Origin of the sequence: Pseudomonas sp. NPDC090592, assembly GCF_044769185.1 — a bacterium.
Taxonomy (GTDB): Bacteria; Pseudomonadota; Gammaproteobacteria; order Pseudomonadales; family Pseudomonadaceae; genus Aquipseudomonas.
In genome coordinates this window covers 56620-112845 of record NZ_JBIVXJ010000015.1, presented here as the reverse complement: position 1 = coordinate 112845, position 56226 = coordinate 56620, and the positions used below count along the sequence as shown (strand labels likewise).

Annotated in this window: 57 protein-coding genes (2 of these 57 cut by a window edge); 30 read left to right on the top strand and 27 right to left on the bottom strand. The window is 62.8% G+C overall.

Annotation, left to right across the window (positions count from 1 at the left end; genetic code table 11):
* From hisG to ACIQUI_RS15695, 8 genes are all read right to left on the bottom strand, one after another.
* Positions 1–547: the 5' portion of an ATP phosphoribosyltransferase gene (gene hisG / locus ACIQUI_RS15730; protein WP_403200099.1), read on the bottom strand. Its footprint begins 89 nt before the window's first position; 547 of the gene's 636 nt are visible here — the first part of the coding sequence; it begins with the start codon at positions 545–547; its stop codon lies off the left edge, out of view.
* A 93-nt stretch (positions 548–640) separates the two neighbouring features.
* The gene (gene murA / locus ACIQUI_RS15725) at positions 641–1906 is read right to left on the bottom strand and encodes a UDP-N-acetylglucosamine 1-carboxyvinyltransferase (protein ID WP_391124633.1); all 1266 of its coding nucleotides are present in this window, start codon (positions 1904–1906) and stop codon (positions 641–643) included.
* A gap of 23 nt (positions 1907–1929) precedes the next feature.
* The gene (locus ACIQUI_RS15720) at positions 1930–2169 is read right to left on the bottom strand and encodes a BolA family protein (protein WP_003255121.1); all 240 of its coding nucleotides are present in this window, start codon (positions 2167–2169) and stop codon (positions 1930–1932) included.
* Between the two features lie 117 nt (positions 2170–2286).
* Positions 2287–2589 carry a lipid asymmetry maintenance protein MlaB gene (locus ACIQUI_RS15715; protein ID WP_403200096.1) on the bottom strand — a complete coding sequence of 101 codons (303 nt, stop codon included), beginning with the start codon at positions 2587–2589 and terminating at the stop codon, positions 2287–2289.
* Complete coding sequence (locus ACIQUI_RS15710; RefSeq protein ID WP_403200093.1) at positions 2586–3233, bottom strand: phospholipid-binding protein MlaC; 648 nt, start codon at positions 3231–3233, stop codon at positions 2586–2588. The genes ACIQUI_RS15715 and ACIQUI_RS15710 overlap by 4 nt, the downstream gene beginning before the upstream one ends.
* A 9-nt stretch (positions 3234–3242) precedes the next feature.
* Positions 3243–3728 (bottom strand): outer membrane lipid asymmetry maintenance protein MlaD, encoded by a 486-nt coding sequence (mlaD, locus tag ACIQUI_RS15705; RefSeq protein WP_391124623.1) that lies wholly within the window; start codon positions 3726–3728, stop codon positions 3243–3245.
* The gene (gene mlaE / locus ACIQUI_RS15700) at positions 3728–4525 is read right to left on the bottom strand and encodes a lipid asymmetry maintenance ABC transporter permease subunit MlaE (RefSeq protein WP_403200090.1); all 798 of its coding nucleotides are present in this window, start codon (positions 4523–4525) and stop codon (positions 3728–3730) included. The genes mlaD and mlaE overlap by 1 nt, the downstream gene beginning before the upstream one ends.
* The gene (locus ACIQUI_RS15695; RefSeq protein ID WP_012270662.1) at positions 4525–5334 is read right to left on the bottom strand and encodes an ATP-binding cassette domain-containing protein; all 810 of its coding nucleotides are present in this window, start codon (positions 5332–5334) and stop codon (positions 4525–4527) included. Before ACIQUI_RS15695 ends, mlaE begins: the two co-directional genes overlap by 1 nt.
* Before the next feature lie 248 nt (positions 5335–5582).
* Between ACIQUI_RS15695 and ACIQUI_RS15690 the strand changes: the two genes are divergently transcribed.
* The 12 genes from ACIQUI_RS15690 to ACIQUI_RS15635 all read left to right on the top strand — a co-directional run bounded on the left by ACIQUI_RS15690 (position 5583) and on the right by ACIQUI_RS15635 (position 13372).
* A complete protein-coding gene (locus ACIQUI_RS15690) occupies positions 5583–6557 on the top strand; it encodes an SIS domain-containing protein (protein WP_403200087.1) in 975 nt (324 codons plus the stop codon).
* Positions 6558–6568: 11 nt separating this feature from the next.
* Complete coding sequence (locus tag ACIQUI_RS15685; protein WP_403200084.1) at positions 6569–7093, top strand: KdsC family phosphatase; 525 nt, start codon at positions 6569–6571, stop codon at positions 7091–7093.
* A gap of 8 nt (positions 7094–7101) precedes the next feature.
* Complete coding sequence (lptC, locus tag ACIQUI_RS15680) at positions 7102–7674, top strand: LPS export ABC transporter periplasmic protein LptC (protein WP_403200082.1); 573 nt, start codon at positions 7102–7104, stop codon at positions 7672–7674.
* Positions 7661–8185: a lipopolysaccharide transport periplasmic protein LptA gene (gene lptA, locus ACIQUI_RS15675; RefSeq protein WP_346644881.1), complete on the top strand. Its 525-nt coding sequence runs from the start codon at positions 7661–7663 to the stop codon at positions 8183–8185. The genes lptC and lptA overlap by 14 nt, the downstream gene beginning before the upstream one ends.
* Entirely contained in the window at positions 8186–8911 is a 726-nt protein-coding gene (lptB, locus tag ACIQUI_RS15670; protein ID WP_012270657.1) for an LPS export ABC transporter ATP-binding protein, read from the top strand. It begins immediately after the preceding gene.
* A gap of 176 nt (positions 8912–9087) precedes the next feature.
* Positions 9088–10581: an RNA polymerase factor sigma-54 gene (locus ACIQUI_RS15665; protein WP_403200079.1), complete on the top strand. Its 1494-nt coding sequence runs from the start codon at positions 9088–9090 to the stop codon at positions 10579–10581.
* 79 nt (positions 10582–10660) lie between these two features.
* Positions 10661–10969, top strand: coding sequence for a ribosome hibernation-promoting factor, HPF/YfiA family (gene hpf, locus ACIQUI_RS15660; RefSeq protein WP_403200076.1), 309 nt, complete (start codon positions 10661–10663; stop codon positions 10967–10969).
* Between the two features lie 12 nt (positions 10970–10981).
* On the top strand, positions 10982–11446 hold the full coding sequence (gene ptsN / locus ACIQUI_RS15655) for a PTS IIA-like nitrogen regulatory protein PtsN (RefSeq protein ID WP_403200073.1): 465 nt from the start codon (positions 10982–10984) through the stop codon (positions 11444–11446).
* A gap of 2 nt (positions 11447–11448) precedes the next feature.
* Positions 11449–12303 carry an RNase adapter RapZ gene (rapZ, locus tag ACIQUI_RS15650; protein ID WP_403200071.1) on the top strand — a complete coding sequence of 285 codons (855 nt, stop codon included), beginning with the start codon at positions 11449–11451 and terminating at the stop codon, positions 12301–12303.
* A 19-nt stretch (positions 12304–12322) separates the two neighbouring features.
* Positions 12323–12595, top strand: coding sequence for an HPr family phosphocarrier protein (locus ACIQUI_RS15645; protein ID WP_105946930.1), 273 nt, complete (start codon positions 12323–12325; stop codon positions 12593–12595).
* Positions 12596–12687: 92 nt separating this feature from the next.
* A complete protein-coding gene (locus ACIQUI_RS15640; RefSeq protein WP_403200068.1) occupies positions 12688–13059 on the top strand; it encodes a type II toxin-antitoxin system RelE/ParE family toxin in 372 nt (123 codons plus the stop codon).
* Entirely contained in the window at positions 13052–13372 is a 321-nt protein-coding gene (locus tag ACIQUI_RS15635; RefSeq protein WP_403200066.1) for a helix-turn-helix domain-containing protein, read from the top strand. The genes ACIQUI_RS15640 and ACIQUI_RS15635 overlap by 8 nt, the downstream gene beginning before the upstream one ends.
* Positions 13373–13398: 26 nt before the next feature.
* Here the strand turns inward: ACIQUI_RS15635 and ACIQUI_RS15630 are convergent, their stop codons facing one another.
* The 6 genes from ACIQUI_RS15630 to pmbA form a co-directional block, all read right to left on the bottom strand.
* Entirely contained in the window at positions 13399–14292 is an 894-nt protein-coding gene (locus ACIQUI_RS15630) for a ZIP family metal transporter (RefSeq protein WP_403200063.1), read from the bottom strand.
* 11 nt (positions 14293–14303) lie between these two features.
* Complete coding sequence (locus tag ACIQUI_RS15625) at positions 14304–14915, bottom strand: superoxide dismutase (protein WP_403200061.1); 612 nt, start codon at positions 14913–14915, stop codon at positions 14304–14306.
* Position 14916: 1 nt separating this feature from the next.
* On the bottom strand, positions 14917–15378 hold the full coding sequence (locus ACIQUI_RS15620; RefSeq protein ID WP_403200060.1) for a hypothetical protein: 462 nt from the start codon (positions 15376–15378) through the stop codon (positions 14917–14919).
* 27 nt (positions 15379–15405) lie between these two features.
* A complete protein-coding gene (locus ACIQUI_RS15615; RefSeq protein WP_403200058.1) occupies positions 15406–16782 on the bottom strand; it encodes a class II fumarate hydratase in 1377 nt (458 codons plus the stop codon).
* A complete protein-coding gene (locus tag ACIQUI_RS15610; protein ID WP_391124583.1) occupies positions 16775–17176 on the bottom strand; it encodes a FagA protein in 402 nt (133 codons plus the stop codon). Before ACIQUI_RS15610 ends, ACIQUI_RS15615 begins: the two co-directional genes overlap by 8 nt.
* A 241-nt stretch (positions 17177–17417) precedes the next feature.
* Entirely contained in the window at positions 17418–18764 is a 1347-nt protein-coding gene (gene pmbA, locus ACIQUI_RS15605; RefSeq protein ID WP_403200054.1) for a metalloprotease PmbA, read from the bottom strand.
* 251 nt (positions 18765–19015) lie between these two features.
* On the opposite strand from pmbA, the gene yjgA reads away from it, so the two are divergent.
* Positions 19016–19537, top strand: a complete 522-nt coding sequence (yjgA, locus tag ACIQUI_RS15600; protein ID WP_016713148.1) for a ribosome biogenesis factor YjgA — start codon at positions 19016–19018, stop codon at positions 19535–19537.
* 129 nt (positions 19538–19666) lie between these two features.
* Here yjgA and tldD read toward each other — a convergent pair whose 3' ends face one another.
* The 8 genes from tldD to mreB all read right to left on the bottom strand — a co-directional run bounded on the left by tldD (position 19667) and on the right by mreB (position 30906).
* On the bottom strand, positions 19667–21106 hold the full coding sequence (gene tldD, locus ACIQUI_RS15595; protein WP_403200053.1) for a metalloprotease TldD: 1440 nt from the start codon (positions 21104–21106) through the stop codon (positions 19667–19669).
* 2 nt (positions 21107–21108) lie between these two features.
* Complete coding sequence (locus tag ACIQUI_RS15590; RefSeq protein WP_403200050.1) at positions 21109–21960, bottom strand: carbon-nitrogen hydrolase family protein; 852 nt, start codon at positions 21958–21960, stop codon at positions 21109–21111.
* 14 nt (positions 21961–21974) lie between these two features.
* On the bottom strand, positions 21975–25796 hold the full coding sequence (locus ACIQUI_RS15585; RefSeq protein WP_403200047.1) for a YhdP family protein: 3822 nt from the start codon (positions 25794–25796) through the stop codon (positions 21975–21977).
* 88 nt (positions 25797–25884) lie between these two features.
* A complete protein-coding gene (gene rng / locus ACIQUI_RS15580) occupies positions 25885–27342 on the bottom strand; it encodes a ribonuclease G (RefSeq protein ID WP_403200045.1) in 1458 nt (485 codons plus the stop codon).
* Positions 27343–27396: 54 nt separating this feature from the next.
* A complete protein-coding gene (locus tag ACIQUI_RS15575) occupies positions 27397–28128 on the bottom strand; it encodes a Maf family protein (protein ID WP_403200042.1) in 732 nt (243 codons plus the stop codon).
* A 33-nt stretch (positions 28129–28161) separates the two neighbouring features.
* Positions 28162–28650 (bottom strand): rod shape-determining protein MreD, encoded by a 489-nt coding sequence (gene mreD / locus ACIQUI_RS15570; protein ID WP_015269051.1) that lies wholly within the window; start codon positions 28648–28650, stop codon positions 28162–28164.
* Positions 28650–29642: a rod shape-determining protein MreC gene (gene mreC / locus ACIQUI_RS15565; protein ID WP_403200039.1), complete on the bottom strand. Its 993-nt coding sequence runs from the start codon at positions 29640–29642 to the stop codon at positions 28650–28652. The genes mreD and mreC overlap by 1 nt, the downstream gene beginning before the upstream one ends.
* 226 nt (positions 29643–29868) lie before the next feature.
* Complete coding sequence (gene mreB, locus ACIQUI_RS15560; protein ID WP_003255163.1) at positions 29869–30906, bottom strand: rod shape-determining protein MreB; 1038 nt, start codon at positions 30904–30906, stop codon at positions 29869–29871.
* 205 nt (positions 30907–31111) lie between these two features.
* Here mreB and gatC point away from each other — a divergent pair, with 205 nt between their 5' ends.
* From gatC to ACIQUI_RS15535, 5 genes are all read left to right on the top strand, one after another.
* Entirely contained in the window at positions 31112–31399 is a 288-nt protein-coding gene (gatC, locus tag ACIQUI_RS15555) for an Asp-tRNA(Asn)/Glu-tRNA(Gln) amidotransferase subunit GatC (protein ID WP_391124560.1), read from the top strand.
* A gap of 15 nt (positions 31400–31414) precedes the next feature.
* Positions 31415–32866: an Asp-tRNA(Asn)/Glu-tRNA(Gln) amidotransferase subunit GatA gene (gene gatA / locus ACIQUI_RS15550; RefSeq protein WP_403200036.1), complete on the top strand. Its 1452-nt coding sequence runs from the start codon at positions 31415–31417 to the stop codon at positions 32864–32866.
* Positions 32867–32877: 11 nt separating this feature from the next.
* Positions 32878–34323: an Asp-tRNA(Asn)/Glu-tRNA(Gln) amidotransferase subunit GatB gene (gene gatB / locus ACIQUI_RS15545; RefSeq protein WP_403200035.1), complete on the top strand. Its 1446-nt coding sequence runs from the start codon at positions 32878–32880 to the stop codon at positions 34321–34323.
* Positions 34324–34466: 143 nt separating this feature from the next.
* Positions 34467–34841, top strand: a complete 375-nt coding sequence (locus tag ACIQUI_RS15540; protein ID WP_403200032.1) for a septal ring lytic transglycosylase RlpA family protein — start codon at positions 34467–34469, stop codon at positions 34839–34841.
* A 60-nt stretch (positions 34842–34901) separates the two neighbouring features.
* Complete coding sequence (locus ACIQUI_RS15535) at positions 34902–35945, top strand: calcium/sodium antiporter (protein ID WP_403200192.1); 1044 nt, start codon at positions 34902–34904, stop codon at positions 35943–35945.
* A 319-nt stretch (positions 35946–36264) separates the two neighbouring features.
* On the opposite strand, the gene ACIQUI_RS15530 is transcribed toward ACIQUI_RS15535, so the two are convergent.
* The 4 genes from ACIQUI_RS15530 to ACIQUI_RS15515 all read right to left on the bottom strand — a co-directional run bounded on the left by ACIQUI_RS15530 (position 36265) and on the right by ACIQUI_RS15515 (position 40663).
* The gene (locus tag ACIQUI_RS15530; protein WP_403200030.1) at positions 36265–37626 is read right to left on the bottom strand and encodes an amino acid permease; all 1362 of its coding nucleotides are present in this window, start codon (positions 37624–37626) and stop codon (positions 36265–36267) included.
* 56 nt (positions 37627–37682) lie between these two features.
* The gene (locus ACIQUI_RS15525) at positions 37683–38624 is read right to left on the bottom strand and encodes an AEC family transporter (RefSeq protein ID WP_403200027.1); all 942 of its coding nucleotides are present in this window, start codon (positions 38622–38624) and stop codon (positions 37683–37685) included.
* Between the two features lie 222 nt (positions 38625–38846).
* Entirely contained in the window at positions 38847–39407 is a 561-nt protein-coding gene (locus ACIQUI_RS15520; RefSeq protein ID WP_003255244.1) for a response regulator transcription factor, read from the bottom strand.
* Positions 39407–40663 (bottom strand): ATP-binding protein, encoded by a 1257-nt coding sequence (locus ACIQUI_RS15515; RefSeq protein WP_012270632.1) that lies wholly within the window; start codon positions 40661–40663, stop codon positions 39407–39409. The genes ACIQUI_RS15520 and ACIQUI_RS15515 overlap by 1 nt, the downstream gene beginning before the upstream one ends.
* Positions 40664–40865: 202 nt before the next feature.
* Between ACIQUI_RS15515 and ACIQUI_RS15510 the strand changes: the two genes are divergently transcribed.
* From ACIQUI_RS15510 to ACIQUI_RS15465, 10 genes are all read left to right on the top strand, one after another.
* Complete coding sequence (locus ACIQUI_RS15510; protein ID WP_403200024.1) at positions 40866–41582, top strand: SIMPL domain-containing protein; 717 nt, start codon at positions 40866–40868, stop codon at positions 41580–41582.
* A 391-nt stretch (positions 41583–41973) separates the two neighbouring features.
* The gene (locus tag ACIQUI_RS15505) at positions 41974–43599 is read left to right on the top strand and encodes an ABC transporter substrate-binding protein (protein WP_403200021.1); all 1626 of its coding nucleotides are present in this window, start codon (positions 41974–41976) and stop codon (positions 43597–43599) included.
* 146 nt (positions 43600–43745) lie between these two features.
* Positions 43746–45338 (top strand): ABC transporter substrate-binding protein, encoded by a 1593-nt coding sequence (locus ACIQUI_RS15500; RefSeq protein WP_403200018.1) that lies wholly within the window; start codon positions 43746–43748, stop codon positions 45336–45338.
* A gap of 233 nt (positions 45339–45571) precedes the next feature.
* Positions 45572–46951 carry an OprD family porin gene (locus ACIQUI_RS15495; protein ID WP_403200017.1) on the top strand — a complete coding sequence of 460 codons (1380 nt, stop codon included), beginning with the start codon at positions 45572–45574 and terminating at the stop codon, positions 46949–46951.
* 77 nt (positions 46952–47028) lie between these two features.
* Positions 47029–48639: an ABC transporter substrate-binding protein gene (locus ACIQUI_RS15490; protein WP_403200015.1), complete on the top strand. Its 1611-nt coding sequence runs from the start codon at positions 47029–47031 to the stop codon at positions 48637–48639.
* Positions 48640–48730: 91 nt separating this feature from the next.
* A complete protein-coding gene (locus tag ACIQUI_RS15485; RefSeq protein WP_016485006.1) occupies positions 48731–49741 on the top strand; it encodes an ABC transporter permease subunit in 1011 nt (336 codons plus the stop codon).
* A 10-nt stretch (positions 49742–49751) separates the two neighbouring features.
* The gene (locus ACIQUI_RS15480; protein WP_403200012.1) at positions 49752–50678 is read left to right on the top strand and encodes an ABC transporter permease subunit; all 927 of its coding nucleotides are present in this window, start codon (positions 49752–49754) and stop codon (positions 50676–50678) included.
* A gap of 10 nt (positions 50679–50688) precedes the next feature.
* Positions 50689–51657, top strand: a complete 969-nt coding sequence (locus ACIQUI_RS15475; RefSeq protein ID WP_403200010.1) for an ABC transporter ATP-binding protein — start codon at positions 50689–50691, stop codon at positions 51655–51657.
* Positions 51657–52625, top strand: coding sequence for a peptide ABC transporter ATP-binding protein (locus tag ACIQUI_RS15470; RefSeq protein WP_403200007.1), 969 nt, complete (start codon positions 51657–51659; stop codon positions 52623–52625). The genes ACIQUI_RS15475 and ACIQUI_RS15470 overlap by 1 nt, the downstream gene beginning before the upstream one ends.
* Positions 52626–52761: 136 nt before the next feature.
* Positions 52762–52947 (top strand): hypothetical protein, encoded by a 186-nt coding sequence (locus ACIQUI_RS15465; RefSeq protein WP_403200004.1) that lies wholly within the window; start codon positions 52762–52764, stop codon positions 52945–52947.
* A gap of 33 nt (positions 52948–52980) precedes the next feature.
* On the opposite strand, the gene ACIQUI_RS15460 is transcribed toward ACIQUI_RS15465, so the two are convergent.
* On the bottom strand, positions 52981–53874 hold the full coding sequence (locus ACIQUI_RS15460) for a hypothetical protein (RefSeq protein ID WP_403200002.1): 894 nt from the start codon (positions 53872–53874) through the stop codon (positions 52981–52983).
* Between the two features lie 212 nt (positions 53875–54086).
* Here ACIQUI_RS15460 and ACIQUI_RS15455 point away from each other — a divergent pair, with 212 nt between their 5' ends.
* Both ACIQUI_RS15455 and ACIQUI_RS15450 read left to right on the top strand, forming a co-directional pair.
* The gene (locus ACIQUI_RS15455) at positions 54087–54887 is read left to right on the top strand and encodes a helix-turn-helix domain-containing protein (RefSeq protein WP_403199999.1); all 801 of its coding nucleotides are present in this window, start codon (positions 54087–54089) and stop codon (positions 54885–54887) included.
* A gap of 64 nt (positions 54888–54951) precedes the next feature.
* On the top strand, positions 54952–56226 hold the 5' portion of the coding sequence (locus tag ACIQUI_RS15450) for an NAD(P)/FAD-dependent oxidoreductase (RefSeq protein ID WP_403199996.1). It continues 132 nt past the right edge of the window; the window shows 1275 of its 1407 coding nt (coding positions 1–1275); it begins with the start codon at positions 54952–54954; the stop codon falls past the right edge of the window.

Below are 56226 nucleotides of genomic sequence, written 5' to 3'. Positions count from 1 at the left end.
TGACCACCAGGCGCGAGCTGATCGTGGCGATCAGTTCCTGGGGCTCCAGGCCGTTGGCACGCAGGGTATTGCCGGTGTCGACCACGTCGATGATCTTGTCGGCGAGGTTGATCAGCGGTGCCAGCTCCATCGAGCCGTACAGCTTGATGATGTCGACCTGGCGGCCCTGCTCGGCGTAGTAGCGCTTGGCTACGTTGACGAACTTGGTGGCCACGCGCAGGCGGCCCTTGGGCTCGGCTGCGCCAACCGCACCCGCGGTCATCAGCTTGCACTGGGCGATCTGCAGGTCCAGAGGCTCGTACAGGCCCTGGCCGCCGTACTCCATCAGCACGTCCTTGCCGGCCACACCCAGGTCGGCGGCACCATGCTCGACATAGGTCGGCACGTCGGTGGCACGCACGATCAGCAGGCGCACGTCGTCCTGCGTGGTAGGGATGATCAGCTTGCGGCTCTTGTCCGGGTTCTCGGTCGGCACGATGCCGGCCTCTGCCAGCAATGGCAGGGTATCGTCGAGAATACGGCCTTTGGAAAGCGCGATGGTCAACATTGGAACGTCGGTCCTTAAGCGGCTACTGCCGGCCGGGCCTCTAGCGCCCGACCGCATTCAATTCGAATGGCACGTCCGTGTGCCAGCGGGCGATTAGCCCGGTACGCGGCGGATTTTTGCGCCGAGCATCTGCAGTTTTTCTTCGATGCACTCGTAACCACGGTCGATGTGGTAGATGCGATCGATCAGGGTATCGCCTTCGGCCACCAGCGCCGACAGCACCAGGCTGGCGGAAGCACGCAGGTCGGTGGCCATGACCGGGGCGCCTTTCAGCGCCTTGACGCCAGTGACGATGGCGGTGTTGCCTTCGACCTGGATCTGCGCGCCCATGCGGTGCATTTCGTAAACGTGCATGAAGCGGTTTTCGAAGATGGTCTCGATCACCGCGCCAGTGCCTTCGGCAATGGCGTTGAGCGAGATGAACTGCGCCTGCATGTCGGTCGGGAACGCCGGGTACGGGGCGGTACGCAGGTTGACGGCTTTCGGCCGCTTGCCGTGCATGTCCAGCTCGATCCAGTCTTCACCGGTGTTGATGTCGGCGCCGGACTCCTTGAGTTTTTCCAGTACCGCTTCAAGGATGGTCGGGTCGGTGTCCTTGACCTTGACGCGGCCACCGGTCACGGCAGCAGCGACCAGGTAAGTACCGGTCTCGATGCGGTCCGGCATCACGCGGTACGTGGCCGAGTGCAGGCGCTCGACGCCATCGATGGTGATGGTGTCGGTGCCAGCGCCTTCAACCTTGCCGCCCATGGCGTTGATGAAGTTGGCCAGGTCGACCACCTCCGGCTCGCGCGCGGCGTTCTGCAGCACGCTGCGGCCTTTGGCCAGGGCAGCGGCCATCATGATGTTCTCGGTACCGGTCACGCTGACGGTGTCGAAGAAGAAGTGCGCACCGCGCAGCCCACCCTCAGGCGCCTTGGCCTTGATGTAGCCGCCTTCCACTTCGATCTTCGCACCCATGGCCTCGAGGCCACGGATGTGCAGGTCGACCGGGCGCGAACCAATGGCGCAACCGCCAGGCAGGGCCACTTCGGCCTCACCGAAACGGGCGACCATCGGCCCCAGCACCAGGATCGAGGCGCGCATGGTCTTGACCAGCTCGTAGGGCGCGACCAGGGTCTTGATGGTACGTGGGTCGATTTCCACCGCCAGCTTTTCGTCGATCACAGGCTCGATGCCCATGCGGCCGAACAGCTCGATCATGGTAGTGATGTCGTGCAGGTGCGGCAGGTTGCCCACGGTGACCGGGCCGTCAGCCAGCAGGGTCGCCGCCAGAATCGGCAGGGCTGCGTTCTTCGCGCCCGAAATGCGGATCTCGCCGTCAAGGCGAGCGCCGCCAGTAATAATCAGTTTGTCCATTGGAGTCTCGCCGCCAAGTTGGCTCAGGTGCGCTCAGCCCAGGCTGCGCTGCTGAAAAATTTCATGGTTACCGCATGGATGCTGCCATTGGCGATCCAGGGATTCAGGTGAGCATAGATCGCCTGCTGGCGTTTGACCGGGCTCAAGCCAGCCAACTCGTCGCTGATCACGTTCAACTGGAAGTTGCAGCCTTCGCCTTCAACTTCAACCCGGGAACCGGGCAATTTTTCTTCAAGGAAGCTTTTAACTTCTACGGCCTGCATGCTCAACCTCAATCGGCGCCCGATGCGCACGGGTCGGCCATCATACAAAAAAGCCCCTCGCCTGCGAAGCCCAACGAGGGCTTCGCTGACCGAGGGGCCATCATCCGTGCCTGGCCATCATGGAGCCAGCACTTCGTCAAGGTCATAGACCCCGGCAATTTCCCGCATGTCGTCGGGCATGCTGCGCACCTGGCAGCCTTTACCGGCGGCCTGGGCATCGCGCATGAATGCCAGCAGCAGCGACAGGCCGACACTGGTGGAATGTTGCACCGCCGAGCAATCGAGCACCAGCTGCGCCTCGCGGCAGGCCACAATCAGCGCCTTGCCCTGCTTGCGCAGGACCGGCCCGCTGCGGTAATCCAGCACGCCAGCCAGGCGCAGTACGCCCGGCTCGGCCATGCTTACAGCGGCCTCACTCATTTGACGGTCTTCTCCGGGGAGTTGTCGGCAGCCTGCTTGGCCTTGGCCACTTCACCGGCCCAGCCGGCGATGGTCTTGTCCAGGTCGTTGCCATTGCGCTGCATGGCATCGGCGAACTGGTCACGGAACAGCTTGCCAATGTTGATGCCGTTGACGATGACGTTACGCACCTTCCACCCGCCGCCCAGGTTTTCCAGGGTGTACTGGACCGGGTATACGGCACCATTGTTGCCGGTGACCTTCATGCCTACGGTAGCGCGCTTGCCGTCATCGGCCTTGGCCGGGTCAACGACGATACCCTGGTTGTTGTACTCCAGCAGGGCATTACCGTAGAACTGGAACAGGCTGCGCTTGAAGTTTTCCTGGAAGCGCTGCATCTGCTCGGGCGTGGCCTTGCGCGAGTACTTGACGGTCATGATGCTTTTGGAAATACCGTCGGCATCGACCACCGGCCCGAGGATGCGGTCCAGGGTGTCGTAGAACGCTTGCGGGTTGGCCTTGTACTGCTCCTTGTTGGCCTTGAGCTCACCGAGCAGCTCGGTGGTGGTGCTCTGTACCACATCATGCGGCGTCTGCGCAGCCATGGTCAGCAGGGGGAAGGCTGCCAGCAGAACCAGCAGGCCGCGTCGCAGAATGGAAATCATGGAAACTCCTTAATTAGCCGGTTGCGCTTCTTTCGGTTCCTTGCCAACAGTGTTGAGCAGGAACTTGCCAATCAGATCTTCCAGCACCAGTGCCGACTGGGTGTCGTGGATGGTCGCACCGTCCTTGAGCACTTCGTCTTCACCGCCCACGCTGATGCCGATGTACTTCTCGCCAAGCAGACCGGCGGTCAGGATCGAGGCAGTGGAGTCGGTCGGCAGGTTGTCCACCGACTTGTCCAGTTGCAGGGTCACCCGACCGGTGTAGGAATCACGGTCCAGATCGATGGCGGTAACCTTGCCGATGGTCACACCGGCCATGGTCACTTTAGCTCTGACCGTCAAACCGGCAATATTGTCGAAGTAGGCATAAACTTTATAGGTATCGCTGCTCGGGCTGGCCGACAGCCCGCTGACACGCAGGGCCAGCAGCAGCAGCGCCAGGATCCCGGCCAGCAGGAACAGGCCGACACCGATTTCCAGGGTGCGGTTTTGCATCAGAAATCTCCAAACATCAAGGCGGTCAGAATAAAGTCCAGACCCAGCACTGCCAACGAGGCATAGACCACGGTCTTGGTGGTGGCACGGCTGATCCCTTCTGAGGTGGGCTCACAGTCGTACCCCTGGAATACGGCAATCCAGGTCGTGACGAAGGCGAACACAACGCTCTTGAGCAGCCCGTTGAGCACGTCGTCGGTAAAGGAAACACTGTTCTGCATGTTGGCCCAGAACGAGCCCTCGTACACCCCCAGCCAGTCCACGGCCACCCACGAGCCACCCCAGATACCGACCACGCTGAAGATCAGCGCCAGCAGCGGCAGCGAGATGAAACCGGCCCACAGGCGCGGCGCGACGATGTACTTGAGCGGGTCGACGCCGATCATTTCCAGGCTCGACAGCTGCTCGGTAGACTTCATGTTGCCGATTTCGGCGGTCAGCGCCGAACCGGCACGGCCGGCGAACAGCAACGCCGTCACCACCGGGCCAAGTTCACGCAGCAGGGTCAGGGCGACCATCTGCCCCACCGCCTGCTCCGAACCGTACTTGGTCAGGATGCTGTAGCCCTGCAGCGCCAGCACCATGCCGATGAACACGCCGGACACGACGACGATTGCCAGCGACAGCACGCCCACCGAGTACAGCTGCTTGGTCAGCAACTGGAAGCCGCCCCCGATGCCGCCGCGGCCGACCAGTGCATGGAACAGGAACAGGCACGAGCGCCCGAGCACCGCCAGCACGTCGATTGCCGAACGACCCAGCAGGCGGACACGTTCGAGTAAGGATCTTTTGCGCATCAACGCGCCCCCAGCAGGTCGGCGCGGTAATCAGGCGCGGGAAAGTGGAAGGGAACCGGGCCATCCGGGTCACCCTTCATGAACTGGCGAATCCGTGGGTTGTCCGAGCCCATCAGCTCATCGGGCGTGCCCTGGCCCAGCACCTGGCCATCCCCCACCACGTAGATGTAGTCGGCAATGCTGGCGGTTTCGGCCAGGTCGTGGGAGACGACGATGCTGGTGATGCCCAGGGCATCGTTGAGCAGGCGGATCAGGCGCACCAGTACGCCCATGGCGATCGGGTCCTGGCCGACGAACGGTTCGTCATACATGAGGATCTGCGGGTCCAGGGCGATTGCCCGGGCCAGCGCCACACGGCGTTTCATGCCGCCAGACAGCTCGTCGGGCATCAGGTCGATGGCTCCGCGCAAGCCCACGGCCTGCAGTTTCATCAGCACGATGTCACGGATCATTTCGTCCGACAGCTGGGTATGCACGCGCAGCGGGAACGCGACGTTCTCGAACACATCAAGGTCGGTGAACAGCGCGCCGCTCTGGAACAGCACACCCATCTGCTTGCGGGCGTCGAACAGATCGCTGCGCGACAGCGTCGGCAGGTTCTGCCCGGCAACCCATACCTCACCACTCGAGGGGCGCAGTTGCGCGCCCATCAGGCGGAGCAACGTGGTCTTGCCGCAACCCGATGGCCCCATGATGCCGGTGACCTTGCCGCGCGGGATGCGAATGTCGACGTTGCTGAAAATGCTGCGCGAACCGCGTTTGAAGGTAACCCCCTTCAACTCGACCGCGTAGGCGCTATCCACACTCATCTAGACTCCTTGCTAGTGCAGCCTCGTCCTAGTGGACGCCGGCCTCCGCAAGGAAGGCACACGCACCCCTGGCAGGCCGAATAGCGGCGAACTATAGCACCGCTGACGGCAGCGCCCCAAGGCCATGCAAGCAGTCGTTCAGCCCCGGGACAGGCTTTGCTGACTTTCGCCACAGCAATCGAAAGCGTGAGGGTTTTCGTCATTGCGCGTATAATCGCGGCCTTTTCATCAGGCATTGCTTTTTCGACATGAGCCAATCCAGCGAGCTGATCCAATCCGCCCAACGCACCCTGCGCCTGGAACTTGAGGCCGTAGAGGCCCTGCTGGCACGCATCGACGACAATTTCGTCAAGGCCTGCGAACTGATCCAGGCCTGCACGGGCCGGGTTGTCGTGGTCGGCATGGGCAAATCCGGGCACATCGGCAACAAGATCGCCGCCACCCTGGCCAGCACCGGCACACCAGCCTTTTTCGTGCACCCGGCCGAAGCCAGCCATGGCGACATGGGCATGATCACCCGCGATGATGTCATCCTTGCCCTGTCGAATTCCGGCAGCACTGCCGAGATCGTCACCCTGTTGCCACTGATCAAGCGCCTGGGCATCAAGCTGATCAGCCTGACCGGCAACCCGGACTCGCCCCTGGCCCAGGCCGCCGAGGTCAACCTCGACGCCCGTGTCGAGCAAGAGGCCTGCCCGCTGAACCTGGCGCCCACCTCCTCTACCACGGCATCGCTGGTGCTGGGTGACTGCCTGGCGATCGCCCTGCTCGAGGCCCGCGGCTTCACCGCCGAGGACTTTGCCTTCTCGCACCCGGGCGGCGCCCTGGGCCGACGCCTGCTGCTGAAGGTCGAAAACGTGATGCACAGCGGCGAAGAGCTGCCCCAGGTGCCGCGCGGCACCCTGCTGAAAGACGCACTGCTGGAAATGTCCCGAAAAGGTTTGGGCATGACCGTGATCGTCGAGGCTGACGGCAAGCTGGCCGGGATCTTCACCGACGGCGACCTGCGCCGCAGCCTGGACCGCAACATCGACGTGCACACCACCCTGATCGACCAGGTCATGACCGTGCATGGCAAGACGGCGCGAGCCGAAATGCTTGCCGCCGAGGCCCTGAAGATCATGGAAGACCACAAGATCGGCGCCCTGGTGGTGGTGGACCGCGAGGACCGCCCTACCGGTGCCCTGAACATGCACGACCTGCTGCGCGCCGGTGTAATGTAAGGAGCGATGGAATGAATCAGGACCTCATGCAACGCGCCAAGCGCATCAAGCTGGCAGTGTTCGACGTGGATGGCGTGCTCACCGACGGCCGCCTGTACTTCCTTGAAGACGGCAGCGAATTCAAGACCTTCAACACCCTCGACGGCCAGGGCATCAAGATGCTCATGAACGCGGGCGTGACCACTGCCATCATCAGCGGGCGCAAGACCCCGGTGGTCGAACGCCGGGCAAAGAACCTCGGTATCCCGCACCTGTTCCAGGGCCGTGAGGACAAATTGGTCGTGCTTGACGGCCTGCTCGCCGAACTGGGCCTAAGCTATGATCAAGTGGCCTACCTGGGCGACGACCTGCCGGACCTGCCGGTGATTCGCCGGGTGGCACTGGGAATGGCCGTGGCCAACGCCGCGCCGTTCGTACGCCAGCACGCCCATGGCGTGACCCAGGCACGCGGCGGCGAAGGTGCGGCCCGTGAATTCTGCGAACTGATCATGCAGGCCCAGGGCACCCTGGACGCTGCCAACGCCAATTACCTGTAAGGCTGCCCATGTTCAGCAAGAAAGCCCGCAATGTTGCGCTGCTCGCAGTGATCGCTGCCCTGCTGGTGGCGATCGGCTACTGGAATGTCAGCCCGGAAAGCTTCCTCGACAAGCCGGTGGCCCAGGTCGACGAAAGCGCCATCGACTACTATGCGATCAACGCCCACAGCGTGCAGTTTCTGCCCGACGGCAAACTGCAGTACGAAATGACTGCCGACAAGGTCGAACACCTCAAGGCCAGTGAAATCACCCTGCTGACCACGCCGGACCTGCACATGTACCGGGGCACCGAATACCCGTGGCACGTGCAAAGCACCCGCGCCGAGGTCAATCCGGACGGTACCGAAGTCGAGCTGATCGACAAGGTACGGGTTGCCCGCACTGACGAAAAGCAGCGCGAAACCATCATTACCAGCTCACGCATGACTGTGTTCCCGCAGAAGCAATATGCGCAGACCGAGCAAGCCGTTAGAATCGACGGCGCCGGTGGCACTACTACGGGCAAAGGAATGAAAGCGTATTTGAAAGAAGGCAAGATGGACTTGCTCTCTAACGTAAGAGGACAGTATGAGGCTCGTTAAAACCCTCCCCCTTCTGCTCAGCCTGAGCGCAGCACTGGGAAGCGCGAGCGCCCTCGCCCTGCCGAATGACCGTGACCAGCCAATCCGAATCCAGGCGGACAATGCCCACCTGGATGACAAGCAAGGCGTGGCTACCTATACCGGCGACGTGATCATCACCCAGGGTTCGATGATGATCAAAGGCAACACCGTGACCATCACCCGTTCCGCCGCCGGCGATATCGACGTGGTGACCTCGGTGGGCAACCTGGCCTACTTCGAGCAGCAACAGAGCGCAGCCAAGCCGGACAAGATGAAAGGCTGGGGCGTGACTATCCAGTATCAGGCGCAGAAAGACCTGGTGATCCTCACCGACCGTGCCAAGGTCGAGAACGAGGGCAACACCACCGAAGGCGAGAAAATCGTCTACAACACCCAGACCCAGGTGGCAACTGCCGGTCGCGGTGGCAACGTGACCTCACCGCGTCAGCGTATCGACATGGTGATCCAGCCCAAGAAGAAGGCCGAGTAAATGGCAACCCTCAAAGCCCAGCACCTGGCCAAGAGCTACAAGGGGCGTCAGGTGGTACGTGACGTCAGCCTGTCGATCGACAGCGGCCAGATCGTCGGCTTGCTCGGCCCCAACGGTGCCGGCAAGACCACCTGCTTCTACATGATTGTCGGGCTGGTGCAGGCCGAGCAGGGCCGCGTGCTCATCGACAACCTCGATGTCAGCCACCAGCCCATGCACGGCCGCGCCCGCGCCGGCATCGGCTACCTGCCGCAGGAAGCTTCGATCTTCCGCAAGCTGTCGGTGGCCGACAACATCATGGCCATCCTCGAGACCCGCAAGGACCTCGACCGCGAAGGCCGGCGCAAAGAGCTGGAAAGCCTGCTGCAGGAATTCCACATCAGCCACATCCGCGATAACCTCGGCATGAGCCTCTCCGGTGGTGAACGCCGCCGCGTAGAGATTGCCCGCGCCCTGGCGACCGCGCCCAAGTTCATCCTGCTGGACGAACCATTTGCCGGTGTCGACCCGATCTCGGTCGGCGACATCAAGCAGATCATCCACCATCTCAAGGCCAAGGGCATCGGTGTACTCATCACCGACCACAACGTGCGTGAGACCCTGGATATTTGCGAAACCGCCTATATCGTCAATGATGGCCGCCTGATCGCTGAAGGCGATGCCGAGACCATCCTGGCCAACGACCTGGTGAAAGAGGTTTACCTGGGCCACGAGTTCCGGCTCTGACCCCGGCACATGCCTGGAGTACTGGCAGATCGCCCTGAAACCGGGGCTAAAGTTGTTACAGTGCTCTAGGCAAACGCTACAATTTAAGGCATAAAACTTGCTTGATCTGGCGCCCTGGCGCCCTCGTGTAGTGGATGGCGCATGCGCGCCGGCGAACAAGGTATTAAGCCCCAGCCATGAAACCATCGCTCGTCCTAAAAATGGGCCAGCAACTGACGATGACACCGCAGTTGCAACAGGCCATCCGCCTGCTCCAGCTTTCTACCCTGGACCTCCAACAGGAAATCCAGGAAGCGCTGGAGTCGAACCCGATGCTCGAACGTCAGGAAGACGGCGAGGACTTCGACAACAGCGACCCGATGGCGGACAACGCCGAGAACAAACCGGCCGCCGAAGTCCAGGACAACAGCTTCCAGGAGAGCACTGTCAGTGCCGACAACCTGGAAGACGGTGAGTGGAGCGAGCGCATCCCCAACGAGCTTCCGGTCGACACCGCCTGGGAAGACATCTACCAGACCAGCGCCAGCAGCCTGCCGAGCAACGATGACGACGAGTGGGACTTCACCACCCGCACATCGGCCGGCGAGAGCCTGCAAAGCCACCTGCTGTGGCAGCTGAACCTGGCGCCGATGTCCGACACCGACCGCCTGATCGCCGTTACCCTGATCGACAGCATCAACGGCCAGGGCTACCTGGAAGACACCCTCGAGGAAATCTGCGCCGGTTTCGACCCGGAGCTGGATATCGAGCTGGACGAGGTCGAAGCGGTGCTGCACCGCATCCAGCAGTTCGAGCCAGCCGGCGTCGGCGCCCGCAACCTGGGCGAATGCCTGCTGCTGCAACTGCGCCAATTGCCCGCCAATACCCCGTGGATGACCGAAGCCAAGCGCCTGGTCACTGATTTCATCGACCTGCTCGGCAGCCGTGACTACAGCCAGCTGATGCGCCGCATGAAAATCAAGGAAGACGAGCTGCGCCAGGTGATCGAGCTGGTGCAAAGCCTGAACCCGCGCCCCGGTTCGCAAATCGAGTCCAGCGAGCCTGAATACGTGGTACCTGACGTCATCGTGCGCAAAGACAGCGAGCGCTGGCTGGTGGAGCTGAACCAGGAAGCCGTCCCGCGCCTGCGCGTCAACCCGCAGTACGCCGGCTTCGTCCGCCGTGCCGATACCAGCGCCGACAACACCTTCATGCGCAACCAGTTGCAGGAAGCGCGCTGGTTCATCAAGAGCCTGCAAAGCCGCAACGAAACCCTGATGAAGGTTGCCACGCAGATCGTCGAGCACCAGCGCGGCTTCCTCGACCACGGTGACGAAGCGATGAAGCCCTTGGTGCTGCACGACATCGCCGAAGCGGTAGGCATGCACGAGTCGACCATTTCGCGGGTGACCACGCAGAAATACATGCACACACCGCGTGGCATCTACGAGCTGAAATACTTTTTCTCCAGCCACGTCAGCACCTCCGAAGGCGGAGAATGCTCGTCCACAGCGATCCGCGCGATCATCAAGAAACTGGTTGCCGCGGAAAATCAGAAAAAGCCATTGAGTGACAGCAAGATCGCTGGTTTACTGGAGGCACAAGGCATCCAGGTAGCCCGTCGCACCGTCGCCAAGTACCGCGAGTCCCTCGGCATCGCACCGTCGAGCGAGCGCAAGCGACTGATGTAGCGCCTGAGATGTGCCACAGCGTTTGTGGGGCAGGTGCAAGACCTGCCTCTTTATGCACGGGCAACAAAGGAGAAGCTGTATGCAAGTCAACATCAGTGGACACCATGTAGAAGTCACCCAGCCACTGCGCGATTACGTGCTCGAGAAGCTCACTCGCGTGGAGGGCCACTTTGACAAGATCACCAACGCGCAGGTCATCCTGAAAGTCGAGAAGCTGCAGCAGAAGGTCGAGGCGACCCTGCAGATTCCGGGCGGCGAGGTGGTTGCCAATGCCGAACACGAAGACATGTATGCAGCGATCGACGCCATGGCCGACAAGCTCGACCGCCAACTGAAAAAACACAAGGAAAAACAGCAAAGCCTGCTGCAAGGTGCAGCTGCCCGCTGATCCCCCTCATCCATGATCCGACTTGAAACCATCCTGACCCCCGGCCGTTCCCTTGTGAACGTGCCGGGCGGCAGCAAGAAGCGCGCCCTGGAAAAGGTCGCCACCGTCATCGCCGAACAAGTGCCAGAACTGGAGATGCAAGACGTCTTCGAAAAGCTGGTCGCCCGGGAAAAACTCGGCTCGACCGGTTTCGGCAATGGCATCGCCATCCCGCACTGCCGGCTTGAAGGTTGCACCTCCCCGGTCAGCGCCCTGCTGCACCTTGAAGCCCCAATCGATTACGACGCCATCGATGGCGCACCCGTGGACCTGCTGTTCGTCCTGTTGGTGCCCGAAGCTGCCACCGATGCACACCTGGAACTGCTGCGCCAGATTGCCAGCATGCTCGATCGCAAAGAGGTTCGTGATCGCCTGCGTGCCGCCAGCAGTGACGAGGCCCTGTACCAGGTTGTCCTGGACGTACAGAACGAGCACTGAACATGCGCCTGATCATTGTCAGCGGCCGGTCCGGCTCCGGCAAGAGCACCGCCCTCGATGTCCTGGAAGACAACGGTTTCTACTGCATTGACAACCTTCCCGCCGGGCTGCTGCCGCAGTTGGCGGAAGAAGCACTGATCAACACCGAACTGCTGCAACCGAAGGTTGCCGTGTCGATTGACGCACGCAACCTGCCTAGCCACCTGACGCGCTTCCCCGAATTGCTCGAAGAAGCCCGTGCGCGCAACATCCAGTGCGATGTGTTGTTCCTGGATGCCGACGAAGACATGCTGCTCAAGCGCTTCTCGGAAACCCGCCGACGGCATCCACTGACCAATGCCAATCGCTCGCTGGCCGAAGCGATCCGCGTCGAAAACGAACTTCTGGGCCCGATCGCCGACCTGGCCGACCTGAAGATCGACACCACCAGCCTCAACCTTTATCAGTTGCGTGATTCGATCAAGCTGCGCCTGCTCAACCAACCCGAGCCTGGCACCGCGTTCCTGGTCGAGTCGTTCGGCTTCAAGCGCGGCATGCCGGTCGATGCCGACCTGGTGTTCGATGTGCGCTGCCTGCCCAACCCCTACTGGAAGCCCGAGCTGCGCGAGCACTCTGGCCTCGACCAACCGGTTGTCGAGTACCTGGCCGCACAGCCGGATGTCGAAGACATGTACAACGACATTTCCAGCTACCTGCTCAAATGGTTGCCCCGCTTCGCTGCCAGCAACCGAGCCTACGTCACCATTGCCATTGGCTGCACCGGCGGCCACCACCGTTCGGTGTACATCACCGAACGCCTTGGTCAACAGCTGCAGCAATCCCTGAAAAACGTCCAGGTCCGCCACCGCGACCTCTAGCCCAAGGATCCGCCCCACGATGCCCGCCCGCGAAATCACCATCATCAACAAGTTGGGTCTGCATGCCCGGGCGGCAGCCAAGTTCGTCGGCGTCGCCGGCCGCTTCCCCTGTGCAGTCAGGGTGGGCCGTGCGCCGGACAAGCTGGTGGATGGCAAGAGCATCATGGCAGTGATGATGCTGGCGGCAGGCAAAGGTACCCAGGTGCACCTGCTCACCGAAGGCGAGCAAGACAACGACGCCATGGATGCGCTGGTCGAGCTGATCAACAACTTTTTCGACGAAGGCGAGTAAGCCCCTCCCCTGCAACATCCACTCCCAATTCTCAGGATGCAATAAAGCGTCGTTGCCTTTATACCTATACAGGTATAGATTGAGGCGATGCCATGGAAGCATTCAAACGAATCAGGACGCTGTACTGGGTGGGCAGCAGCAAGAAAGATCTTCAAGCATTACCGGTTGATGTTCAGGACATCTTCGGTTTTGCATTACATCAGGCCCAGGAAGGTGGCAAGCACCTGCAAGCCAAGAGCCTCAAAGGGTTTGCAGGCGCGGGAGTGTTGGAAGTGGTAGAGGATTGCAACCGTAGCACCTACCGGGCGGTGTACACCGTAAGCTTCAGCTCGGCAGTTTATGTGCTGCACTGCTTCCAGAAAAAGTCCACCTCTGGCATCAAGACTTCCGGTCACGATATCGCCTTGATCAGGTCACGCCTGAAGCTGGCGCAGGCGCACTCAAGAGGAGAAACAAATGACTGAGATCGAAGCTGGCAGTGGCAACGTCTATGCCGACCTCACCACTGCCGACGCCAATGAAATGCTGGTAAAAGCTCAGCTTGCCAGCAAGATCTGCAGCATCATCAAGGCTCGTCATCTCACCCAGGTTCAAGCCGCTGCAGTGCTTGGGTTACCCCAACCCAAGGTTTCCGAGATGATGCGAGGCAAGTTTCGCGGTATTAGCGAAACCAAGATGATCGATTGCCTGGCGCGACTCGGCCGTGATGTACAAATCGTTGTCAAGGCTGCCCCTCCGGCTCGAAGCGAAGGACGTGTGGAAGTCATCTTTACCTGAAGCGCGACCACACGTGCCAGGTTTGCTCAGGACATCGCCGTATCCATCACCATCATCAGGCAGAAGCCGATACACAGCCCCAGGCTGGCCAGGCGATGATGGCCGTTGCTGCGCGATTCCGGGATGATCTCCTGGGTTACCACCAGCAGCATCGCCCCCGCCGCGCAGGCCAGGCCCAGCGGCAGCAGCAGTTCGGCGATGTTCACCAACCAGGCGCAGATCACTGCCGCTACCGGCTCGACCAAACCTGAAGCAGCACCGATCAGGAAGGCTTTGAAGCGCGCCATACCCGCCCCGGCCAGCACCAGCGCAATCACCAGACCCTCAGGCACGTCCTGCAATGCAATGCCCATGGCCAGGCTGTCGGCGTCAGGCATGCCACCACCGGCCGACACACCGATTGCCATGCCTTCAGGGATGTTGTGCGCAATGATGGCAATCACAAACAGCCAGATACGCGCAGCTATCACCGGCTGGTTGTCGCTGCCTACCAGCGCCTCGGGTGAGGCACCAGACACCTTGAGATCAACCAGAAACAGGCACAGCGCACCGAACATCAGGCCAAAGCTGATCAGGCCACCCGCGCCCCAAGGGCTGAAACCGATGGACTGAGCCGCGTTCAACCCCGGAATGATCAGGGAAAACGCGGTGGCTGCCAACATCACCCCGGCACCGAAGCCAAGCAGCGTATCGGCCAACGCCACCGGCATGTTGCGAATGACCAGTACCGGTACCGCGCCCAACGCCGTCCCCAGTGCGCACAATGCGCCGCCTTCCAGCGCACGCAGCATGCGTGGCTCCAAGTCCAGCCAGGCAAGGCCGCGCGCCACCAGCAGCGCAGTGCCAGCCAGCAACAGCAAGGTCCCAAGCGCCAGGCGGAACAGGCGCACACTGCTGACAGACATTACCTCTGAGCGCATACCGGTCTGACTCACTTCAGGGCTTCGAGGTAACGACGTTCCACTTCCGCCCAGTCAATGACGTTGTAGAAGGCACCGATGTATTCCGGACGACGGTTCTGGTATTTCAGGTAGTAGGCATGCTCCCACACGTCCAGGCCCAGGACTGGCGTGTTGCCGTGCATCAGCGGGCTGTCCTGGTTGCCGCTGCTCTCCACCACCAGGGTTTTCTGCGGCGTTACGCTGAGCCAGGCCCAACCGCTGCCGAAACGGGTCAGCGCGGCCTTGGTGAAAGCCTCCTTGAAGGCTTCGAAACCACCCAGTTGCGACGCGATAGCCTGTGCCAGCTGGCCCTGTGGCTCACCGCCCCCCTGTGGCGACATCACGGTCCAGAACAGACTGTGGTTGGCGTGGCCGCCGCCATGGTTGGTCACCGCGCCACGCAGGTTCTCCGGCAGTTGCTTGACTGCACCGACCAGTTTTTCGACTGGCCACTCAGCCCATTCGGTGCCTTCGACGGCGGCATTGAGACCGTTGACGTAGGTCTGGTGATGCTTGGTGTGGTGAATTTCCATGGTCTGCGCGTCGATGTGCGGTTCCAGCGCATCGTAGGCGTAAGGCAAAGCAGGCAAGGTATGCGGCATGTCAGTGAATTCCGTAGGCAGGGGTTCTGGGCGCCACATCCGTCTGGGCAGCGAGTTCGCTGGCCCCGGCGTTGTGGCGGTTGAGCAGGCGCTCGGTACGGGGGTACTGGCCGTACTCGGCGATGAAACTCAGCAGTTCGGTGTAGGTACGCCCACTGTGGCGCAAGGCTGCGTCACGCAGCGCCTGGGGCAAGCGCGCCTCCTGGCTGGCCTGTAACAGCCGCTGATGAGCGGAGCACAAGTAGTCGGCGCTCTCATGCGGCTGGTTCAAGCGCAGGTGCAGGTCGGCCAGGTTGTGGTGGGCGATGACGAAAGCAGCCACCGCTTCGTCGACGTCATGCCAGCGCTCGAAAAGCACCTGCGCCAGCGCCAGGGCTTGCAGATAGTGTTCCCGGGCGTCAACCAACTCGCCTTGTTCGAACAGGCGGTTGGCGGTTTCCGTGGTGCGTTTCCAGTGCTGCATGGTTGTCTCCTGGGCGGTGACGCCGTGTCAGATACCGCCAGCGGTGAGTTTTTCCGGGTCCAGCAGCGCTTGAAGCTGGTCACGCGACAGGTCGGTGTGCTCCAGCGCCACATCAATGATCGGGCGGCCCTGCTTGTAGGCGGTCTTGGCGATTTCAGCTGCCTTGAGGTAACCAATGATCGGGTTCAATGCAGTGACCAGGATCGGGTTACGCGCCAAGGCTTCCTTGAGCTTGCCCTCGTTGACCTTGAAGCTGGCGATGGCCTTGTCGGCCAGCAGGCGGCTGACGTTTGCCATCAGCTCGATGCTCTCCAGCAGGTTGCGGGCGATCACCGGCAGCATCACGTTCAGCTCGAAGTTGCCGGACTGGCCTGCAATGGCGATGGTCGCGTCGTTGCCGATCACCTGGGCAGCGACCATTGCAGTGGCCTCCGGGATTACCGGGTTGACCTTGCCGGGCATGATCGATGAGCCCGGTTGCAGGCCTTGCAGCTCGATTTCGCCCAGGCCGGCGAGCGGGCCAGAGTTCATCCAGCGCAGGTCGTTGGCGATCTTCATCAGCGCCACGGCGGTGGTCTTGAGCTGGCCTGACAGCGCCACGGCGGTGTCCTGCGAGCCGATCAGCGCGAACAGGTTCTGCCCCGGGGTGAACTCGACCTGGGTCAAGCCGCTGAGCTGGCGGGCGAATCCGGCCGCGAACTGTGGGTGGGCATTGATGCCGGTACCCACGGCCGTGCCGCCCTGGGCCAGCGCCTGCAGGCTCGGCAGGGTCGCCTCAATGTGCGCCTTGGCAGCGTTGATCTGCGCTGCCCAGCCATCCAGCACCTGGCTCATGCGCACCGGCATGGCATCCATCAGGTGGGTACGACCTGTCTTCACGTACTGGTGCACCTGCGCCGACTTGGTCTCGATCACCTGCACCAGGTGGTTCAATGCCGGCAGCAGTTGCTCGTGCAGAGCCAGAGCGGCGCTGACGTGGATGGTGGTCGGGATGATGTCATTGCTGCTCTGGCCGCAATTGACATGGTCGTTGGCGTTCACCGCGTCACCCAGCACACGGCTTGCCAGGGTTGCAATCACCTCGTTGGCGTTCATGTTCGAGCTGGTGCCGGAGCCGGTCTGGAACACATCCACCGGGAAGTGCTGGACGAAATCCTCGGCCAGCAGTTGCTCCACCGCCTTGACGATGGCCTGGCCCTGCGCGGCAGACAGTTGCTCCAGCTCGACGTTGGCCTTGGCCGCAGCCGCCTTGGCCAGCAGCAGCGCACGGATGAACTGGGCCGGCATGCGCTGGCCGCTGACCGGGAAGTTGTCGACCGCGCGCTGGGTCTGGGCACCGTACAGGGCCTGGGCCGGCACCTGAAGTTCACCCATGCTGTCACGCTCGATACGGGTATCACTCATCATCAAATCCTTGCATCAGTTCATCGGGAGAAATCGACGGCAGCAGCCGGCAATTGGCCAACTGCAGGGCGTAGGTCTGCCAGCGCAGGTTTTGTTCCTGACGGTCAAGGTTGCGCAGGTCAAGCAGCGGGCGCCAGGCCTGGTCCAGGCACAGGCAGCGCCAATGCCAGGGCAGCATGCGGTCACAGGCGGTATCCAGCAGCAGGCGGAAAGAGGTCAGTGCCACCGTCCATGACGATGTCTCGGTGCAGCACACCAGGTAGCGGCCTTCGGCGAGGTAATGCTCGATCAGGCGCGGCTCGTCGGGTTCGAGCGCACAGCGGATGCGCCGGCTTAGCCAGCGCCAGTTTTCCAGGTAGGGCAGTTCGCGCAGGACAGGTTTCATGAACATCATCGCTGGGTTACTGGATAATGATATTCATTATTAAGTGATAAACAGAATCACTTCAAGAAAAAGGTGATGAAAGAAAAAACCCGGCGCATGGCCGGGTCTTGGTTCTCATTGAAAATTCTCTAGTGCCCGTGCCGGCCCTTTCGCGGGCTCGCCCGCTCCCACAGGGGCTGCACAGACTTCAAGCTTGCGCCGTACCTGTGGGAGCGGGCGAGCCCGCGAAGAGGCCGGTACAGGCCACAGATCAGCTACCAGCAACCGTCATCCGCTCGATCAGCACCGACCCTGTATGGATGTTGCTGCGGGTTTCAAGATCACTACCAATCGCCACAATTTGCTGGAACATGTCCTTCATATTGCCGGCAATGGTCACCTCCTGCACAGCATGCTGGATCTCGCCGTTTTCCACCCAGAACCCGGCCGCACCACGGGAGTAGTCACCCGTCACCATGTTCAGCCCATGCCCCATCAACTCGGTCACCAGCAGGCCGCGGCCCATGCGACGAATCAACGCGGCCTGGTCTTCCACACCGTGAGTGACGAACAGGTTGTGCACACCGCCGGAGTTGGCCGTGCTTGGCAAGCCCAGCTTACGCCCGGAATAGGTACCCAGCAGGTAGGAAACAAGCTCGCCTTTGTCGACGAACGGCTTGGCATAAGTGGCCAGGCCATCACCGTCGAAGGCGGCACTGCCCAGCGCCCGAGGAATGTGCGGGCGCTCGTCAAGGGTCAGCCAGGACGGGAACAGACGCTGGCCGATGGTGCCTTCAAGGAACGAGGACTTGCGGTAGAGGTTGCCGCCGGAAATAGCCGACAGGAAGCTGCCGAACAAGCCACCGGCCAGTTCGGCAGAAAACAACACCGGCACTTCGCACGTAGGCACCGGCCGAGCGCCAAGGCGGCTGGCTGCGCGCTGAGCAGCGCGAACGCCAATACTACGCGGGTCAGCCAGCAGGTTGCCTTGGCGGTTCACGTCATACCAGTAATCGCGCTGCATCTGCCCGTCGCCTTCGGCGATCATCACGCAACTCAGGCTGTGCCGGGTCGAAGCGTAACTGCCGATGAAGCCATGGCTGTTGCCATACACCCGGCAACCTTGATGGGTATTGAGGGTGGTGCCGTCGGCATTGAGGATGCGCGGGTCGGCATCGAACGCCGCAGCTTCGCAGGCCAGGGCCATCTCAATGGCCTTTTCCGGCTCGATATCCCAGTCGTGGTAGAGGTCCAGGTCCGGGATTTCGCGGGCCATCAACGCGGCGTCGGCCAAGCCGGAACATTCGTCCTCGGAGGTATGTTTGGCAATCGCCAGGGCTGCAGCGACGGTTTCGCGGATCGCGTCCGGGCCACTGGCCGACGTGCTGGCCGAACCTTTGCGCTGGCCTACATAAAGGGTGATACCAAAGCCTTGGTCGCGGTTGAACTCGACCGTTTCGACCTCATGCTGGCGTACCGTGGTGGACAGGCCCTGCTCCAGCGACACCGCCACTTCGCAGGCGCTGGCCCCTTGGCGCTTCGCCTCGGCGATGATTGCCTCGACCTGCTCCTGCAATGCTGGCAGATCCTTCGGACCTACGCTCTGGACTGCACTCATGGTTCTCTCCACTCAAATTCTGCGTTCGGCGAGGGTCATTCTACGACCGGGCCGGACAAGCGGCCCCCGACTGGTTATGATGGCGGCAATTTCTATGCCTTGTATGAAAAGTGCCTGCGCGACGCTCATGCTGCGTTGAAAACAGGCTCGGAATGCTCATTTACAATCAGTAAACTCCGCTTCCTCGCCTGTTTTCGCCTTGCCTGAGCGCCGCTCGGCGACTTTTCATACAACCCAAGCGGACTGCCACCATGGTTGATTCAAACGACGACGCCTTCGACGGCGAAAAAAGCAAAACCCAGATCAAGCGCGAACTGCATGCGCTGGTTGAACTTGGCGAGCGCCTGACCACGCTCAAGGCCGATACCCTGGCACGCCTGCCCTTGACCGACGAGCTGCGCAAGGCCCTGGCCGAAGCCAGCAAGCACACGGCTCATGGCGCCCGTAAACGCCACATGTCGTTCGTCGGCAAGCTGATGCGCGTGCAGGACCTGGATGCCATCCACGCCCTGCTCGAACAGATGGACAGCTCCACTCGCCAGTACAACGAGCGCTTCCACAACCTGGAACGCTGGCGCGATCGGCTGATCGACGGTAACGACGAGGATCTCGAGCGCTTCGTCAACGAGTACCCCGAAACCGATCGCCAGCAAATGCGTTCGCTGGTGCGCCATGCGCAACACGAAAAGGCGCGGAACAAGCCACCTGCCGCTGCGCGCAAGGTGTTCAAGTACATCCGCGACCTCGACGAGTTGCAGCGCGGGTTGCGCTGACAGACTGGGACCCTGTGGGAGCGGGCGCGCCCGCGAACACCGGCGAAGCCGGTGCCACGCACCGCGTCGCCTGCTTCGCGGGCATGTCGGAACGCCGCACCGCCGCTCCCACAACGGTCCCTAAGGCCATCACGCGCCGGTACCGCCCACGGTAATCGCATCCAGCTTCAAGGTAGGCTGCCCGACCCCGACCGGCACCGACTGCCCGTCCTTGCCACATGTCCCCACCCCGCTGTCCAGCGCCAGGTCGTTACCGACCATCGACACCCGGCTCATTGCCTCCGGACCATTGCCGATCAGGGTCGCGCCCTTCACCGGTGCGGTAATCTTGCCGTCTTCGATCAGGTAGGCCTCACTGGTCGAGAACACGAACTTGCCGCTGGTGATGTCCACCTGGCCACCACCAAGGTTGGCGCAGTAGATACCTTTCTTCACCGACGCGATGATTTCCTGCGGGTCGCTTTCGCCAGCGCGCATGTAAGTGTTGGTCATGCGCGGCATTGGCAGGTGCGCGTAGGATTCACGGCGGCCGTTGCCGGTCACCGCCATGCCCATCAGGCGCGCGTTCAGCTTGTCCTGCATGTAGCCCTTGAGCACGCCGTTCTCGATCAGCGTGGTGCATTCGGTCGGGGTGCCTTCGTCATCCACGCTCAGCGAGCCACGGCGGCCCTCGAGGGTGCCATCGTCAACGATGGTGCACAGGCTCGACGCCACTTTCTCGCCAATGCGGCCGCTGAACGCCGAACTGCCCTTGCGGTTGAAATCGCCTTCCAGGCCATGGCCGACAGCCTCGTGCAGCAACACGCCCGACCAGCCCGAGCCCAGTACCACTGGCAAGGTGCCAGCGGGTGCCGGGATAGCTTCGAGGTTGACCAGCGCCTGGCGCAGCGCCTCGCGGGCATAGCCCATCACCCGCTCTTCAGTGAAGAAGCGGTAGTCGGTACGCCCACCACCGCCCTGCCCGCCGCGCTCGCGACGGCCGTTGTGTTCGACGATGACGCTGACATTGAAACGCACCAGCGGGCGCACGTCGGCGGCAAGGCTGCCATCGGCCGCTGCGATCAGGATGCGCTCCCAGACCCCGGCCATGCTCACGCTGACTTGCTGGATACGCGGATCCAGGGCCCGGGTCGCAGCATCGACACGCTTGAGCAGCTCCACCTTTTCGGCACGGCTGAGTACATCCAGCGGGTTGTCTGGCGCATACAGGGCGGTCACGTCCTGGCTACGGAAGGCTTGTACCGTGCCGTTCTGCCCGGCTCGGGAAATCGAACGGGCGGCACGGGCCGCAGAGGTCAGCGCCTCAAGGTTGATTGCATTGCTGTAGGCGAAGCCGGTCTTTTCACCGGACTGGGCACGTACACCCACGCCCTGGTCCAGGTTGAAGCTGCCCTCTTTGACAATACCGTCTTCCAGCGCCCAGGTTTCCGATATCTGGCCCTGAAAATACAGGTCGGCGGCGTCGATGCCGGGGCCGGCCAACTCACCCAGCACGCTCTGCAGGCTGTCCAGGGTCAAGCCGCCTGGGGCCAGGAGCTGCTCGCTGACGGTGGATAACATCTGGCTCATAGTCACTCCGAGGTGTGCGCAGGCCGCAACGCGCCCTGCGAGAAAAAGCGCCGGTGCGATGCCACCGGCATGCGCGCCCGAATGGACGCTTGTTCTTCAATGTCGCGCTCGGCAATCAATACCGCTTCGCCTTGCGCCTGTTCTGCGACGATACGCCCCCAAGGGTCGACGATCGCCGCATGGCCATGGGTTTCCCGTGGGCCTGGGTGGGTGCCGCCCTGCGCCGCAGCCAGCAGGTAGCACTGTGTTTCGATGGCGCGGGCACGTACCAGCACCTCCCAATGCGCCGCGCCGGTCACCGCCGTGAAGGCAGCGGGTGCAGTGATCAGCTCGGCGCCGGCAGCGCGCAGTTCGCTGTACAGCTCGGGGAAGCGCAAGTCGTAGCACACGCTCAACCCCAGCCGCCCCACTGGCGTATCCGCCACCACCACCTGGGCGCCGTGGGCGTAGTCGTCCGATTCACGGTACCGGCCGCGATTGTCGGCAACGTCCACGTCGAACAGGTGCAGCTTGTCATAGCGTGCCGCCACCTCGCCGTGCTCGTCGATCAGCAGCGAGCAGGCATGCGCCTTGGCCTCGGGCTGGCCGACCGGTGGCAAGGGCAAAGTACCGGCGACTATCCATAACTTGAGGTCGCGGGCGGTCCGTTTCAACCATGGCAGGATCGGCCCTTCACCCAAGGCTTCGGCACGGCCTATGGCGGCGGCGTCCTTGCGTCCCATGGCGGCAAAGTTTTCCGGTAGCACCGCCAGCCGCGCCCCGCCCAGTGCAGCCTGCTGCAACAGGGCACCGGCACGCTGCAGGTTGGCCAGCACATCGTCCTGGCTGACCATCTGGATTACCGCTGCCTTCATGGGCGCTCCTGGCACTATTTATCGAAAGGTTTCACAAAGGTGATTCTAGGCTCTTTCCACGGGCCTTCGACACGGTAGTGCACACTGGCAAAGCGCGACACACGGTCACCGATCAACCGGTCGACGAGGAACAACGCCCCGCCTACTGCTGGCGCGCCAACGATCAGCGCGGCCAGCGGCAGGTTGTTGGTCACCGGCAGGCTGACCTGCAGATTGGCGTTGACCTGGTCACGGACCATGTCCAGCGTGCCCTCCAGCTCGAAGCTGCTCGACGGGCCGGTCATGGTGATGGGTTCGCGGGTCACGTAGACGCCATTGCTGGCCACCAGCAGCCCTTTGACCCGGTCATAGGCCAGGCCCTTGTCGAACAGGTCGGAGAAGTCCAGGCGCAGCCGCCGGCCAATCGAGTTGAAGTTGAGCAGGCCGAATACCCGCAACGCCTGAGCGCTGCCCTCGACCTCGACAAACTGGCCGGTGCGTAACGCCGCGTCCATGCTGCCCGAGAAGCGCGTCAGGCTCACCGCGGCCGGCGAACCTGGCCAGCGGCCGTCCACGTCCAGGCGGAAGTCACGGCTGGTCACGGTCGGGGCAAAGCCCCAGGCCTTGAGGACATCGGCAAGGTTCTTGCCGTCCAGGCGCCCTTTGTACCAACTGCTGGTCTTGCCCGTTTCGCCCTCCCAGCCACCGCCACCGTCAATGCGCAGGCCCTTGAAGTCGAGGTCGATATCGCTGGCAGCAACACCACGGGCGGTTGGCCGCAGCTTGATCGAGGCACTGCCGAACAGGTCGTCACCGCGGTATAGCTTGTCGATGCTCATGTCCAGTGCCGGGACCTTGCGCGGGTCGAAGGAAGCCAGTGGATCAGGGCCGTCCTCAGCCCGCTCCTCGGCCTGCTTTTCAGCCGGACTGGGCGCTGGCAGGCGCAGGGTCTGCATGCGCACGACCATTGGCGCGCCCTTGGCATCTGGCACCCGGGCATTGCCGATGACTTCCTTGCTGTCCAGGCGCAGGTCCCAGGCCGGGCCGCCTCGGGCCAGCCGCACCACAGCCTGGTTCAGGTCCATGCCAAAGGCTTTCAACTGGCCGATGCTCAGGTCAACGCTCTGCAGGTTCTGCCGTGCACTGCCGCCTGGGTCGTTACCGCCCAGGCGCGCCGCCTGTTCCTGCCATGGGCCAAGGTCCAGCGTGTCCAGGCGCCCACGTACCCTCAGGCCCTGGCCGGCTGGCACCTGAGCGTCCCCTGTACCCAGCAGCAATTCGCCACGCCCCTGCAGCAACTTGTCGGCCGGTGCAGCGTAGGCAAAGCGCGCCAGGTCGCTGTAGCCAGCATCGAAACGCCGCTCCGGCCCCTGCAGGCTCATGCTGAAACGGCTGTCGCGAGTGTCTGCCGCCGCCTTGCCGAACGGCGCCGGCAAATCGATGGCCAGGCCCTTGAGGCTGGAGCTGACACTCAGGCGGTTGTCACGGCTACCCAGGCTCAGCTGCAACTGGTAGGGCAGGTCACCGGAAGCCGGCAAGGCCTGGTTGAACTGCAGCCACTCGGTCAAGGCCTTGAGTGATACCTGGCCATTGGCCTCGATGCGGGTCTGCATCTGCCCAGGCTGGCCTTCGGCAGTTATCTGCGCCGTGACCGGCTTGCCAAAGGCCTGCAGGCTGATGCCTTTGCCGCTCAGGCCCTTGTCGAAATCGAAGCTGAAGTCACCCTTCAGGCGGCTCAACTCAAGGCTCGGCGGGGCAACCTTCAAGCGCGCATCATGGGTGGCGAAGTCCACCTGTACTTTCGGCCGCTGCCCATGTTCCAGCGGGATATCGAGCTTGACCTTGCCCTTCAGCGGCCCCTCGCCCTCCCAGCCGGCGAAGATCTCACCGGTGCCAATTGGCGCCTCCTTGAGAATCTTCAGCCCATCACCCAGGCTGCCGTCGAAATCGCCATCGAGGAACAGGTGGCTGTGCTGGCCCTCGTCGACATGCGGGATGTCGACCTTCACATCGCTGACCTTGGTGTCCAGCAGCACGCCGCGCTGGGCCTTGATGCGCACGCCACTGTCCTCGATGAACACATCGCCGTCCACATGCTGTACCTGCGGCCAGCCAGGCTGGAAGTCCAGCGCAGCGTCATGCACCTTGAAGAACAGGCTGATGCTGCGCGCCTCCGGTGCAGCGCCATGGTTAAGAGAGCCCTGGTACTGGAAGTAGCCTTCGTCCACCGCGCCTTTGACAATGGCGCTGCGCAGCCACTCGTCGAGGGCCGGGCTAAGCACTTCGGGCAGGTACTTGGCGGTGTAGCGACCATCGCCGTCGGTCAGGCCGACGCGCAGGTCCATGTAGTCCTCGCGGCCTTCCTCGAACAACAGGCGGATCAGGAAGTCACCCGCGATCTTGCCCTCTTCGCCCAGCACCTTGAGGTAAGACGCAACCAGGGTGAAACCCTCCTTGTCCAGTGCCCAGGTCAGCCGTGCATTGGCCTTCTGGTAATGCCACGGTTTGGCGAAGATCGGGTACAGGTGCAGCATGAACGCATCGGTATCCAGGCGCAGCTCGCCGTGGCCCAGATCGCCACTGATGCTGCCGCTGACGTTACCGGCCGCAGGGGCATTGTGATAGGCATCGAAACCGACCTTTTCCAGGTTGGCTTCGAACTGCAGGCGCTGGTCACCTTCAGCCTTGGGGCGGGCCTCCAGCCGCACATTGCGCAGTGCACCCGTCACCTTGAGGCCATCGACCACGGCCATGACCTTGTCGGGCAACGGTGCCAGGGCGTCGATCAACGGGGTCAGCGGCGTCAGGTTGAGCCGATCGGCCTGCACCTTCCAGCTTTCATCGGCGGCGCTCTCGCCAGCGCGCTGCTGCACCTGCAGGTGCGATTCCCAGCGGGTCTTGCCGATGTCCATGGCCAGGGAATCGACCACAACATCGAAACCATGCTCGCGGCGCTGGAACCAGGCGCCCAGGGCCAGGTTGTTCAGGGTGGCGGCCTTGCGCCCACTGTAGGCGCCCTTCAGTTCAGGCGCATTGAGCCGGACCACGGCCTGCTGCAGCTGACCCTTGCCCCAGTCGACCCAGAACTCACCGCCGGCGCGCAACGCTTCGGCATGCCATTGCCCCAGCAAAGCGGGCGGCAACCAGTGCGACCAGTCACTTTGCGGCAGGCTCAGGTAGGCCTCGACCTGGCCATCACGCCAGGCCTTGGCCGATATGCGACTGCGCAGGTTCAGCGCCAAGGGCTGGCCATCAGGCAAGGTCGCCCGCAAGTCCAAAGCCTGGCGCGAGGCACCGGCCTTCAAGCCGGCACTCACATAAGTCAGGGTCAGCGGGTCGCGCTGCCAGGGGTGCAAAGTGACCTGGCTGTCGAACACATCAACCCGGCCTAGCTGGCGCAGGCGCTGCAGCAGGTCGGCAGGGTCCGGCGGCGTGTCGTCCTTTTTCGGCAGCCCTTCAAGGTTCCAGGCGCCCTGCTCGTTCTCACGCAGAATCAGTTGCAGGCCGCCCAGCTGAATGCGCGCCAGGCGCACTTCACGGGCGGTAAGGCTGGCCCAGACATCGGGAACCACCATGACCTCGTCAAGGCGCAGCGCCGTGGCACCCTCGCCCAACTGCAGGTCGCGCACCCGCAGCACCGGCGCCAGCCCGCTCCAGTGCCCTTCCAGCGCACCGACATGCACGGGCAGGCCCAGCGCCTGCTCGGCCTTGCTCTCTACGTCGGCACGGTACTCGGCGACCAGCGGCGCCAGTTCGCGGCCAAGGCTGACATACAGCGCCACCAGTACCGCCAACAGGGCACATATGCCCAGCCCCCAGCGGGTCAAGGCGACAAGAACGCGGGTCAGACGTCCCATGGCCGTGGCCCTCCAAGTCGTTTATCCATGATGGCCCGTCGCGCAGGTTTTGCCAGCGCGACGATGCAGCAGCGTGTTTCAGAAGGCCTCAGAGCAGCACCACGTCGTATTGTTCCTGCGAATACATCGACTCGACCTGGAAGCGAATGGTTCGCCCGATGAAGGCCTCCAGCTCCGCCACGTTGCCCGACTCTTCATCCAGCAGGCGGTCGACCACCTTCTGGTTGGCCAGCACACGGTAGCCCTCGGCCTGATAGGCACGCGCCTCGCGCAGGATCTCGCGGAAGATCTCGTAGCAGATGGTCTCGGGGGTTTTCAGCTTGCCGCGGCCCTGGCATGCCAGGCAGGGCTCGCACAGCACCTGCTCCAGGCTTTCGCGGGTGCGCTTGCGGGTCATCTGCACCAGGCCCAGTTCGGTGATGCCGATGATGTTGGTCTTGGCGTGATCGCGCTCCAGCTGTTTTTCCAGGGTACGCAGCACCTGGCGCTGGTGCTCTTCATCTTCCATGTCGATGAAGTCGATGATGATGATGCCGCCGATATTGCGCAGGCGCAGTTGCCGGGCGATGGCGGTGGCAGCCTCGAGGTTGGTCTTGAAGATGGTCTCTTCCAGGTTGCGATGGCCGACGAAAGCACCGGTGTTCACGTCGATGGTGGTCATGGCTTCGGCCGGGTCGACCACCAGGTAGCCGCCGGACTTGAGCGGCACCTTGCGTTCCAGGGCACGCTGGATCTCGTCTTCGACGCCGTACAGGTCAAAAATCGGACGCTCGCCAGGGTAGTGTTCGAGGCGGTCGGCGATTTCCGGCATCAGTTCGCCGACGAACTGCGTGGTCTTCTGGAAGGTTTCCCGCGAGTCGATGCGGATCTTCTCGATTTTCGGGTTGACCAGGTCACGCAGGGTACGCAGGGCCAGGCCAAGGTCCTCGTAGATGACCGTGGGCGCGCCGCACGTCTTGATCTGGGTGCCGATCTGCTCCCACAGGCGGCGCAGGTAGCGAATGTCCTGCAGGATCTCTTCAGCACGTGCGCCCTCGGCGGCAGTGCGCAAAATGAAACCGCCGGCATCCTTGATGTTTTCGCTTTCCATGCAGTCGCTGACCACCTGCTTGAGGCGATCACGCTCGGCTTCGTCTTCGATCTTCAGCGAAATACCGACATGGCTGCTGCGCGGCATGTACACCAGGTAGCGCGAAGGAATCGATAACTGGGTGGTCAGGCGTGCACCTTTGGAGCCGATCGGGTCCTTGGTCACCTGCACCACCAGCGCCTGGCCTTCGTGCACCAGTGCAGTGATGTTCTCTACCGCCGAGCCTTCACGCTGGGAGATTTCCGAAGCATGGATGAACGCCGCACGCTCCAGGCCGATGTCGACGAAGGCCGCCTGCATGCCCGGCAGCACGCGCACCACCTTGCCCTTGTAGATATTGCCAACGATGCCCCGCCGCTGGGTGCGCTCGACGTGCACCTCCTGCAGTACCCCGTTTTCCACCACCGCCACACGTGATTCCATCGGGGTGATGTTGATCAGGATCTCTTCACTCATGGCAGGCTCTCGTCAAAGGTCTCTTGTAATGATGGATGGCGTACGCACTGCTGGCTACTGCGGGTTTGTTACCTCTGGCGTAGGCATGGTCAGCTGCCAGCAGGCAACGCCGAACTGGCCGAGCAGATCGGCCGTTTCACTGAGGGGCAAACCCACCACTGCCGAGTAGCTGCCGGACAGGCCTGTGACGAACACCGCGCCCAGGCCCTGGATGGCGTAGCCACCCGCCTTGTCCGCCGGTTCGCCGCTGGCCCAGTAGCGCTGGGCTTCTTCGTCGCTGATCAGGCGAAAGCCAACCTTGCTGGTAACGCACAGGCTTTGCGTGCGCAGCCCATCGGTGAGCGCGACCGCAGTCAGTACCTGATGCTCGCGGCCTGACAGGTCGGCCAGCATGGCCAGGGCATCTTCGCGGTTTTGCGGCTTGCCGAGAATACGACCATCGAGCACCACGGCGGTGTCTGCGCCGAGTACTACAGCTCGTTCTCCCGGGGCCGCAAGGCGGCCCTTCGCGGGCACGCCCGCTCCCACAGGGACCGCGCTGCTTTCAAGATCATGACCGGACCTGTGGGAGCGGGCGTGCCCGCGAAGGGCCTGCACCGGATCTGTCAGGCTGGCCAGGCCTGCGGCAGCCTTGGCCCGGGCCAGGCGTTCGACGTAAGCCGGCGCGCTTTCGCCGGGCAGCGGGGTTTCATCGATGGGGGCGCTGACGACGCTGAACGGCACGCCGATCTGGGTCAGCAGTTCACGACGGCGGGGCGAGCCGGAGGCCAGGTAAAGCGGGTTCATGCAGACATCTCCCTGTCAGTGTCGGCATCGCCGTCAGTTGATATGCAAGCGTCGGCGCAGGTCGCGCAGGGCGAAGCTGATCCACGGCCAGAGCAAGGCACTGATGACCGCCGACCAGACCAGCGCCAACGTGGGCAGGCGGTTGCCGGTCAGGGCGCTGAGCCACAACTGGATCAACTGGGCGATGCCGAAGATCACCAGGATCACCAGGCTCTGCTGCCACATGGGGAACATGCGCAGGCGCTGTTGCAGCGACAGCACCAGGAATGTGATCAGGGTAAGGATCAGCGCGTTCTGCCCCAGCAGGGTGCCGTACAGCACGTCTTCGGCCAGGCCCAGCACGAACGCCGTGGTCATGCCGACCTTGTTCGGCACGGCCAGGGTCCAGAAGGACACCAGCAAGGCTAGCCACATGGGCCGGAACACTTCCATGAACTGCGGCATGGGCGAGACGCTGAGCAGCAGGCCGATGGCGAAAGTCAGCCAGATGACCCAGCCGTTGTTGCGGCGTGAAGCAGCCATCATTGTCTCCGGGTTTGAGCGGGTGCAGCGGGCGCTGCAGCTGGCGTGACAGGTGCAGCCGCCGGGGCTGCGGGCTGTGCGGCCGGAGCTGTCGGCGCTGGCGTTGTGGCCGGTACGACAGGCGCAGAGCCGGCTGGCGTGCCCTGCTCGCCTGGGCTTGTGACCGCGCCACCCTTGCGGTCAGCCTCTTCCTGGGCGATGGCGGCGTCGGTAGCGCGCTGCTCCGGGGTACGCCGGTCGCTGAACACCAGCAGCATGTAGCGGCTGCGGTTGAGCGCTGCGGTGGGGATGGCACGCACGATGGCGAACGGCTGGCCGGAGTCGTGGATCACCTCATTGACCGTGGCCACCGGGTAGCCGGCCGGGAAGCGCTGGCCCATACCGGAGCTGACCAACAGGTCGCCTTCCTTGATGTCGGCGGTGTCGGCCACATGCCGCAGCTCCAGGCGCTCGGGGTTACCGGTGCCACTGGCGATGGCACGCAGGCCGTTGCGGTTGACCTGCACCGGAATGCTGTGGGTAGTGTCGGTCAGCAACAGCACCCGCGAGGTGTAGGGCATCAACTCGACCACCTGGCCCATCAGGCCACGCGCATCGAGCACCGGCTGGCCGAGGAACACGCCATCACGCTCACCCTTGTTGATCAGGATGCGGTGGGTGAACGGGTTGGGGTCGACACCGATCAGTTCGGCTACTTCGACCTTTTCGTTGACCAGCGCCGAAGAGTTCAGCAACTCGCGCAGGCGCACGTTCTGCTCGGTCAGGGCAGCCAGCTTCTGCAAACGCCCCTGCAGCAGCAGGGCTTCGGTCTTGAGCTTTTCGTTTTCGGCGATCAGTTCGTTGCGGCTGCCGAACTGGCCGGCAACGCCTTGCCACGCGCGCTGCGGCAAGTCGGTGATCCAGTACGACTCCATCAGTACCACGCCCATCTGGCTGCGCACAGGCTTGAGCACGTCGAAGCGCGCGTCGACAACCATCAACGCGACCGACATCACCACCAGTACGAGCAGGCGAACGCCCAGTGAAGGGCCCTTGGAGAAAAGCGGTTTAATGGGCCGTTCCTCGTGGACGACTCAGGAGGTCATTGGACATGGGACAACGCACCAGCCTGGTTGCGGGTTGACGGATACGGCGCCCTGAACGGGCGCCAGCCCAGCACATACAGGTAGCACTGTGCGTACTACCTGTAAACCGGGCGCTCGTGAGCAGCGAGTGGGATCACTCGCTGGAGAGCAGGTCCATCGCGTGCTTGTCCATCATCTCCAGGGCGCGACCGCCGCCACGGGCGACACAGGTCAGCGGGTCCTCGGCGACGATCACTGGCAGGCCGGTTTCCTGGGCCAGCAGCTTGTCGAGGTCACGCAGCAGCGCACCACCACCGGTCAGCACCAGGCCACGCTCGGCGATGTCCGAAGCCAGCTCGGGCGGCGACTGCTCCAGGGCGCTCTTGACCGCCTGGACGATGGTCGCCAGCGATTCCTGCAACGCTTCGAGCACTTCATTGGAGTTCAGGGTGAAGGCGCGCGGTACGCCCTCGGCCAGGTTACGGCCACGCACGTCGACTTCGCGCACTTCGCCGCCCGGGTAGGCGGTACCGATTTCCTGCTTGATGCGCTCGGCGGTGGATTCGCCGATCAGGCTGCCGTAGTTACGGCGCACGTAGGTGACGATGGCTTCGTCGAAACGGTCGCCGCCAACGCGGACGGATTCGGCATAGACCACGCCGTTCAGCGAGATCAGGGCGATTTCAGTGGTACCGCCACCGATATCGACGACCATCGAGCCGCGGGCCTCTTCGACCGGCAGGCCGGCACCAATGGCAGCGGCCATCGGCTCTTCGATCAGGAACACTTCACGGGCACCGGCACCCAGGGCCGACTCGCGAATGGCGCGGCGCTCTACCTGGGTCGACTTGCACGGCACGCAGATCAGCACACGCGGGCTTGGCTGCAGGAAGCTGTTCTCGTGAACCTTGTTGATAAAATATTGCAACATTTTTTCGCAGACGCTGAAGTCGGCGATGACGCCGTCCTTCATCGGACGAATGGCAGCAATGTTGCCGGGCGTACGGCCCAGCATGCGTTTGGCTTCGGTACCGACGGCGACGACGCTTTTCTGATTGCCATGGGTACGGATGGCAACAACCGAGGGCTCATTCAGGACGATACCGCGCTCACGCACGTAAATAAGGGTGTTGGCAGTACCCAGGTCGATGGAGAGATCGCTGGAAAACATGCCACGCAGTTTCTTGAACATGGGAAAGTGACCCTGGGGAAAGCGTGGGTAAAAAAGTGCGGCAAACTCTAACAATGGCAGGGATTTTGGGCAAGGAGCCAATATGTTAAATTGGCTGTTTTTCCGAGCATGCCAGCCGATGATCGCGGCCGTTGGACCGCCAGAAAGCTGACATGTTCCTCATCGCGGACCCAAATTCCGTTCTTTGTTTCCCTTGGAGATCCCCATGGCGCTTGAACGCTGCGACGTGGAAAAGATCGCCCATCTGGCCCGTCTGGGGCTGAATGATGGCGAACTGCCACGCATTACCGACGCCCTGAACAGCATCCTCGGCCTGGTCGACCAGATGCAAGCGGTCGACACCACCGGCATCGAGCCCCTGGCCCACCCGCTGGAGGCCAGCCAGCGCCTGCGTCCCGACCAGGTCACCGAACACAACCAGCGCGATGCCTACCAGGCTATCGCGCCGTCGACCGAAAGTGGTCTGTACCTGGTTCCTAAAGTCATCGAGTAAGGGATAGAGCCTGCCATGCATCAATTGACCCTGGCCGAGATCGCCCGCGGACTCGCCGACAAGTCGTTTTCCTCCGAAGAGCTGACCGGCGCCCTGCTGGCGCGCATCAAGCAGCTCGACCCGCAGATCAACAGCTTCATCAGCGTCACCGAAGACCTGGCCCTGGGCCAGGCACGTGCCGCCGACGCCCGCCGCGCCGCTGGCGAAACCGGCGCGCTGCTGGGTGCGCCGATCGCCCACAAGGACCTGTTCTGCACCAACGGCGTACGCACCAGCTGCGGCTCGAAGATGCTCGACAACTTCAAGGCACCGTATGACGCCACCGTGGTCGCCAAGCTGGCCGAAGCCGGCATGGTCACCCTGGGCAAGACCAACATGGACGAGTTCGCCATGGGTTCGGCCAACGAATCCAGCCACTACGGCGCGGTGAAGAACCCGTGGAACCTCGAACACGTCCCGGGCGGCTCGTCGGGCGGTTCGGCCGCTGCGGTGGCCGCGCGCCTGCTGCCGGCCACCACCGGCACCGACACCGGCGGTTCGATCCGCCAGCCGGCGGCACTGACCAACCTCACCGGCCTGAAACCGACGTACGGTCGTGTTTCGCGCTGGGGCATGATTGCCTACGCCTCCAGCCTCGACCAGGGCGGCCCGCTGGCCCGCACTGCCGAAGACTGCGCCCTGCTGCTGCAAGGCATGGCCGGCTTTGATGCCAAGGATTCCACCAGCATCGAAGAGCCAGTGCCGGATTACAGCGCCAACCTCAATGGTTCGCTGCAGGGCCTGCGCATCGGCCTGCCGAAGGAGTACTTCGGTGCCGGCCTCGACCCACGCATCGTCGACCTGGTCCAGGCCAGCGTCAAGGAGCTGGAAAAGCTCGGTGCCGTGGTCAAGGAAATCAGCCTGCCGAACATGCAGCACGCCATCCCGGCCTACTACGTGATCGCCCCGGCTGAAGCCTCTTCCAACCTGTCGCGCTTCGACGGCGTGCGCTTCGGCTACCGCTGCGACGCGCCGAAAGACCTCACCGACCTGTACAAGCGTTCCCGCGGCGAAGGCTTCGGCGCTGAAGTGCAGCGCCGCATCATGGTCGGCACCTACGCCCTGTCGGCCGGCTACTACGACGCCTACTACGTGAAGGCGCAGCAAATCCGTCGCCTGATCAAGAACGACTTCATGGCCGCCTTCAACGACGTCGACCTGATCCTCGGCCCAACCACGCCAAACCCGGCCTGGAAACTGGGCGCCAAGAGCAGCGACCCGGTCGCAGCCTATCTGGAAGACGTCTACACCATCACCGCCAACCTGGCGGGCCTGCCGGGCCTGTCGATGCCAGCCGGCTTCGTCGACGGCCTGCCGGTCGGCGTGCAGCTGCTGGCGCCGTACTTCCAGGAAGGCCGCCTGCTCAACGTCGCGCACCGCTATCAGCAAGTGACCGACTGGCACACCCGCGCCCCCAACGGCTTCTGAGGAATTCACACATGCAATGGGAAGTTGTGATCGGGCTGGAAATCCACACTCAGCTCGCCACCCAGTCGAAGATTTTCTCCGGCAGCGCCACCACCTTTGGCTCCGAGCCGAACACCCAGGCCAGCCTGGTTGACCTGGGCATGCCCGGCGTACTGCCGGTGCTGAACCAGGAAGCCGTGCGCATGGCATGCATGTTCGGCCTGGCCATCGATGCCGAGATCGGCAAGCGCAACGTGTTCGCGCGCAAGAACTACTTCTACCCGGACCTGCCCAAGGGTTACCAGATCAGCCAGATGGACCTGCCAATCGTCGGCAAGGGCCACCTGGACATCGCCCTGGAAGACGGCACCATCAAGCGCATCGGGGTCACCCGCGCGCACCTGGAAGAAGACGCCGGCAAAAGCCTGCACGAAGACTTCAGCGGCTCTACCGGCATCGACCTGAACCGTGCCGGTACCCCGCTGCTGGAAATCGTTTCCGAGCCTGACATGCGCAGCGCCAAGGAGGCCGTAGCCTACGTCAAGGCGATCCATGCGCTGGTGCGTTACCTGGGCATCTGCGACGGCAACATGGCCGAAGGCTCGCTGCGTTGCGACTGCAACGTGTCGATCCGCCCGAAAGGCCAGGCCGAGTTCGGCACCCGCTGCGAGATCAAGAACGTCAACTCGTTCCGCTTCATCGAGCGCGCGATCAACAGCGAAATCCAGCGCCAGATCGACCTGATTGAAGACGGCGGCAAGGTGGTGCAGGAAACCCGCCTGTACGACCCGAACAAGGACGAGACCCGCTCCATGCGCAGCAAGGAGGAAGCCAACGACTACCGTTACTTCCCCGACCCGGACCTGCTGCCGGTGGTGATCGAGGACAGCTTCCTCGAAACCGTGCGCGCCGGCCTGCCAGAGCTGCCGCCACAGAAGGTCGAGCGCTTCCAGAGCCAGTACGGCCTGTCGGCCTACGATGCCAACGTGCTGGCTTCCAGCCGCGAACAGGCGGACTACTTCGAAGAAGTGGTGAAGATCGGCGGCGACGCCAAGCTGGCCGCCAACTGGGTCATGGTCGAGCTGGGCAGCCTGCTGAACAAGCTGGGCATCGAAATCGACCAGGCGCCAGTCAGCGCTGCGCAACTGGGTGGCATGCTGCTGCGCATCCGCGACAACACCATCAGCGGCAAGATCGCCAAGACCGTGTTCGAGGCCATGGCTGCCGGTGAAGGTGATGCCGACAGCATCATCGACAGCAAAGGTCTGAAGCAGGTTACCGACACGGGTGCGATCGACAAGATGCTCGACGAAATGCTGGCGGCCAATGCCGAGCAGGTGGAACAGTACCGTGCGGCTGATGAGGCCAAGCGCGGCAAGATGTTCGGCTTCTTCGTCGGCCAGGCAATGAAGGCCTCCAAAGGCAAGGCCAACCCGGGGCAGGTGAACCAATTGCTCAAGGCCAAGCTCGAAGGGTGATTGTTTTACCCTTGTAGTCCTGCGAGGGCTTTGCCCTCGTTCGCGGGCATGCCCGCTCCCACAGCTACAGCGCCGCTTCCAAAGGTGGCGATATACCTGTGGGAGCGGGCGTGCCCGCGAATGGCCACACCGGAGCATTTGAATTGCTAAAACGATCCCTGAGCACCCTGGCCCTCTTCTCTTTCCTGGCCGGCTGCGCCAGCCACGACATCGACCCGCGTGGTTACGACCAGACGGGCACTGCCTCCTATTACGGTTCACGCCACCACGGTAAACGCACCGCCAGCGGCGAACCCTTCAACCAGCACGGCCTTACCGCCGCCCACCGCAGCCTGCCCTTCGGCACCCGCGTTCTGGTCACCAACATGGCCAACCAACGCAGCGTGGTGGTACGCATCAACGACCGCGGCCCGCATACCCGCGGCCGGCTCATCGACCTGTCTCGCGCCGCCGCAGAAAAAATCGGCATGCTCCGTAGCGGAACGGCACGCGTGCGAGTACAAGGGCTTAGCGACTGACGCGACAGGAGTTCGACCATTTTCGACCTGGCCACCCTTCCCACCTTCAGCCTTCTGCAACTGGGCCTCGCCCTGCTGTTGCTGGTCGGCGGCGCCGAATTGCTGGTGCGCGCCGCGCTGCGCCTGGCTCAGCGCCTTCATGTACGCCCTCTGATCATCGGCCTGAGCCTGGTGGCCTTCGGCAGTACCGCGCCACAACTCACCGTCAGCCTGCAAGCGGCCTACCAGGGCGCGCCGGATGTGGCCGTGGGCAGCGTGATTGGCAGCAACATCTTCAACGTTTTGGTCATTCTCGGCCTTGCCGCGCTCATCATTCCCCTGCGCGTATCGCGTCAGCTGGTACGCCTGGACATTCCGCTGATGATCGTCGCCAGCGGCCTGGTCTATGCGCTGGCTGCCAACGGCCAGCTGGGCAGGGGCGAAGGGCTGTTGCTGCTGCTTGGCCTTGCCGGTTACCTGGCGATGCTTTGGCACCAGTCGCGTCACTACGCGCGTACCTACCCTGCCCCGGATGCGGCAAAAACCAGTGCCGGGCGTTTCTGGTGCGGTACGCTGTTGCAAGTGCTGGCCGGGTTTGGCCTGCTGAGCCTGGCGGGCCACCTGCTGCTGGAGGCTGCCGTCGAGGTTGCCACCGACCTTGGTTTGTCCGAGCGCATCGTTGGCCTGACTGTCGTCGCCATCTGTACCTCTTTGCCAGAGCTCGCCGCCGCGCTCATCGCCGCCTTGCGCGGCGAACGGGAAATTGCCGTGGGTACGGTGATCGGCAGCAACCTGTTCAACTTGCTGGGGGTGCTGGGCCTGACTGCTCTGATCACCCCCGAGCCGCTTTCGATCTCGCCCAATGCGCTGTCTTTCGACCTGCCCGTAATGCTAGGCGTTGCCGCGCTGAGCCTGCCGGTGTTCTATTCCGGGTATCGCATCACCCGTGCCGAAGGCCTGGTGTTCCTGTGCCTGTACGTGGCTTACGGCCTGCACGTAGCGGCGTTCACCATGGGCTTGCCGCTGGCCGGCCGGCTGGAGAAGTTGATGCTGTTTTATGTACTGCCGGTGCTTGGCATGGTGTTGCTGTATACCACTGTGCGGGCCTGGCGGCGGCAGCATTGAGTTGCGTCAGGGCCACAAGGCGCATGCCTTCAGCCTTGCATCGCCTGTGAGATCGAGCGCCGCCCGCGCGGCGCTTCGCGGGACAAGCCCGCTCCCACATTTGTTGCAACGTGGCCATGTCTGTGAGGGCATGGTTGTCAGCCTTGTTGGCATGACTGGATTTCGAGGTGGGCATTGTTGCCGCCTCACCTGTCTCAAGACCTGCACCAAGGCAGACAACCATGGCCTGACAGGTTTGGTACGTTGCAACAAATGTGGGAGCGGGCTTGTCCCGCGAAGCGCCGCGCGGGCGGCGCTCGATCTCACAGGCAATGCAAATCTACCGCCGAGCCTGGCGAGCCTTTTTCAGCTTGAAGGCCACCCACAGCACAGCAATCCACGCCGGGATCAGCATCACCGAGATGCGAATCGGCGGGGTCAGGTACATCACCACCAGAATCAGCACGATGAACGCCAGGCACAGGTAGTTGGTCAGCGGATGCCCCAGGCTCTTGTAGAACGGGATGATCCCGGCTGCCAGCTTGGCCTTGCGGAACTTCAGGTGGGTAATGCTGATGCTTGCCCAGTTGATCACCAGCGCCGACACCGCCAGGGCCATGAGCAGGCCAAAGGCCTCACCCGGCATCAGGTAGTTGATCACCACGCACAGGCCGGTCGCGAACGCCGAAACACCCAACGCCGTCAGCGGCACGCCGCTGCGGCTCACCTTCAGCAACTGACGCGGCGCATCACCCTGGCTGGCCAGGCCGAACAGCATGCGGCTGTTGGCGTACACACAGCTGTTGTACACCGACAGCGCAGCGGTCAGCACCACGATGTTGAGAATGGTCGCTACAAGGTCGCTGTCCAGCTCGTGGAAAATCATCACGAACGGGCTGCCGCCCTGCACCACCTTCTGCCACGGGTACAGCGACAACAGCACCGCCAGCGCGCCGATGTAGAAGATCAGGATGCGGTACACCACCTGGTTGGTGGCCTTGGGGATGCTCTGCCGTGGGTTGTCGGCCTCGGCGGCAGTGATGCCTACCAGCTCCAGGCCACCGAACGAGAACATGATCACCGCCAGCGCCATCACCAGGCCGGTGACTCCATTAGGGAAGAAGCCGCCGTACTGCCACAGGTTGGCAACGCTGGCATCCGGGCCGCCATGGCCACTGCTCAGCAGCCAGGCGCCAAAGCCGATCATGCTGACGATAGCCACCACCTTGACCAGGGCGAACCAGAACTCCATCTCGCCATAGACCTTCACCTGGGTCAGGTTGATCAGGTTGATGACCACGAAGAAGATCGCCGCCGTGGCCCAGGTCGGGAACTCCGGCCACCAGTACTGCACGTAGATGCCTACCGCCGTGAGCTCGGCCATGCCGACCAGTACGTACACGACCCAGTAGTTCCAGCCTGAGACAAAACCGGCAAACTCGCTCCAGTACTGGTGGGCAAAGTGGCTGAAGCTGCCGGCAACCGGCTCTTCGACCACCATTTCGCCCAGCTGGCGCATGATCAGGAAGGCCATCAGGCCGGCAATGGCATAACCCAGCAGAACGGAAGGGCCGGCCAGCTGGATGGTCTGGGCGATGCCCAGGAACAACCCGGTACCGATGGCCCCGCCCAGCGCGATCAGCTGGATATGGCGATTCTTCAGCCCGCGCTGTAACCGCTCGGGCGTGCTCTGGTCTTGCATGAAGTGTCCTTTAGCTCAGTGAGGCTGTGTTTTTTGTGTTGTTTGCAGTCAAGGATCTAGATCCATCCGCCCCACTGCAAGATGAAAATGCCGATGTTGGTGGTGATCGCCGCCATCAAGGTGGTGATCACGATGATCGATGCAGCCAACTCGTGGTTGCCGTTGGCCGCCCGCGCCATCACGTAGCTGGCCGCTGCGGTCGGGCTACCGATGTACAGGAACAGGATGCCCAGCTCGGCCCCTCGGAAGCCGCACAGCCACGCACCCAAGGTACCCAGCAGCGGTAGCCAGACCATCTTCACCAGGCTGGCATCGATCGCCAGCCGGCCACTGTCGCGCAGCGCCGCCAGCGACAGGGTGCCACCGATGCAGATCAGCGCCAGCGGCAGGGTCATCTGCGCCAGGTAGTCGCCCGAGGTCAGCAACCAGTTGGGCAGCGGCACCTGGCCGTAGGCCATCGGGGTGGCTACCAGCACGCTGATGATCAGCGGGTTGCTGAAGATGCTCTTGCAGATGCTCCACGGGTCGGACTTGAGGTCCGGGCTATACACCGCCAGTACCACTGCCGACAGCGAGTTGTACATGAGGATGACCAGGCCAGCGAGTACCGCCCCCAGGGAAATACCATAGTCACCGTACAGGCTGGCGGCCAGGGCCAGGCCGATTACGCCGTTGTTGCCGCGGAACGCGCCTTGGGTATAGATACCCCGCTCTTCCAGCGGGCTGCGCCAGATGGCCAACCCCCAGGCAATGGCGAAGCCGACCAGGGTAGCGACGATGAAGTAGAGGATGACACCAGGCTTTACTGCCGACGCCAGGTCGGCGTGGTAGATGCCGAGGAACAACAGCGCGGGCATGCACACGTTGAACACCAGCTGCGAGGCGACGCGGTTGAAATTGTCGTCGATCAGGTGGATGCGTTTGAGCAGTACGCCCATGAACAACATGGCGAAGACCGGTGCCGTGATGTTCAGCGTCTGGATAAGAAGGGCGAGCATGCGCAAGCGATCCTGGAAGGGGTTGCCGTTAGGGGGCTAATGATACGCCAACGGCTGGGATTTGCGGGGATCGAGCGTGATAAAAGCAAATGTCTTTCAGATTCTGCGCTGCCAGTACTGGCCTCTTCGCGGGCACGCCCGCTCCCACAGGTACGGCGCTGCTCTCAAGGGCGGCGCGGTACCTGTGGGAGCGGGCGTGCCCGCGAAGAAGCCAACACAGAATCAGCGCCGAACCGGGCGCTTCTGCAGTTTGCGCTGCAAGGTCCGCCGGTGCATGCCCAGCGCCCGGGCAGTAGCCGAGATATTGCCTTCGTGCTCGTTCAGCACGCGCTGGATGTGCTCCCACTGCAGGCGGTCGACCGACATCGGGTTTTCCGGCACCAGGGTATCCAGGTCGGTGTGTTCCGACAGCAGCGCCGCCAGCACATCATCGGCATCAGCCGGTTTGCACAGGTAGTTGCAGGCGCCGCGCTTGACCGCTTCCACCGCCGTGGCAATGCTCGAGTAGCCGGTCAGGATCACCACGCGCATTTCCGGGTCCAGTTCCAGCAGCTTAGGCAGCAGCACCAGGCCAGAGTCGCCGTCCATCTTCAGGTCCAGCGTGGCATAGTCCGGCAGGTCCTGCTGGGCCAGGATCAAGCCCTCTTCGGCAGAACTGGCAGTGCTCACGCGGAAACCGCGACGGCTCATGGCACGGGCCATGACCCGGGTAAAGGTGGCATCGTCATCCACCAGCAGCAGGTGCGGCAGCTCTTCGCTTTCGACCTGGTTTTCTTCGCTCATCATTCATCTCCTCGCTTGCCATAGGGCAGGCGCAGTTCGGTCAGGGTGCCACCCTGTTCATGACTATAGAGTTTCACCGAACCGCCCGCACGGGTCACGCTGGCCTTGCTCAAGAACAGGCCAAGGCCAAAGCCTTTGCCCTTGGTGGTAATGAAGGGTTTGCCGATGGCTTCGGCAATGGCCGGCGGCACGCCGGGGCCGTGGTCGCGGATGCTGATGACGATGTCCTGGGCGTCCCAGTCCAGGCGCACTTCAAGGTCATCGGGGCAGGCATCGGCGGCATTGTTCAGCAGGTTCAGCAGCGCCTGGGTCAGGTCCGGTGGCGGGGTCAGGCGCGGCACCTTGCCGTCGCGCAGGCGCTGGAAGCGGTAGCTGGCCTCTGGACGCATCAGGTGCCAGCGGTTCAGCGCCTCGTCCAGCCAGGCGGTCACGTCCTGCTCCACGATCGCCAGGCGGCGGTTGGCTTCGGCGGCGCGCACCAGCTGCTGCAGGGTCTCTTTGCACAGCTTTACCTGATCCTGAAGGATCTGCAGGTCTTCCTGCAACAGCGGGTCGGTGTGGTCCTGGCGCATTTCGTTGATCAGCACGCTCATGGTCGCCAGCGGGGTGCCCAGCTCGTGGGCAGCACCGGCGGCCTGGGTGGCCACAGCCAGCAACTGCTCATCACGCAGGCTTTCTTCACGCCGCTCGGAACGCAGTTGCTCCTGGCGGCGCAATTCTTCGGCCATGCGCGCGGCGAAGAAGGTGATTACCGCAGCAGCCAGGGCAATGCTCAGCCACATGCCGTACACCTGCATCTTGTCCCGCGCCATGGGCAGGCCTTCCAGCGGGTAGAACTGCACCAGCAGCAGGCTGTAGGCCGTCAGGGCGATTCCCGAAAGGATCAGCGAATACAGCCACGGCAAGGTCACAGCAGCAATCGCCAGCGGCACCAGGTAATACGACACGAACGGGTTGGTCGAACCGCCGGAGTAATACAGCAAGGCACTGTGAATCAGCAGGTCGCACGCCAGTTGCAGGGCGTACTCCATTTCAGTGACCGGCAGCGACAGGCGCAGGCGCAGCGCCGTGAACGCACACAGCAGCGAGGACAACGCCAAGGTGCCAGCCAGCGATAGCCACGGCAACGGCAGCAGCTCGGTCCAGTAGGCAACGCCCACGGAGCCGGCCTGGGCAGCCAGGACCAGGACTCGAATGACGGTCAGGCGCCAGAGATTCTGGCGGGTAGCGGACAGCGGTTGTACGGCGGCGAGCATGAGCTCTCCTGATGAGTGCTCCAGAAAAATCGGCTGGAGTATACCGAAGCCGGGCGCTTCGCTGCAGCGATGCGGCAAAGCGCCACACTTTGTCACAGGTTCATGATGGCACTTTTGAACCCACTACACTGATGCCGGTCTTATGGGCCATGCGTGGAATGGATGGCCAGAACCCACGCCCTTTATTGCCAAGGAGTACCACATGCAAATCCCACGTCGCGGCGCAGCCCTTGCCCTGTCTTGCGGCCTGCTTGCCAGCCTGCCGGCGCTGGCTGCCGATGAGCCGCGTTACAACCAGGTTTCCCTGCGCGCCGAAGTCAGCAAGGAAGTACCGCGCGACCTGATGGTCGTGACCCTGTACAGCGAAGCGCAGAACACCGACCCGGGCAAGCTTGCCAAGCAGATCACCGAAACCATGAACAAGGCCGTACAGCAGTCGCGCCAGGTCAAGGATGTGAAGATCAGCCAGGGCAGCCGCAACAGTTACCCGGTGTATGACAGCAAAGGCCAGAAGATCACCGGCTGGCGCGAGCGTGCCGAGCTACGCCTGGAAAGCGCCAACTTCCCGGCCCTGTCCCAGCTTACCGCCGACCTGCTGCAAGAGCTGAAAATGGGTGGCATGGACTTTTCCATTGCCCCGGCCACGCGCAAGTCCAGCGAAGACGCACTGCTCAAGGACGCGGTCGATGCCTTCAAGGCGCGCGCACAACTGGCTACCGAGGCACTGGGCGGCAAGGGCTACAAGGTGGTCAGCCTGAACCTGAACAGCAGCGGTTACCCGCGCCCGTACATGCGCAGTGCACCGATGGCGATGAAGGCCATGGGGGCGGATGAAGCGGCGCCGGCGCCAGATATCGAGGCGGGGACCAGTGAAGTCAGCATGAATGCCGATGGGCTGATTGAAGTGCAGATGCCTTAACAGCCACGACGTACCTGTGGGAGCGGGCATGCCCGCGAAAAAGGCCAACGCGATGGATGGCACGGGCTTCGCCCGTGTTCGCGGGCGCGCCCGCTCCCACAGGGATCGCGGTAACTCAAATAATATAGTTTCAGCCCTTTCCTACGCACCTTTAAGGTGCTTCCTACGTTTACTCCCGCCCTGAAATATCCCGCAAAATGCCATCATTTTGCCTGCGCAAACGTTTAACTTCGCCGAAAGTTATACCAATGCGACATCCATGTACGACCGTACCACTTTTCTGGCGCCAACTATCCTTGTGTGTATTGCATTGGGAACATCCCCTGCATAAGTATCGGCAGGTCGGCTCACGAGGCCACCTCATCCAAAAAATGACAACAATGAGGCCACCATGCTTAAACACGCAGTCATTCCGTTCCTGCTAGGCGCAGGCTTGCTCACCGGTGCACCGTCGGCCCTGGCCGCGTCCAACCTGGTGTTCTGCTCCGAAGGCAGCCCGGCAGGCTTCGACCCGGGGCAATACACCACAGGGACCGACTTCGACGCCTCGGCCGAAACCGTGTTCAACCGCCTGACCCAGTTCGAACGTGGCGGTACCGCGGTCATCCCGGGCCTGGCGACCAAATGGGAAGTGACCGACGACGGCAAGACCTACACCTTCCACCTGCGCGAAGGGGTCAAGTTCCACACCACCGATTACTTCAAGCCCACCCGCCCCTTCAACGCCGACGACGTGCTGTTCACCTTCAACCGCATGCTCGACAAGGACCACCCCTTCCGCAAGGCCTACCCCACCGAGTTCCCCTACTTCACCGACATGGGCATGGACAAGAACATCGCCAAGGTCGAGAAGCTCGACGAGCACACGGTGAAGTTCACCCTCAACGAAGTGGACGCTGCGTTCATCCAGAACCTGGCCATGAGCTTCGCCTCGATCCAGTCCGCCGAATACGCCGATCAGTTGCTGAAAAACGGCAAGGCCGCCGACATCAACCAGAAGCCGATCGGCACCGGCCCGTTCGTGTTCAGCAAATACCAGAAGGACGCGCAGATCCGCTTCAAGGGCAACAAGGACTACTGGCAGCCCGATGATGTGAAGATCGACAACCTGATCTTTGCCATCACCACCGACGCGTCGGTGCGCATGCAAAAGCTGAAGAAAAACGAATGCCAGGTCACGCTGTTCCCGCGCCCGGCCGACATCGAGCCGCTAAAGGCCGACAAGAACCTGCAAATGCCACAGCAGGCCGGCTTCAACCTCGGTTACATCGCCTACAACGTGATGGACAAGATCAAGGGCAGCAACGAGCCCAACCCCATGGCCCAGCTGAAAGTGCGCCAGGCGCTGGACATGGCCGTGGACAAGAAGAAGATCATCGAATCGGTGTACCAGGGCGCCGGCCAGTTGGCAGTCAACGCCATGCCGCCCACCCAGTGGTCCTATGACAACAGCATCAAAGATGCCCCGTACGACCCTGAGAAAGCCAAGCAGCTGCTCAAGGAAGCCGGCGTCAAGGAAGGCACCGAGATCACCCTGTGGGCCATGCCCGTGCAACGCCCGTACAACCCCAATGCCAAGCTGATGGCCGAGATGCTGCAGTCCGACTGGGCCAAAATCGGCATCAAGGCAAAAATCGTCAGCTACGAATGGGGCGAGTACATCAAACGCTCCAAAGGCGGCGAACAGGGCGCCATGCTGATTGGCTGGAGCGGCGACAACGGTGACCCGGACAACTGGCTGGGCACCCTCTACGGCTGCGATGCCATCGACGGCAACAACTTCTCCAAGTGGTGCTACAAGCCCTACGACGACCTGATCAAGCAGGCCAAGGCCACCTCCGACCAGGCCAAACGCACCGAGCTGTACCAAAAGGCGCAGCACATCCTCAAGGAGCAGGTACCGATCACCCCGATCGCCCACTCCACCGTCTACCAGCCGATGAGCGCCAAAGTGAAGGACTTCAAGATCAGCCCGTTTGCGCTGAACGCCTTCTACGGCGTCAGCGTGGACAAATAGGGTAGCCCCGGCATCCGCCGAGCGGCGGGTGCCCTTCACCCTTATTACCTCTTCATGTCGTCCTGCGGCCATCCGCTGCGGGGTCGGCGAACTGTTGCCGCCATTCGTACCCCGAGGCGGCGCAAACAGATGAAAAAGGATTTGCCATGCGCCACGCTACAAGCCTTTCCGCCCTGCTGGCCCTGGGCCTGCTCAGCCAGTCTCCAGCCGTGCTGGCCAACAACCTGGTGTTCTGCTCCGAAGGCAGCCCTGCTGGTTTCGACACCGCCCAGTACACCACGGCCACCGACAACGACGCGGCCGAGCCGATCTACAACCGCCTGGTCGAGTTCGAGCGCGGCGGCACCGCCGTGCACCCTGCCCTGGCGAGCCGCTGGGAGGTGTCCGACGACGGCCTGCGCTACACCTTCCATCTGCGTGAAGGGGTGAAGTTCCACAGCAACAAGGCCTTCAGCCCAAGCCGGGACTTCAATGCCGAGGACGTGCTGTTCACCTTCAACCGCATGCTCGACAAGGGCCACCCGTTCCGCCAGGCCTACCCCACCGAGTTCCCCTACTTCGTCAGCATGGGCCTGGACAAGAACATCGCCCGGGTCGAGAAAGCCGACCCGCTGACCGTGGTATTCACCCTGAACAAGGTCGATGCCGCGTTCATCCAGAACCTGGCCATGAGCTTCGCCTCGATACTGTCTGCCGAATATGCCGACAAGCTGCTGGCCAGCGGTCGCCCCAGCGACATCAACCAACAACCGATCGGCACCGGGCCGTTCGTGTTCCAGCGTTACCAGAAGGATTCGCAGATCCGCTACAAGGGCAACAAGGATTACTGGGCACCGGACCAGGTGAAGCTCGACAACCTGGTGTTCTCGATCAACGTCGACCCCTCGGTGCGCATCCAGAAGCTGCGCCGCAACGAGTGCCAGGTCACCCTGCACCCGCGCCCGGCCGACCTGCCAGCGCTCAAGGCGGACAGCAAGCTGCAGGTGCTGCAACAGCCAGGCTTCAACCTTGGTTACATCGCCTATAACACCCAGCACCCACCGTTCGACCGCCTGGAAGTGCGTCAGGCGATGGACATGGCGGTGAACAAGAAAGCCATCATCCAGGCGGTGTACCAGGACTCCGGCCAGCTGGCGGTCAACGCCATGCCGCCGACCCAGTGGTCCTATGACGAAAGCCTCAAGGACGCACCTTACGACCCGGACAAGGCCAGGCAGCTGTTGCAGCAGGCCGGGGTCAAGCCAGGCACCGAGGTCACCCTGTGGGCCATGCCGGTACAACGCCCGTACAACCCCAACGCCAAGCTGATGGCCGAAATGCTTCAGTCCGACTGGAACAAGCTGGGCTTCAAGGTGCGCATCGTCAGTTACGAATGGGGCGAGTACATCAAGCGCATGAAAAGCGGCGAGCACGACATTGCCCTGATCGGCTGGACCGGTGACAACGGCGACCCGGACAACTGGCTGGGCACCCTCTACAGCTGCGACGCCATCGGCAGCAACAACTACTCGCTGTGGTGCGACCCGCAGTACGACAGGCTGGTCAAGGAGGCCAAGCAGGTCACCGACCGCACGCAGCGCACCGCGCTGTACCAGCAGGCCCAGCAGCGGCTCAAGCAGCAGGTGCCGATTACCCCGGTAGCGCATTCCACGGTGAACCAACCGCTCAGCGTGAAGATTTCCGGGTTCAAGGTCAGCCCGTTTGGGCGCAATGATTTTTCCGGTGTGAGTGTTGACTGATTTTTAGCCTGCACCGGCCTCATCGCCGGCAAGCCAGCTCCCACAAAGTTCTCCACAAACCCAGGGACCGATACAGATCCCTGTGGGAGCCGGCTTGCCGGCGATTGGGCCGGCACTGGCAACACAACTCCCCGATTTTAGCCCGGTGATCCCGTGGCAACCCTGGCAACACCGCAACAACCATCCGGCCCACAAGGCCGGCAATAACTAGAAAAGAAAAAGGAGCTTTAACCTTGAGAGTCTTCACCTTGACCGCACTGGCCTTATCCATCAGTGCCTTGACCACCGTGGCCCAGGCCGACCCACAGAGCCAGGACTTCATCCCCATCACCCTCAAAAGCACCAGCGAGCAAGCCCAGGCCAGCGGCTTTATCGAAGGCCAGAACCTGTCCGGCAGCACCCGCAACTGGTATGCCCGCGAACGCGCTGCACGCGCCCCGCTGTGGAAGTACTACAAGAGCGACGGCAGCCGCCACGATACCCATAGCCGTGAAAACTGGGTACAAGGCACTATCCTCAACTACAGCTCCGGCTTCACCGAAGGCACCGTGGGCATCGCTGTCGAGGCCGCCGGCTACAACGCCATCGCCCTGCAACAAAGCCGCCAGGCCATCGCCGGCCCCAACAACCGCACCCTCACCCACAGCGATGGCGACCCCATCGGCCAGTGGAGCAAGCTGGGCCTGGGCAACATCAAGGCACGCGTGTCCAACACCACCCTTACCCTGGGCCGTCAGTCAGTGGACACGCCGATGATCGCCTACATCGGCAACCGCGCCTTGCCATCGAGCTTCCAGGGCGTGTTCCTGCACAGCGCCGAGTTCGACAATCTCAGCTTCGACCTCGGTACGTTCGACCGCGTCTCGCCACGCACCGAGCAAAGCCTGAGCAAATTCCGCAGTGAATACAGCGCCACCGGCGTAGAAACCGACCGTGCCAGCACCGCCGGCATCAACTACCAGCCGCTCAAGAGCCTGAGCACCAGCCTGTACGCGACCAAGGTCGACGACTTCTGGAACCAGTACTACTTCGGCGCCAACCACGTGCTGGGCGACAGCGCGGTACTCAGCCTGAGCACCGGCCTGAACTACTACAAGACGGTCGATGCCGGCAGACAGAAGATGGGCAAGATCGACAACGACACCTACAGCCTGTCGCTGGATCTGACGCACCAGGCCCACACCCTCGGCGTTTCGTGGCAGCAGGTCAATGGCAATGAGTACTTCGACTACCTGCACGAAACCAACGGCATCTACCTGGCCAACTCGCTGCTGTCGGACTTCAACGGCCCCAACGAGAAGTCACTGAAACTCTCCTACGTGCTGAACATGGCGCCCTACGGCGTGCCGGGTCTCAAGTTCAACCTGTACAACGCTCGTGGCTGGGGCATCGATGGCACCCATTACCGCGGCACGGCCTACGACGTGAATGGCCTGGACGGCGAAACCCACTACGAGTGGGGCATTGGCACCAGCTACGCGGTACAGAGCGGGCCGCTGAAAGACACCAGCATCCGTGCCACCTACACCACCCACCGCGCCAGCAAGGCGCAGGGTGACGGCAGCCTGGATGAGTTCCGCGTGGTAACCACCATTCCATTCAACATTCTCTGACCGCTGGCGCCACGGCCCGCTCATGGTGGGCCGTGGCAGCTAAGCTGGAATCAATGCAAGCCGGGAGTCCCTGACCCATGCAGAGCGCTTTCATGAAATCGTTACCCATACGCCTTGCCTTGGCCGTACTGGTGCTGGGCGGTGCCGCGCAGGTGGCGGCCAAACCGCTGGTAGTGTGTACCGAGGCCAGCCCGGAAGGGTTCGACGTTGTGCAGTACACGACCGGTGTCACGTTCGACGCCACCGCCGAAACGCTGTTCAACCGCCTGGTCGACTTCAAGCCAGGTACCACCGACATCGAACCGTCCCTGGCCGAGCGCTGGGACATATCACCAGACGGCCTGACCTACACCTTCCACTTGCGACAGGGCGTCAAGTTCCACAGCACCGACTACTTCACCCCCACGCGCACGTTCAACGCCGATGATGTGCTATGGAGCCTGCGCCGCCAGCTCGACCCTGCGCACCCGTGGCATGACAAGACCAGTGTCGGTTACCCGTATTTCGAAAGCATGGCGTTCAAGAGCCTGCTCAAGTCGGTGGACAAGACCGACGAACACACCGTGGTGATCACCCTCACCCGCCCCGAAGCACCGTTCCTGCGCGACATGGCCATGGGCTTCACGTCGATCTACTCCGCCGAATACGGCGACCAGTTGCTCAAGGCCGGTAAAACCGCCGAGCTGAACAGCAAGCCGATCGGCACCGGCCCGTTCATCTTCCAGCGCTACAACAAGGACGCCCAGGTGCGCTTCAAACCCAACCCGGACTACTTCCGCGGCAAGCCACCCGCCGATGCGCTGATTTTCGCCATCGCTACCGACAGCAACGTGCGCCTGCAAAAACTGCGCGCCGATGAATGCCAGGTCGCGCTCTACCCCAAGCCGGAAGACGTACCGTCGATCAAGGCCGACGCCAGGCTCAAGGTGGCCGAGACCGAAGCGCTGGTCACCGGCTACATCGCCATGAATACCGAGCACAAGTACCTCAACGATGTGCGCGTGCGCAAAGCCATCAACATGGCCTTCGACCGCCAGACCCACGTCGACCAGCTGTTTGGCAAAGGCAACGCGCTGGTGGGCGTCAACCCCTACCCGCCGACCATGATCGGCTACAACAACGCCAACCAGAACCCGCCGCGTGACCTCGACAAGGCACGCGCCCTGCTCAAGGAGGCTGGCGTACCGGAGGGCACGGTCATTACCCTGTTCACCCGCAACGGCGGCGGCATGACCAACCCTAACCCGCGTCTGTCTGCCGAGATGCTGCAAGCCGACCTCAAGCAGATCGGCCTGAAGCTGGATATCCGCGTGATGGAATGGGCCGAAATGCTGCGCCGTGCCAAGAAAGGCGAAGCCGACCTGGTGTCCACCGGCTGGGCCGGCGACAACGGCGACCCGGACAACTTCCTCACCCCCCTGCTCAGTTGCGAGGCGGCCAAGACCGGTGAGAACTATGCGCGCTGGTGCAACCCTAAGTTCCAGGAGCTGATCAGCCGCGCCCGCGAGGTGATCGACAACGACGAACGCGCAAGGCTCTATAGCGAGGCATTGAAGGTGTACGATGACGACCAACCCTGGATCAGCATGGCCCATCCGAAGATGTTCACCGCCATGCGTGACAACGTGGAGGGCTACGTGATCAGCCCTCTGGCCAAAAACAACTTCGCCACCACCAAGGTGAAGTAGAACAACAACGACCGCCGGCCACCCGTACGGGGCCCGGCGGCACTGCCGTAGCGCGCTGTTTGCCGCGCGGCCTGAAGAGGTAACCCCGACAATGTTGAGCTTTATTGCCCGGCGCCTTGGCCTGCTGATTCCGACCTTTTTCGGCATCACCTTGCTGACCTTCGCGCTCATACGCCTGATCCCCGGCGACCCGGTGGAAGTGATGATGGGCGAGCGCAGGGTCGACCCCGAAATGCATGCCCAGGCCATGGAGCGCCTGGGCCTGAACAAGCCACTGCCGGTCCAGTACCTGGACTACGTCGGCAAACTGGCCCAGGGCGACCTCGGTGAATCGCTGCGTACCCGCGAAAGCGTATGGACCGAGTTCCTCACCCTGTTCCCCGCCACCCTCGAACTGGCCTTCGCCGCCCTGCTGTTCGCCGGCATCGTCGGCCTGCTGGCCGGGGTGATCGCCGCGCTCAAGCGCGGTTCGCTGTTCGACCATGGGGTGATGGGCATCTCGCTGGCCGGCTACTCGATGCCGATCTTCTGGTGGGGCCTGATCCTGATCATGTTCTTCTCGGTAAGCCTGGGCTGGACCCCGGTATCCGGGCGCATCGACCTGCTCTATGACATCGAGCCGAAAACCGGCTTCATGCTCATCGACACCCTGCTCAGCGACGAAGAAGGCGCGTTCAAGGACGCGGTGATGCACCTGATCCTGCCGGCCATCGTGCTCGGCACCATCCCGCTGGCGGTGATCGCCCGCATGACCCGCTCGTCGATGCTTGAAGTGCTGCGCGAAGACTACATCCGCACCGCCCGTGCCAAAGGCCTGTCGCCGGCCCGCGTGGTGTTCGTGCATGGCCTGCGCAACGCGCTGATCCCGGTACTGACCGTGTTCGGCCTGCAGGTCGGCACGCTGCTGGCCGGTGCGGTGCTGACCGAAACCATCTTCTCCTGGCCGGGCATCGGCAAATGGCTGATCGAAGCCATCGGTGCCCGTGACTACCCCGTGGTCCAGAACGGCATCCTGTTGATCGCCTGCCTGGTGATCCTGGTCAACTTCGTCGTGGACATCCTCTACGGCCTGGCCAACCCACGCATCCGTCATCAGCGCTGAGGCCCTTGCCATGACTAGCCCGATCCCCAAATCCGTGTCGCCGGCCAGCCCGGTGGACCAGAGCCTGCTCTACCCCTCGCCGTACAAAGAATTCTGGCAAGCCTTCGCGCGCAACAAGGGCGCGGTGATGGGCCTGGCCTTCATGTGCCTGGTGGTGTTCTGCGCGCTGTTTGCGCCGTGGGTCGCCCCACATGACCCCAGCGAGCAGTACCGTGACTTCCTGCTGACCCCGCCGGTGTGGCTGGAAGGCGGCACCTGGCAGTTCATCCTCGGCACTGACGAACTGGGCCGCGACCTGCTCTCGCGCTTGATCCAGGGCGCACGGTTGTCGCTGCTGATCGGCCTGTCGTCGGTGGTGATGTCGCTGATTCCTGGCATCCTGCTGGGCCTGCTGGCCGGTTTCTTCCCCGGTTTGCTCGGCCCGTCGATCATGCGCCTGATGGACGTGATGCTGGCCTTGCCGTCGCTGCTGCTGGCCGTGGCCATCGTCGCTATCCTCGGCCCAGGACTGATCAACACCGTAATCGCCATTGCGATTGTCTCCCTGCCCTCCTATGTGCGCCTGACTCGCGCTGCGGTAATGGTTGAACTCAACCGCGACTACGTTACCGCCGCACGCCTGGCCGGTGCCGGATTGCCACGGCTGATGTTCGTCACCGTGCTCCCCAACTGCATGGCGCCGCTGATCGTGCAGGCGACCCTCAGTTTTTCCTCGGCAATCCTCGACGCTGCCGCGTTGGGCTTCCTCGGCCTGGGCGTGCAACCGCCGACCCCGGAATGGGGCACCATGCTGGCTTCGGCCCGTGACTACATCGAGCGCGCCTGGTGGGTGGTGAGCCTGCCCGGGCTGACCATTCTGCTCAGTGTGCTGGCAATCAACCTGATGGGCGACGGCCTGCGCGATGCGCTGGACCCGAAACTCAAGAACGCCGCCTGAGGAGAACGCCATGTCACTGTTGCAGATCAAGAACCTCAACGTGCGCTTCGGCGACGCCACTGCGGTACCCGTGGTCGATGGACTGGACCTCGCGGTAGAGGCCGGCGAGATCCTTGCCATTGTCGGCGAATCGGGCTCGGGCAAATCCGTCACCATGATGGCCCTGATGGGCCTGATCGACGCCCCCGGGCGCATCACCGCCGACGCCCTCAGCTTCGACGGCACCGACATGCTCAAGCTCAGCGGCCGGCAGCGGCGCAAGGTGGTGGGCAAGGACATCGCCATGGTCTTCCAGGACCCGATGACTGCACTCAACCCCAGCTACACCGTGGGCTACCAGATCGAGGAAGTGCTGCGCCAGCACCTGGGCCTGAAGGGCAAGGCCGCACGCCAGCGTGCCCTTGAGCTATTGAAGAAAGTGGAAATTCCAGCAGCCGAAAGCCGCCTGGATGCCTACCCGCACCAGTTGTCCGGCGGCATGAGCCAGCGCGTGGCGATTGCCATGGCCATTGCCGGCGAGCCCAAGCTGCTGATCGCCGACGAGCCGACCACGGCACTGGACGTGACCATCCAGGCGCAGATCATGGAGCTGCTGGTCAACCTGCAGAAAGAGCGCAACATGGCGCTCATCCTGATCACCCACGACCTCGCCGTGGTTGCCGAAACGGCCAGGCGGGTGTGCGTGATGTACGCCGGCCAGGCCGTGGAAGTGGGCCAGGTGCCGGAATTGTTCGACGTGCCCGCCCACCCTTACAGTGAAGCATTGCTGGCGGCGATCCCCGAGCACAGTATCGGTGCCGAACGCCTGGCCACCCTGCCCGGCATCGTCCCCGGCCGCTACGACCGCCCCGTCGGCTGCCTGCTGTCGCCACGCTGCCCGTATGTGCAGGACAACTGCCGGCGCCAGCGCCCGCCCCTTGATCCCCAGGCTTACAGCCTGGTGCGCTGCTTCTACCCGTTGAATCAGGAGGTGGCGTGATGGCCGTCGTTCTATCCGCCCGGGAGCTGACCCGGCATTACGAAGTCTCACGCGGGCTGTTCAAAGGCCACGCGCTGGTCCGTGCACTGAATGGTGTGTCGTTCGAACTGGAAGCCGGCAAGACACTGGCGGTAGTTGGTGAGTCCGGCTGCGGCAAGTCGACCCTGGCCCGCGCGCTGACCCTGATCGAAGAGCCATCGTCCGGCTCGCTGCAAATTGCCGGTACCGAGGTGAAGGGCGCCAGCAAGGCAGAGCGCAAGCAATTGCGCCGTGATGTGCAGATGGTGTTCCAGAGCCCTTACGCCTCGCTTAACCCACGGCAGAAGATTGGTGACCAGCTGGCCGAGCCGCTGCTGATCAATACTTCGCTGAGCAAGGCCGAGCGGCGCGACAAGGTGCAGAAGATGATGGAGCAGGTCGGCCTGCGCCCTGAGCATTACCAGCGTTACCCGCACATGTTCTCGGGTGGCCAGCGCCAGCGTATTGCCTTGGCACGTGCGATGATGCTGCAACCAAAAGTGCTGGTGGCGGACGAGCCGACCTCGGCGCTGGACGTGTCGATCCAGGCGCAGGTGCTGAACCTGTTCATGGACCTGCAAAAGGAGTTCAACACCGCCTACGTGTTCATCTCGCACAACCTGGCGGTGGTGCGGCATGTGGCCGATCACGTGCTGGTGATGTATTTGGGGCGGCCGGTGGAGATGGGGCCGAAAGAGGACATCTACGAGAAGCCGCTGCACCCGTATACCCAGGCGCTGCTGTCGGCGACACCGGCGATTCACCCGGACCCGTTGAAACCGAAGATTCGCATTGCCGGGGAGCTGCCCAACCCGCTGAACCCGCCGGATGGGTGTGCGTTTCACAAGCGTTGCCCGCATGCGACCGAGCGGTGTGCCAAGGAAGTGCCGGCGTTGCGGCAGGTGAGTACGCGGCAGGTGGCTTGTCATTATGCCGAGCAGTTTCTTTAGGCTTTAGATCGCCGGGGGCTGCTTTGCAGCCCATCGCGACACAAGGCCGCTCCCACAAAGGCCTGCGTACACCGAACAATGTGGGAGCGGCCTTGTGTCGCGAAAGGGCCGCAAAGCGGCCCCACAATCTCAATGCATGAACAACCAGATCAGGATGATCACCGGAATCGGCACCCCGATCATCCACAGCAATATCGAGCGCATGCTCTTCTCCTTCTGCCAAAAAAGTGAAGGGCAGCCAACGCCGCCCCTCCTTCAGTCAATGCATGAACAGCGCAATCAGGATGATGACCGGAATCGGTACGCCAATCATCCACAGTAGTATCGAGCGCATGGCAGTTCTCCTTGTTTAACGTTAAACGGTGCGACGGGCTACGTATTCGCCTTCAAGCCACTGCACACGGTCGCGTTGACGGCCACCATAAAGGGCAGCCAGGCTGGCGAAGAATGCGCCACACAGCAGGGCAATGAATGTCCACAGCGCAGTCCAGGCAGCTACCTTGGCAGCCGTGTCAGCCGCTTGCTTGGCATCGGCTTTCAGCTGTTGTACCTGTGCCATCACCTGGTCGACACGGGCTTCGGCTTCGGCCTGGGTCAAACGCGTGCGCTGGGCTACCAGCTGCGCCAGGTAGGCGCGGTCTTCGGCAGGCAGTGCACCATTACCCGCTACGCCCTTGGCCAGAATGCGCGCGGCTACGCCGTTGGCCGCATCGTCGCTGACCGGCGCCGGACCATCGCCACGGAACAGGCTATCGACGAAATAGCCCATGGAGTCGTTGTTGCCACCCGCTGCCGCAGCACCACCCGCCGCTACCGAAACGGTAGCCGCCTGGGAAGCTGCACTGGCCCCGGCACCTATCAGGTTGCCCGCAGCACCGAGTACCAGCATCGCCGCTACCAAGGTCGCCACGGCCCACGACAGGAAACCATGCGCGGTATCGCGGAAGTACACTTCATCGCCATGCAGGTTGGCCCATTTCACCCGCAACCGCCCGGCAATGTAGCCGCCCATGCCCGAGGCGATGATCTGCGTCACCAGCAACCAGATGATGGTAGAGACGCCCAAGGCCTTTGCACTCGCACCCTCGTCAGCCCAAGGTGAGGTAGCCGCAAAGCCCAACCCGGCACCCAATACCACGAGAATCAGGGACACCGACGCAGCGGCGGCCGCGCCAGCGAAGATTGCCGCCCAGGAAACTCCTGAGCGGCTTTGCGTATCGACAACGGGATAATCGGCAGGAGTGATCATGATGTGTGCGCCTTATGTTGTGAGCGAGAATTCCATTCGCGCAGTAACCTTTGCAGCGGCTGTGCCAGTTGTGACAAAAAATGACACCTATGCAAATCAATGGGTTGGAGCGGCCCGCTGAACCTGGACCGTGCAAAATGCGCGACTGCGCCCCGTGCATCAGGTGTTCTGCATTCTTGTAACGTGGCCGGGCGACGAGGCATGATCCGTTCATGACGCTGCCCGATGACCCCGCCCAGACCCCGATCACCGCCGATACCGTGCTGCGCTACCACCTGTGCTGGAAGCACCGCGACCTCGACGGCGTGATCGCGCTGTACCACCCGGACATCCAGTACCACGACTTTTTCCAGAACCGCGTGCTCGGCTATCAGGAGCTGCGCGACTACGTACGCGCCTGCCTGCCCCATGAAGCCGGCGAGGACATCGTCCACAGCGACCGTATCCGCGTCGATGGCTGCACCGCGTTCATCCAGTACCAGGTCACGGTGCAGGGCGGCGACGGCCTGGTGGCGTTCCAGTCCAGCGAGGCGATCACCGTCAAGGACGGGCTGATCTGGCGGGTCAACGAATACGCCACCCTGGTGCGCCAGAACGGCAACGGCCTGACCAGCAACGGGCCGCGCCCGGCCACCAGCCGCCTGGGCCTGTCACCTCGGCAGCTGTCGACCATGGCCCAGGACCTGGAGCACTACTTCCAGCGCCAGCGCCCGTACCTGGACCCGGAGCTGGACCTGCAGCAGGTGGCAGAGGCCAGTGGCTACAGCCGCAACCAGATCTCCTACCTGCTGAACCAGGTGCTGGGGCAAAGCTTCTACCGCTACGTCAACCAGGCGCGCCTGCAGCACCTGATGGCCAGCCTCGGCGATGACAGGGTCGAAGCGACGATCGACGACCTGGCCTTCAGCGCCGGCTTCAACTCGCTGTCGGCGTTCTACAAGTGCTTCCGTGAACACACCGGGCTCACGCCCAAGGCCTACCTGAAGCAAATTTCCCTGCGTGCACGCACGTAAGACAGCCCCCCGTCGACAGCACTAGGATCGCCCATAGACCTTGACCGATGTGGAGCCGAACCCGATGCAACCCCTGCGCACGCTCAGCCTGTGGATGGACCAGCTCGACGAGCCACTGTGCGCCCGCCCGGCCCTGCGTGAAGACCTGGATACGGATGTGTGCATCATCGGCGCCGGCTATACCGGCCTGTGGACCGCCTACTACCTCAAGCGCCAGGCGCCGCAATTGAACATCGCGGTGATCGACGCCAACATCGCCGGCTTCGGTGCCTCCGGGCGCAACGGCGGCTGGCTGATGGGCAACCTGCTGGGCGAGGACCGCCTGCTCGCCAGCCTGTCACCGCAACAGCGCCGCGCCAGCATCGACCTGCTGCACGCTATCCCCGATGAGGTGCACAGCGTGCTGCAGCGCGAAGGCATCGACTGCGACTACCGCAAGGGCGGCGTGCTGTACTGCGCCGCGCGCTACCCGGAGCAAGAGCGCAGCCTGCGCGCCTACCTCGACGACCTGTACCGCCAGGGCATGACCGAAGACGACTACCGCTGGCTGCGCCCCGAACAGCTGGACGCCCAACTGCGGGTCAGCAATGCCTATGGCGCCATCTACAGCCCGCACACCGCGACCATCCAGCCGGCCAAGCTGGTGCGCGGCCTGGCCAGGGCGGTAGAAGCGCTGGGCGTGACGATCTACGAGAACACCCCGGCCATCGACTGGCAACCCGGCGAAGTACGTACTCCGCTGGCGCGCATTCGCTGCCAGTGGATGGTACCCGCCGTGGAAGGCTACGCCGCCAGCCTGCCGCCACTGGGCAAGCATCAACTGCCGGTACAGAGCCTGCTGGTGGCCACCGAGCCGTTGCCGGAAACCACCTGGGAACAGATTGGCCTGATCCAGGGCCAGGCGTTCAGCGAGAGCAGCCGCCAGGTCACCTATGGCCAGCGTACCGCCGACAACCGCCTGGTGTTCGGCGCCCGTGGTGGCTACCGCTTCGGTGGCCGCCTGCGCGAAAACTTCAACCTCGACGAGCAGGAAATCGAACTGCGCCGCTACCTGTTCAGCGAATTGTTCCCGCAGCTGAAGCACGTGCGCATCACCCACTCGTGGGGCGGTAACCTGGGCATGGCGCGGCGCTTCCGCCCGCACATGCTCTGCGACCGCCAGCGCGGCATCGCCCTGGCCGGCGGTTACGGTGGCGAGGGCGTTGGTGCCACCAACCTGGGCGGGCGGACCCTGGCAGCGCTGATCCTCAACCAGCACAACGCGCTGACCGGGCAACCCTGGGTCCTCGACAATCGCCCCCTTTCCAGCCTGGCCAGCTGGCCACCCGAACCCTGCCGC

Excerpts from the sequence above, each read along its gene's own strand:
- murA (WP_391124633.1), bottom strand. The coding sequence starts at position 1,906 with ATGGACAAACTGATTATTACTGGCGGCGCTCGCCTTGACGGCGAGATC.
- ACIQUI_RS15720 (WP_003255121.1), bottom strand. The coding sequence starts at position 2,169 with ATGCAGGCCGTAGAAGTTAAAAGCTTCCTTGAAGAAAAATTGCCCGGT.
- ACIQUI_RS15715 (WP_403200096.1), bottom strand. The coding sequence starts at position 2,589 with ATGAGTGAGGCCGCTGTAAGCATGGCCGAGCCGGGCGTACTGCGCCTG.
- ACIQUI_RS15710 (WP_403200093.1), bottom strand. The coding sequence starts at position 3,233 with ATGATTTCCATTCTGCGACGCGGCCTGCTGGTTCTGCTGGCAGCCTTC.
- mlaD (WP_391124623.1), bottom strand. The coding sequence starts at position 3,728 with ATGCAAAACCGCACCCTGGAAATCGGTGTCGGCCTGTTCCTGCTGGCC.
- mlaE (WP_403200090.1), bottom strand. The coding sequence starts at position 4,525 with ATGCGCAAAAGATCCTTACTCGAACGTGTCCGCCTGCTGGGTCGTTCG.
- ACIQUI_RS15695 (WP_012270662.1), bottom strand. The coding sequence starts at position 5,334 with ATGAGTGTGGATAGCGCCTACGCGGTCGAGTTGAAGGGGGTTACCTTC.
- ACIQUI_RS15690 (WP_403200087.1), top strand. The coding sequence starts at position 5,583 with ATGAGCCAATCCAGCGAGCTGATCCAATCCGCCCAACGCACCCTGCGC.
- ACIQUI_RS15685 (WP_403200084.1), top strand. The coding sequence starts at position 6,569 with ATGAATCAGGACCTCATGCAACGCGCCAAGCGCATCAAGCTGGCAGTG.
- lptC (WP_403200082.1), top strand. The coding sequence starts at position 7,102 with ATGTTCAGCAAGAAAGCCCGCAATGTTGCGCTGCTCGCAGTGATCGCT.
- lptA (WP_346644881.1), top strand. The coding sequence starts at position 7,661 with ATGAGGCTCGTTAAAACCCTCCCCCTTCTGCTCAGCCTGAGCGCAGCA.
- lptB (WP_012270657.1), top strand. The coding sequence starts at position 8,186 with ATGGCAACCCTCAAAGCCCAGCACCTGGCCAAGAGCTACAAGGGGCGT.
- ACIQUI_RS15665 (WP_403200079.1), top strand. The coding sequence starts at position 9,088 with ATGAAACCATCGCTCGTCCTAAAAATGGGCCAGCAACTGACGATGACA.
- hpf (WP_403200076.1), top strand. The coding sequence starts at position 10,661 with ATGCAAGTCAACATCAGTGGACACCATGTAGAAGTCACCCAGCCACTG.
- ptsN (WP_403200073.1), top strand. The coding sequence starts at position 10,982 with ATGATCCGACTTGAAACCATCCTGACCCCCGGCCGTTCCCTTGTGAAC.
- rapZ (WP_403200071.1), top strand. The coding sequence starts at position 11,449 with ATGCGCCTGATCATTGTCAGCGGCCGGTCCGGCTCCGGCAAGAGCACC.
- ACIQUI_RS15645 (WP_105946930.1), top strand. The coding sequence starts at position 12,323 with ATGCCCGCCCGCGAAATCACCATCATCAACAAGTTGGGTCTGCATGCC.
- ACIQUI_RS15640 (WP_403200068.1), top strand. The coding sequence starts at position 12,688 with ATGGAAGCATTCAAACGAATCAGGACGCTGTACTGGGTGGGCAGCAGC.
- ACIQUI_RS15635 (WP_403200066.1), top strand. The coding sequence starts at position 13,052 with ATGACTGAGATCGAAGCTGGCAGTGGCAACGTCTATGCCGACCTCACC.
- ACIQUI_RS15630 (WP_403200063.1), bottom strand. The coding sequence starts at position 14,292 with ATGCGCTCAGAGGTAATGTCTGTCAGCAGTGTGCGCCTGTTCCGCCTG.
- ACIQUI_RS15625 (WP_403200061.1), bottom strand. The coding sequence starts at position 14,915 with ATGCCGCATACCTTGCCTGCTTTGCCTTACGCCTACGATGCGCTGGAA.
- ACIQUI_RS15620 (WP_403200060.1), bottom strand. The coding sequence starts at position 15,378 with ATGCAGCACTGGAAACGCACCACGGAAACCGCCAACCGCCTGTTCGAA.
- ACIQUI_RS15615 (WP_403200058.1), bottom strand. The coding sequence starts at position 16,782 with ATGAGTGATACCCGTATCGAGCGTGACAGCATGGGTGAACTTCAGGTG.
- ACIQUI_RS15610 (WP_391124583.1), bottom strand. The coding sequence starts at position 17,176 with ATGATGTTCATGAAACCTGTCCTGCGCGAACTGCCCTACCTGGAAAAC.
- pmbA (WP_403200054.1), bottom strand. The coding sequence starts at position 18,764 with ATGAGTGCAGTCCAGAGCGTAGGTCCGAAGGATCTGCCAGCATTGCAG.
- yjgA (WP_016713148.1), top strand. The coding sequence starts at position 19,016 with ATGGTTGATTCAAACGACGACGCCTTCGACGGCGAAAAAAGCAAAACC.
- tldD (WP_403200053.1), bottom strand. The coding sequence starts at position 21,106 with ATGAGCCAGATGTTATCCACCGTCAGCGAGCAGCTCCTGGCCCCAGGC.
- ACIQUI_RS15590 (WP_403200050.1), bottom strand. The coding sequence starts at position 21,960 with ATGAAGGCAGCGGTAATCCAGATGGTCAGCCAGGACGATGTGCTGGCC.
- ACIQUI_RS15585 (WP_403200047.1), bottom strand. The coding sequence starts at position 25,796 with ATGGGACGTCTGACCCGCGTTCTTGTCGCCTTGACCCGCTGGGGGCTG.
- rng (WP_403200045.1), bottom strand. The coding sequence starts at position 27,342 with ATGAGTGAAGAGATCCTGATCAACATCACCCCGATGGAATCACGTGTG.
- ACIQUI_RS15575 (WP_403200042.1), bottom strand. The coding sequence starts at position 28,128 with ATGAACCCGCTTTACCTGGCCTCCGGCTCGCCCCGCCGTCGTGAACTG.
- mreD (WP_015269051.1), bottom strand. The coding sequence starts at position 28,650 with ATGGCTGCTTCACGCCGCAACAACGGCTGGGTCATCTGGCTGACTTTC.
- mreC (WP_403200039.1), bottom strand. The coding sequence starts at position 29,642 with ATGTCGGTCGCGTTGATGGTTGTCGACGCGCGCTTCGACGTGCTCAAG.
- mreB (WP_003255163.1), bottom strand. The coding sequence starts at position 30,906 with ATGTTCAAGAAACTGCGTGGCATGTTTTCCAGCGATCTCTCCATCGAC.
- gatC (WP_391124560.1), top strand. The coding sequence starts at position 31,112 with ATGGCGCTTGAACGCTGCGACGTGGAAAAGATCGCCCATCTGGCCCGT.
- gatA (WP_403200036.1), top strand. The coding sequence starts at position 31,415 with ATGCATCAATTGACCCTGGCCGAGATCGCCCGCGGACTCGCCGACAAG.
- gatB (WP_403200035.1), top strand. The coding sequence starts at position 32,878 with ATGCAATGGGAAGTTGTGATCGGGCTGGAAATCCACACTCAGCTCGCC.
- ACIQUI_RS15530 (WP_403200030.1), bottom strand. The coding sequence starts at position 37,626 with ATGCAAGACCAGAGCACGCCCGAGCGGTTACAGCGCGGGCTGAAGAAT.
- ACIQUI_RS15525 (WP_403200027.1), bottom strand. The coding sequence starts at position 38,624 with ATGCTCGCCCTTCTTATCCAGACGCTGAACATCACGGCACCGGTCTTC.
- ACIQUI_RS15520 (WP_003255244.1), bottom strand. The coding sequence starts at position 39,407 with ATGAGCGAAGAAAACCAGGTCGAAAGCGAAGAGCTGCCGCACCTGCTG.
- ACIQUI_RS15515 (WP_012270632.1), bottom strand. The coding sequence starts at position 40,663 with ATGCTCGCCGCCGTACAACCGCTGTCCGCTACCCGCCAGAATCTCTGG.
- ACIQUI_RS15510 (WP_403200024.1), top strand. The coding sequence starts at position 40,866 with ATGCAAATCCCACGTCGCGGCGCAGCCCTTGCCCTGTCTTGCGGCCTG.
- ACIQUI_RS15505 (WP_403200021.1), top strand. The coding sequence starts at position 41,974 with ATGCTTAAACACGCAGTCATTCCGTTCCTGCTAGGCGCAGGCTTGCTC.
- ACIQUI_RS15500 (WP_403200018.1), top strand. The coding sequence starts at position 43,746 with ATGCGCCACGCTACAAGCCTTTCCGCCCTGCTGGCCCTGGGCCTGCTC.
- ACIQUI_RS15490 (WP_403200015.1), top strand. The coding sequence starts at position 47,029 with ATGCAGAGCGCTTTCATGAAATCGTTACCCATACGCCTTGCCTTGGCC.
- ACIQUI_RS15485 (WP_016485006.1), top strand. The coding sequence starts at position 48,731 with ATGTTGAGCTTTATTGCCCGGCGCCTTGGCCTGCTGATTCCGACCTTT.
- ACIQUI_RS15480 (WP_403200012.1), top strand. The coding sequence starts at position 49,752 with ATGACTAGCCCGATCCCCAAATCCGTGTCGCCGGCCAGCCCGGTGGAC.
- ACIQUI_RS15475 (WP_403200010.1), top strand. The coding sequence starts at position 50,689 with ATGTCACTGTTGCAGATCAAGAACCTCAACGTGCGCTTCGGCGACGCC.
- ACIQUI_RS15470 (WP_403200007.1), top strand. The coding sequence starts at position 51,657 with ATGGCCGTCGTTCTATCCGCCCGGGAGCTGACCCGGCATTACGAAGTC.
- ACIQUI_RS15465 (WP_403200004.1), top strand. The coding sequence starts at position 52,762 with ATGAACAACCAGATCAGGATGATCACCGGAATCGGCACCCCGATCATC.
- ACIQUI_RS15460 (WP_403200002.1), bottom strand. The coding sequence starts at position 53,874 with ATGATCACTCCTGCCGATTATCCCGTTGTCGATACGCAAAGCCGCTCA.
- ACIQUI_RS15455 (WP_403199999.1), top strand. The coding sequence starts at position 54,087 with ATGACGCTGCCCGATGACCCCGCCCAGACCCCGATCACCGCCGATACC.